This is a genomic window from Actinomycetospora endophytica (assembly GCF_021026375.1).
In the GTDB taxonomy this organism is placed as follows: domain Bacteria; phylum Actinomycetota; class Actinomycetes; order Mycobacteriales; family Pseudonocardiaceae; genus Actinomycetospora; species Actinomycetospora endophytica.
In genome coordinates this window covers 1-56,690 of record NZ_JAJNDB010000005.1, presented here as the reverse complement: position 1 = coordinate 56,690, position 56,690 = coordinate 1, and the positions used below count along the sequence as shown (strand labels likewise).

At 72.1% G+C, this 56,690-nt stretch carries 53 protein-coding genes, 1 tRNA gene and 1 pseudogene (1 of these 55 running past the window's edge); 29 read left to right on the top strand and 26 right to left on the bottom strand.

All coding sequences use genetic code 11. The features are described from left to right. The 3 genes from LQ327_RS21290 to LQ327_RS21280 form a co-directional block, all read left to right on the top strand. Positions 1 to 395: the end of an FAD-dependent monooxygenase gene (locus LQ327_RS21290; protein WP_230737737.1), read on the top strand. It extends 832 nt beyond the left edge of the window; 395 of the gene's 1,227 nt are visible here — the last part of the coding sequence; the start codon falls outside the window, past its left edge; its stop codon occupies positions 393 to 395. 279 nt (positions 396 to 674) lie between these two features. Then, positions 675 to 5,426 carry a cation-translocating P-type ATPase gene (locus LQ327_RS21285; RefSeq protein WP_230737729.1) on the top strand — a complete coding sequence of 1,584 codons (4,752 nt, stop codon included), beginning with the start codon at positions 675 to 677 and terminating at the stop codon, positions 5,424 to 5,426. Between the two features lie 131 nt (positions 5,427 to 5,557). Continuing rightward, a complete protein-coding gene (locus LQ327_RS21280; RefSeq protein WP_230737721.1) occupies positions 5,558 to 6,475 on the top strand; it encodes a DUF2188 domain-containing protein in 918 nt (305 codons plus the stop codon). A gap of 66 nt (positions 6,476 to 6,541) precedes the next feature. On the opposite strand, the gene LQ327_RS21275 is transcribed toward LQ327_RS21280, so the two are convergent. Then, on the bottom strand, positions 6,542 to 6,796 hold the full coding sequence (locus LQ327_RS21275) for a WhiB family transcriptional regulator (protein ID WP_230737719.1): 255 nt from the start codon (positions 6,794 to 6,796) through the stop codon (positions 6,542 to 6,544). 499 nt (positions 6,797 to 7,295) lie between these two features. On the opposite strand from LQ327_RS21275, the gene LQ327_RS21270 reads away from it, so the two are divergent. Further along, on the top strand, positions 7,296 to 7,511 hold the full coding sequence (locus LQ327_RS21270) for a hypothetical protein (RefSeq protein ID WP_230737717.1): 216 nt from the start codon (positions 7,296 to 7,298) through the stop codon (positions 7,509 to 7,511). A gap of 36 nt (positions 7,512 to 7,547) precedes the next feature. After that, the gene (locus LQ327_RS34920) at positions 7,548 to 9,086 is read left to right on the top strand and encodes a DUF2867 domain-containing protein (RefSeq protein ID WP_230737710.1); all 1,539 of its coding nucleotides are present in this window, start codon (positions 7,548 to 7,550) and stop codon (positions 9,084 to 9,086) included. Between the two features lie 51 nt (positions 9,087 to 9,137). Here LQ327_RS34920 and LQ327_RS21260 read toward each other — a convergent pair whose 3' ends face one another. Next, on the bottom strand, positions 9,138 to 10,259 hold the full coding sequence (locus LQ327_RS21260) for a carboxylate-amine ligase (protein ID WP_230737702.1): 1,122 nt from the start codon (positions 10,257 to 10,259) through the stop codon (positions 9,138 to 9,140). Between the two features lie 19 nt (positions 10,260 to 10,278). On the opposite strand from LQ327_RS21260, the gene LQ327_RS21255 reads away from it, so the two are divergent. Both LQ327_RS21255 and LQ327_RS21250 read left to right on the top strand, forming a co-directional pair. Further along, positions 10,279 to 10,749: an NUDIX domain-containing protein gene (locus LQ327_RS21255; RefSeq protein ID WP_230737700.1), complete on the top strand. Its 471-nt coding sequence runs from the start codon at positions 10,279 to 10,281 to the stop codon at positions 10,747 to 10,749. 23 nt (positions 10,750 to 10,772) lie between these two features. After that, entirely contained in the window at positions 10,773 to 11,957 is a 1,185-nt protein-coding gene (locus LQ327_RS21250) for an acyl-CoA dehydrogenase family protein (protein WP_372460718.1), read from the top strand. Positions 11,958 to 11,977: 20 nt separating this feature from the next. Here LQ327_RS21250 and LQ327_RS34915 read toward each other — a convergent pair whose 3' ends face one another. After that, complete coding sequence (locus tag LQ327_RS34915) at positions 11,978 to 13,303, bottom strand: GGDEF domain-containing protein (RefSeq protein ID WP_230737690.1); 1,326 nt, start codon at positions 13,301 to 13,303, stop codon at positions 11,978 to 11,980. Between the two features lie 521 nt (positions 13,304 to 13,824). After that, entirely contained in the window at positions 13,825 to 15,147 is a 1,323-nt protein-coding gene (locus LQ327_RS21240) for an MFS transporter (RefSeq protein WP_230737687.1), read from the bottom strand. Positions 15,148 to 15,345: 198 nt separating this feature from the next. Here LQ327_RS21240 and LQ327_RS21235 point away from each other — a divergent pair, with 198 nt between their 5' ends. Further along, the gene (locus tag LQ327_RS21235; protein WP_230737685.1) at positions 15,346 to 15,843 is read left to right on the top strand and encodes a DUF3145 domain-containing protein; all 498 of its coding nucleotides are present in this window, start codon (positions 15,346 to 15,348) and stop codon (positions 15,841 to 15,843) included. 115 nt (positions 15,844 to 15,958) lie between these two features. After that, positions 15,959 to 16,519 carry a hypothetical protein gene (locus LQ327_RS21230; protein WP_230737678.1) on the top strand — a complete coding sequence of 187 codons (561 nt, stop codon included), beginning with the start codon at positions 15,959 to 15,961 and terminating at the stop codon, positions 16,517 to 16,519. Positions 16,520 to 16,573: 54 nt separating this feature from the next. Here the strand turns inward: LQ327_RS21230 and LQ327_RS21225 are convergent, their stop codons facing one another. The 9 genes from LQ327_RS21225 to aceE all read right to left on the bottom strand — a co-directional run bounded on the left by LQ327_RS21225 (position 16,574) and on the right by aceE (position 27,630). Continuing rightward, a complete protein-coding gene (locus tag LQ327_RS21225) occupies positions 16,574 to 17,443 on the bottom strand; it encodes a hypothetical protein (RefSeq protein ID WP_230737677.1) in 870 nt (289 codons plus the stop codon). A 191-nt stretch (positions 17,444 to 17,634) separates the two neighbouring features. Then, complete coding sequence (locus LQ327_RS21220; RefSeq protein ID WP_269070651.1) at positions 17,635 to 19,098, bottom strand: acyl-CoA carboxylase subunit beta; 1,464 nt, start codon at positions 19,096 to 19,098, stop codon at positions 17,635 to 17,637. A gap of 147 nt (positions 19,099 to 19,245) precedes the next feature. Next, a complete protein-coding gene (locus LQ327_RS21215) occupies positions 19,246 to 20,508 on the bottom strand; it encodes a beta-ketoacyl-[acyl-carrier-protein] synthase family protein (protein WP_308286356.1) in 1,263 nt (420 codons plus the stop codon). Further along, entirely contained in the window at positions 20,505 to 20,747 is a 243-nt protein-coding gene (locus LQ327_RS21210) for an acyl carrier protein (protein ID WP_230737669.1), read from the bottom strand. The genes LQ327_RS21215 and LQ327_RS21210 overlap by 4 nt, the downstream gene beginning before the upstream one ends. 42 nt (positions 20,748 to 20,789) lie before the next feature. Further along, positions 20,790 to 21,782: a beta-ketoacyl-ACP synthase III gene (locus LQ327_RS21205; protein ID WP_230737667.1), complete on the bottom strand. Its 993-nt coding sequence runs from the start codon at positions 21,780 to 21,782 to the stop codon at positions 20,790 to 20,792. Beyond that, positions 21,779 to 22,726, bottom strand: a complete 948-nt coding sequence (locus tag LQ327_RS21200) for an ACP S-malonyltransferase (RefSeq protein ID WP_230737665.1) — start codon at positions 22,724 to 22,726, stop codon at positions 21,779 to 21,781. The genes LQ327_RS21205 and LQ327_RS21200 overlap by 4 nt, the downstream gene beginning before the upstream one ends. A gap of 173 nt (positions 22,727 to 22,899) precedes the next feature. Next, complete coding sequence (locus LQ327_RS21195; RefSeq protein ID WP_230737663.1) at positions 22,900 to 24,237, bottom strand: PucR family transcriptional regulator; 1,338 nt, start codon at positions 24,235 to 24,237, stop codon at positions 22,900 to 22,902. 127 nt (positions 24,238 to 24,364) lie between these two features. Continuing rightward, on the bottom strand, positions 24,365 to 24,568 hold the full coding sequence (locus LQ327_RS21190) for a cold-shock protein (RefSeq protein WP_116710338.1): 204 nt from the start codon (positions 24,566 to 24,568) through the stop codon (positions 24,365 to 24,367). Between the two features lie 242 nt (positions 24,569 to 24,810). Then, the gene (gene aceE / locus LQ327_RS21185) at positions 24,811 to 27,630 is read right to left on the bottom strand and encodes a pyruvate dehydrogenase (acetyl-transferring), homodimeric type (RefSeq protein ID WP_230737661.1); all 2,820 of its coding nucleotides are present in this window, start codon (positions 27,628 to 27,630) and stop codon (positions 24,811 to 24,813) included. 315 nt (positions 27,631 to 27,945) lie between these two features. Between aceE and LQ327_RS21180 the strand changes: the two genes are divergently transcribed. From LQ327_RS21180 to LQ327_RS21170, 3 genes are all read left to right on the top strand, one after another. Continuing rightward, positions 27,946 to 28,389, top strand: a complete 444-nt coding sequence (locus tag LQ327_RS21180; protein WP_230737647.1) for a DUF3052 domain-containing protein — start codon at positions 27,946 to 27,948, stop codon at positions 28,387 to 28,389. A gap of 72 nt (positions 28,390 to 28,461) precedes the next feature. Further along, positions 28,462 to 28,932, top strand: coding sequence for a peroxiredoxin (locus LQ327_RS21175; protein ID WP_230737645.1), 471 nt, complete (start codon positions 28,462 to 28,464; stop codon positions 28,930 to 28,932). Between the two features lie 51 nt (positions 28,933 to 28,983). Beyond that, positions 28,984 to 29,055 (top strand) — tRNA-Val (locus LQ327_RS21170). Between the two features lie 129 nt (positions 29,056 to 29,184). Here LQ327_RS21170 and LQ327_RS21165 read toward each other — a convergent pair. The 5 genes and pseudogenes from LQ327_RS21165 to mscL form a co-directional block, all read right to left on the bottom strand. Further along, complete coding sequence (locus LQ327_RS21165; protein WP_230737643.1) at positions 29,185 to 29,508, bottom strand: hypothetical protein; 324 nt, start codon at positions 29,506 to 29,508, stop codon at positions 29,185 to 29,187. 46 nt (positions 29,509 to 29,554) lie between these two features. Further along, complete coding sequence (locus tag LQ327_RS21160) at positions 29,555 to 30,016, bottom strand: ATP-binding protein (RefSeq protein WP_230737641.1); 462 nt, start codon at positions 30,014 to 30,016, stop codon at positions 29,555 to 29,557. 118 nt (positions 30,017 to 30,134) lie between these two features. Continuing rightward, positions 30,135 to 30,542, bottom strand: a complete 408-nt coding sequence (locus LQ327_RS21155) for an SRPBCC family protein (protein ID WP_230737634.1) — start codon at positions 30,540 to 30,542, stop codon at positions 30,135 to 30,137. 669 nt (positions 30,543 to 31,211) lie between these two features. Continuing rightward, the gene (locus LQ327_RS21150; protein WP_230737632.1) at positions 31,212 to 32,021 is read right to left on the bottom strand and encodes a Clp protease N-terminal domain-containing protein; all 810 of its coding nucleotides are present in this window, start codon (positions 32,019 to 32,021) and stop codon (positions 31,212 to 31,214) included. Between the two features lie 353 nt (positions 32,022 to 32,374). Further along, a pseudogene (mscL, locus tag LQ327_RS35275) lies at positions 32,375 to 32,746 on the bottom strand (large conductance mechanosensitive channel protein MscL); the annotation flags it as partial. Positions 32,747 to 33,131: 385 nt separating this feature from the next. Between mscL and LQ327_RS21140 the strand changes: the two are divergent. Continuing rightward, complete coding sequence (locus LQ327_RS21140) at positions 33,132 to 33,299, top strand: hypothetical protein (protein ID WP_230737631.1); 168 nt, start codon at positions 33,132 to 33,134, stop codon at positions 33,297 to 33,299. 498 nt (positions 33,300 to 33,797) lie between these two features. After that, positions 33,798 to 34,295: a GrpB family protein gene (locus LQ327_RS21135; RefSeq protein WP_230737629.1), complete on the top strand. Its 498-nt coding sequence runs from the start codon at positions 33,798 to 33,800 to the stop codon at positions 34,293 to 34,295. 176 nt (positions 34,296 to 34,471) lie between these two features. On the opposite strand, the gene LQ327_RS34905 is transcribed toward LQ327_RS21135, so the two are convergent. Beyond that, a complete protein-coding gene (locus LQ327_RS34905; protein ID WP_308286354.1) occupies positions 34,472 to 35,644 on the bottom strand; it encodes a glycosyltransferase in 1,173 nt (390 codons plus the stop codon). A 340-nt stretch (positions 35,645 to 35,984) separates the two neighbouring features. Beyond that, a complete protein-coding gene (locus LQ327_RS21120; RefSeq protein WP_230737626.1) occupies positions 35,985 to 36,230 on the bottom strand; it encodes a hypothetical protein in 246 nt (81 codons plus the stop codon). Between the two features lie 673 nt (positions 36,231 to 36,903). Between LQ327_RS21120 and LQ327_RS21115 the strand changes: the two genes are divergently transcribed. From LQ327_RS21115 to LQ327_RS21100, 4 genes are all read left to right on the top strand, one after another. Then, a complete protein-coding gene (locus LQ327_RS21115) occupies positions 36,904 to 37,146 on the top strand; it encodes a hypothetical protein (protein ID WP_230737624.1) in 243 nt (80 codons plus the stop codon). Positions 37,147 to 37,284: 138 nt separating this feature from the next. Then, on the top strand, positions 37,285 to 37,641 hold the full coding sequence (locus LQ327_RS21110) for a DUF2237 family protein (protein WP_230737622.1): 357 nt from the start codon (positions 37,285 to 37,287) through the stop codon (positions 37,639 to 37,641). A gap of 363 nt (positions 37,642 to 38,004) precedes the next feature. Beyond that, positions 38,005 to 39,468 (top strand): PucR family transcriptional regulator, encoded by a 1,464-nt coding sequence (locus tag LQ327_RS21105; RefSeq protein WP_230737620.1) that lies wholly within the window; start codon positions 38,005 to 38,007, stop codon positions 39,466 to 39,468. A gap of 246 nt (positions 39,469 to 39,714) precedes the next feature. Continuing rightward, positions 39,715 to 40,656, top strand: a complete 942-nt coding sequence (locus LQ327_RS21100; protein ID WP_230737618.1) for a fatty acid desaturase — start codon at positions 39,715 to 39,717, stop codon at positions 40,654 to 40,656. A 224-nt stretch (positions 40,657 to 40,880) separates the two neighbouring features. Here LQ327_RS21100 and LQ327_RS21095 read toward each other — a convergent pair whose 3' ends face one another. Next, positions 40,881 to 41,489, bottom strand: a complete 609-nt coding sequence (locus tag LQ327_RS21095; RefSeq protein WP_230737607.1) for a VC0807 family protein — start codon at positions 41,487 to 41,489, stop codon at positions 40,881 to 40,883. Between the two features lie 191 nt (positions 41,490 to 41,680). Between LQ327_RS21095 and LQ327_RS21090 the strand changes: the two genes are divergently transcribed. The 4 genes from LQ327_RS21090 (at position 41,681) to LQ327_RS21075 (ending at position 45,095) form a co-directional block, all read left to right on the top strand. Continuing rightward, positions 41,681 to 41,932: a hypothetical protein gene (locus tag LQ327_RS21090; protein WP_230737605.1), complete on the top strand. Its 252-nt coding sequence runs from the start codon at positions 41,681 to 41,683 to the stop codon at positions 41,930 to 41,932. Between the two features lie 44 nt (positions 41,933 to 41,976). Further along, positions 41,977 to 42,570, top strand: coding sequence for a helix-turn-helix domain-containing protein (locus LQ327_RS21085; protein ID WP_372460729.1), 594 nt, complete (start codon positions 41,977 to 41,979; stop codon positions 42,568 to 42,570). 1,023 nt (positions 42,571 to 43,593) lie between these two features. After that, positions 43,594 to 44,259, top strand: a complete 666-nt coding sequence (locus LQ327_RS21080; protein ID WP_230737601.1) for an STAS domain-containing protein — start codon at positions 43,594 to 43,596, stop codon at positions 44,257 to 44,259. An 11-nt stretch (positions 44,260 to 44,270) separates the two neighbouring features. Continuing rightward, positions 44,271 to 45,095: an alpha/beta fold hydrolase gene (locus LQ327_RS21075; RefSeq protein ID WP_230737599.1), complete on the top strand. Its 825-nt coding sequence runs from the start codon at positions 44,271 to 44,273 to the stop codon at positions 45,093 to 45,095. 654 nt (positions 45,096 to 45,749) lie between these two features. Here the strand turns inward: LQ327_RS21075 and LQ327_RS21070 are convergent. Next, a complete protein-coding gene (locus LQ327_RS21070) occupies positions 45,750 to 46,616 on the bottom strand; it encodes a helix-turn-helix transcriptional regulator (protein ID WP_230737596.1) in 867 nt (288 codons plus the stop codon). 125 nt (positions 46,617 to 46,741) lie between these two features. Here LQ327_RS21070 and LQ327_RS21065 point away from each other — a divergent pair, with 125 nt between their 5' ends. After that, positions 46,742 to 47,770 carry an aldo/keto reductase gene (locus tag LQ327_RS21065; RefSeq protein WP_230737594.1) on the top strand — a complete coding sequence of 343 codons (1,029 nt, stop codon included), beginning with the start codon at positions 46,742 to 46,744 and terminating at the stop codon, positions 47,768 to 47,770. A gap of 235 nt (positions 47,771 to 48,005) precedes the next feature. Here LQ327_RS21065 and LQ327_RS21060 read toward each other — a convergent pair whose 3' ends face one another. The 3 genes from LQ327_RS21060 to LQ327_RS21050 all read right to left on the bottom strand — a co-directional run bounded on the left by LQ327_RS21060 (position 48,006) and on the right by LQ327_RS21050 (position 50,106). After that, positions 48,006 to 48,374 carry a cupin domain-containing protein gene (locus LQ327_RS21060; protein WP_230737583.1) on the bottom strand — a complete coding sequence of 123 codons (369 nt, stop codon included), beginning with the start codon at positions 48,372 to 48,374 and terminating at the stop codon, positions 48,006 to 48,008. A 209-nt stretch (positions 48,375 to 48,583) separates the two neighbouring features. Beyond that, the gene (locus tag LQ327_RS34900) at positions 48,584 to 49,234 is read right to left on the bottom strand and encodes an alpha/beta hydrolase (protein ID WP_230737581.1); all 651 of its coding nucleotides are present in this window, start codon (positions 49,232 to 49,234) and stop codon (positions 48,584 to 48,586) included. Next, positions 49,231 to 50,106 (bottom strand): alpha/beta fold hydrolase, encoded by an 876-nt coding sequence (locus tag LQ327_RS21050; RefSeq protein WP_230737579.1) that lies wholly within the window; start codon positions 50,104 to 50,106, stop codon positions 49,231 to 49,233. The genes LQ327_RS34900 and LQ327_RS21050 overlap by 4 nt, the downstream gene beginning before the upstream one ends. A 161-nt stretch (positions 50,107 to 50,267) precedes the next feature. Between LQ327_RS21050 and LQ327_RS21045 the strand changes: the two genes are divergently transcribed. The 5 genes from LQ327_RS21045 to LQ327_RS21025 all read left to right on the top strand — a co-directional run bounded on the left by LQ327_RS21045 (position 50,268) and on the right by LQ327_RS21025 (position 54,490). Next, the gene (locus LQ327_RS21045; protein ID WP_230737577.1) at positions 50,268 to 50,657 is read left to right on the top strand and encodes a response regulator; all 390 of its coding nucleotides are present in this window, start codon (positions 50,268 to 50,270) and stop codon (positions 50,655 to 50,657) included. Continuing rightward, on the top strand, positions 50,644 to 51,330 hold the full coding sequence (locus tag LQ327_RS21040; RefSeq protein WP_230737575.1) for a response regulator transcription factor: 687 nt from the start codon (positions 50,644 to 50,646) through the stop codon (positions 51,328 to 51,330). The genes LQ327_RS21045 and LQ327_RS21040 overlap by 14 nt, the downstream gene beginning before the upstream one ends. Further along, the gene (locus tag LQ327_RS21035) at positions 51,327 to 53,276 is read left to right on the top strand and encodes a sensor histidine kinase (RefSeq protein WP_372460717.1); all 1,950 of its coding nucleotides are present in this window, start codon (positions 51,327 to 51,329) and stop codon (positions 53,274 to 53,276) included. The genes LQ327_RS21040 and LQ327_RS21035 overlap by 4 nt, the downstream gene beginning before the upstream one ends. A 128-nt stretch (positions 53,277 to 53,404) precedes the next feature. Continuing rightward, positions 53,405 to 53,575, top strand: a complete 171-nt coding sequence (locus LQ327_RS21030) for a hypothetical protein (protein WP_230737570.1) — start codon at positions 53,405 to 53,407, stop codon at positions 53,573 to 53,575. Between the two features lie 39 nt (positions 53,576 to 53,614). Continuing rightward, the gene (locus LQ327_RS21025; protein WP_230737568.1) at positions 53,615 to 54,490 is read left to right on the top strand and encodes an ABC transporter substrate-binding protein; all 876 of its coding nucleotides are present in this window, start codon (positions 53,615 to 53,617) and stop codon (positions 54,488 to 54,490) included. Positions 54,491 to 54,802: 312 nt separating this feature from the next. Here the strand turns inward: LQ327_RS21025 and LQ327_RS21020 are convergent, their stop codons facing one another. Continuing rightward, positions 54,803 to 55,432, bottom strand: a complete 630-nt coding sequence (locus LQ327_RS21020) for a TetR/AcrR family transcriptional regulator (protein WP_230737559.1) — start codon at positions 55,430 to 55,432, stop codon at positions 54,803 to 54,805. A 148-nt stretch (positions 55,433 to 55,580) separates the two neighbouring features. Between LQ327_RS21020 and LQ327_RS21015 the strand changes: the two genes are divergently transcribed. Further along, positions 55,581 to 56,501, top strand: a complete 921-nt coding sequence (locus LQ327_RS21015; RefSeq protein WP_269070648.1) for an SDR family NAD(P)-dependent oxidoreductase — start codon at positions 55,581 to 55,583, stop codon at positions 56,499 to 56,501. Positions 56,502 to 56,690: the final 189 nt, after the last annotated feature.

Here is a 56,690-nt window from a genome sequence, read left to right as displayed (position 1 = left end):
ACCTCGTGGCCGGGGCCGGGGCGACGCACGCGGACACCGTGGGGCAGATCCATCTCGAGCGGTGGAGCCGCGGCCGCGTGGTGCTGCTGGGCGACTCGGCCTGGTGCCCGACGCTGTACTCCGGCCACGGGTCGGCCCTCGCCCTCGCCGGGGGCGAGAGCCTCGGGAGCCACCTGCGGGTGATCGACGACACCGTGCCCGACGTCCCCGCCGCGCTCGTCGCGTGGGAGGCGGAGCGGCGGCCCGTGACCGACGTGGCGCGCAGCGCCGCCCGCCGCGCCCGGCACTTCTTCCTGCCGGGGAACCGCGTGGTCACGGCCCTGCGCCAGACCGCGCTGCGCGCCGTGTCCGAACCGTGGGTGGCGTGGCTGCTGCGCCGCGTGGGGCGGCGCTGAGCACGGATCGAGCGCAGCGGACAGGGCCGTCCGGAGGACGTTCACCCGACGGTCACCGCCTCGTCCGGGCGTCCGGGCCGTCCCCGTCCGTAAGCTGGCACTCGATCGGGGATGGAGGGCGCCGACTACGCTGGGCCACCTGAACGCTGCGGGCGGACACCGAGCGTCGTCCTCCGGACGCCGACGTGCCGTCGCCCGCGATCGGGTCGGCTCGTCGTCGCGGCGCCCCGTTGACCGGTCGCCACTGCTGCTGCTCCGAGAGGACGAGTCCCGCCCCCTATGAGGCCTGACGAAGAGTCACCGCGCCCCCGGCGCTCGCTGCTGACCCGGATCGCCGACCCGTTCGGCATCGCCCGGGCCGCCGTCGACGCCCTCGACCCCTCGCGCTACCGAGGACGTCGGGTGTGGCGCGGTGACGGTCGGCTCCACATCGGGGTCCCGGCCACGTCCCGACAGTCCGGGGCCGAACTGCTGCGGGCCATCGAGAAGGCGCTCACGGCCCACCCGTCGGTGGACTGGGCGACGGTGAACGCCACCCTCGGCGTCGTCGTGGTCGCGCTGGCCGACGCCGAGGGCGAGGGCGCCGACGTCGACCCGGCCACCGGCAGCACCGACCCGGACGAGATCACCGACGACCTGATCGACCTCGTGGAGCTCCTCGAGGAGCAGGAGGCACTCGACGAGGCGGGGATCCGCCACCCGGCGGGCGGTCACTCGACCACCGCCGCGTCGCGGGCCCTCACCGCCTTCGCGGCCGACCTGGCCGGCCTCGGGTTCGCCGGCGTCGGCGCCGTGCTGCGCCGCACGCCGCTGCCGGTCGAGTACGCCTCCGCGGCGTCCTTCGTCGACCACCAGCCGCGGCTGCGCGCCGCCGTCGAGCGGGCGATGGGCCGGCAGCGGGCCGACGTGCTGCTCGCGCTCACCAACGCCGCCGGGCAGGGCCTCGGGCAGGGCGCGACCGGCCTGCTCGTGGACGCCGCATACCGCGCGATGCAGGTGGCCGAGGCCCGGGCCGCCGACGACGCGTTCGCCCGCGCCGAGCCCCGGCTGATGGCCAGCCCCGAGCAGGTCACCGCCGACGCCGAGGACGCACTCACACTCGACGCGCGCCCGGTGCCCTTCCCGGACGGCCCGATCGAGCGCCACGGCGACCACGTCGGGCTGGCCGCGCTCGGCGGCTTCGGCACGACGATGGCCCTCGGCGGCCCGCGCCGCGCGATCGGCGTGGCGCTCTCGACGCTGCCCAAGGCCGGCCGGATGGGCCGCGAGGGCTTCGCCACCACCTTCGGGCGCGTGGTCTCCAAGCGCGGCGCGGTGATCGTCGAGCCGACCGTCCTGCGCCGGATGGACCGCATCGACACCGTCGTCCTCGACGCGTCCGCGCTCACCACCGGCGCGCTGATGCTCGGCGACCTGGTGCTGGTCAACGGCGAGGGCCTCACGGCGCCCGACGGCTCCGAGGTCGGGATCGAGTCGCTCACCCCGCTGGTCCACGAGCTGTTCGACCCGTCGGACGCCTCGCAGCAGGTGGAGCACGAGAGCGGCTGGACGCTCGCCCCGCTCGCCGCGGGCCGCGAGGACGAGCCCGGCGTCGCCGACGCCGTCGACGCGCTGCGCGCCGAGGGCGCCACCGTGGTGCTCGCCCTGACCTTCGGCGACGAGCTGGTCGCCGTCGTCGGCGCCCTGCCCGAGCCCGCCGCGGCCGCCGAGGCCCTCGGTGCCGCCGCCCGCCGCGCCGGGCTCACGCTCGTCGTCGGCACCGACGAGACGACGGCCGTGCCCGCCCCGAGCCGGCCGGACACCGTCATCGAGGGGGCGCCCGACGAGGACGACGCGGGCGAGGCCGTGTCGCTGCCCGGCGCCGACTCCGGGGTGCCCGCCACCCGCCGCACCGTGGACCGTGAGGTCCCCGGCGGCGAGGGCCTGGCGTCCGCGGTGCGGATGTTGCAGAGCGAGGGCGCGGGCGTGCTCGTGGTCTCGCGGGACCGCCGCGCGCTCGCGGCCGCCGACCTCGGCGTCGGCGTCGCCCGCGCCGACGGCACCGCCGCCTGGGGCGCGCACGTGCTCATCGGCGACGACCTCACGACGGCGGCGCTGCTCATCGAGGGCGTGAAGGTCGCCAAGGCCACCTCCGGCCGGGCGGTCGCGCTCGCCCGGGCCGGCACCGCGCTCGGCGCCGCGATGGCCACCGCGGGCACCGCGCCGCGGGGGCCCTCACTGGCCGGGCTCGCCGTCAACGGCGCGGCGGGCGTCGCGCTCGGCGCCGGCGCCTGGTCGGCCTCGGAGCTGGGCCGCAAGACCCTCGTGCCGGGCGTCTCCCGGACCCCGTGGCACGTCATGCCCGCCGACACCGTCCTGGCCCGCCTCGACACCACCGACCGCGGCCTGTCCGCCGCCGAGGTCCTGCGCCGTCGCCAGGAGGACCCGGCCGCGGAGGGCGAGGAGACCCCCTCGCTCGGCCGCGCCTTCCTCGACGAGCTGAACAACCCGCTGACCCCGGTGCTCGCCGGCGGCGCGGTGCTCTCCGCGGCCATCGGCGCGGTGGTCGACGCGGCCATCGTCGTCGGGGTCACCGCCGCCTCCGCGCTCATCGGCGGGGTGCAGCGCGTGGTGACCGACCGCGCCGTCGCCGGCCTGCTGGAGCGCTCGTCGACCCGGGCCCGCGTGCTGCGCGACGGGGTCCCGACGACGGTGACCGCGGACGACGTCGTCGTCGGCGACGTCGTCGAGCTCGGCCCGGACGACGTGGTGCCGGCCGACTGCCGCGTGCTGCGCGCCGACGCCCTCGAGCTCGACGAGTCCTCGCTGACCGGTGAGTCGCTGCCGGTGCCGAAGAACCCGGTGCCGGTGATCGCCCGCTCGGTGGCCGACCGCCGCTCGATGCTCTACGAGGGCACCACCGTCGCCACCGGCCGCGGCCGCGCCGTCGTGGTGGCCACCGGCTCGTCGACCGAGGTCGGACGGTCCACCGCCGCCGCCCGGGCGAACGCCCCGGTCGCCGGCGTCGACCAGCGCCTCTCCGGCATCACCCAGGTGACCACGCCGCTGGCGCTCGCCTCCGCGGGCGCCGTGGTCGGCGCGGGCGCGATCCGCGGCCTGCCGATGCAGCAGAACCTGCACGCCGGCGTGAGCCTCGCGGTCGCCTCGGTGCCCGAGGGCCTCCCGTTCATCGTCTCGGCGGCCCAGCTCGCCTCCGCCCGGCGGCTGTCCGCCGAGGGCGCGCTGGTGCGCAACCCGAAGACCATCGAGGCCGTCGGCCGGGTCGACGTGCTGTGCTTCGACAAGACCGGCACGCTCACCGAGGGCAAGCTCGCGCTCTCGGCGATCTCCGACGGCGTCAAGCTGCGGCCCACCGACCGGCTGCGCAAGCGCCAGCGCCGCGTCCTCGCCGCCGCGCTGCGGGCCACCCCGCGTCCGAAGGCGGGGGAGCGCCTGGCGCACCTCACCGACCGCGCCGTCGTCTTCGGCGCGCAGTCCTTCGACGTCGCCCCCGAGCACAAGCGCCCCGGGTGGTGGCCGCTGGCCTCGCTCGACTTCGATCCCAGCCGCGGTTACCACGCGACGCTGGGGGAGGCGCGGACCGAGGACGGCCGCGAGAAGGTGCACTCGATCAAGGGTGCGCCCGAGGTCGTCATCGCCCGGTGCACCGACTGGGCGGGCACCCCGCTCGACGACGAGGCCCGGCAGCGCCTCGTCGAGCACACCGAGCTGCTCGCCGGGCAGGGCATGCGCGTCCTCGCCGTCGCCGAGCGCTCGGAGCCGTGGCCGGACCGCGACGGCACCGACGCCGACGAACTGCTCGAGGTGACCGACGACGACGTGGCCGACCTGCACTTCGTCGGCTTCGTGGGCTTCACCGACCCGGTGCGCGCCGGGTCGCAGGCCACGGTGCGCGACCTGCGGGACGCGGGCGTGCAGGTCGTCATGATCACCGGTGACCACCCGAGCACCGCCGAGGCGGTCGCGGGCGAGCTCGACGTCCTCGCCGAGGGCGACACCGTCATCACCGGCCAGGAGATGGACGAGCTCGACGACGACGCCCTCGACGCCGTGCTGCCGAAGGTGCGGGTGGTCGCCCGGGGCACCCCGGCGCACAAGGTCCGCGCGGTGCAGGCGTTCCAGCGCCTCGGTCGCACCGTCGCGATGACCGGGGACGGCGCCAACGACGCCCCGGCGATCCGGCTCGCCGACGTGGGCATCGCGCTGGGCCGCCGCGGCACCCCGGCCGCCCGCGCCGCCGCCGACCTCGTCGTCACCGACGACCGGCTGGAGACGATCCTCGCCGCGCTCGTCGAGGGCCGGGCGATGTGGGCCTCGGTCCGCGAGGCGCTGGGCGTGCTCGTGGGCGGGAACCTGGGCGAGATCGGGTTCACCGTGCTGGGCGCCTCGACGACGGGGACCTCCCCGCTGACCGCGCGCCAGCTGCTGCTGGTCAACCTGCTCACCGACCTCGCGCCGTCGCTCGCGCTCGCGGTCCGGGCGCCGCAGGCCTCCGACGCGCACTCGCTGCTCGCCGAGGGCCCCGAGGCCTCGCTCGGCGACGCGCTCAACCGGGAGATCAGCCTGCGGGCGGTCGCCACCGCCGGGGGCGCGGCGCTCGCCTGGGCCCAGGCGCAGGCCACGCCGTACGGCAGCCCGGCCCGGGCACGCACCGTGGCCCTCGCGGCGCTCGTCGGGACCCAGCTGGGCCAGACGGTCGTCGCCGGCGGCCACCGCAGCCCGCTGGTGATCGGGGCCAGCGCGGTGAGCGCGGGCGCGCTGTTCGCGGTGGTGCAGACCCCGGGCGTGAGCCAGTTCTTCGGGTGCACGCCGCTGGGCCCGATCGCGTGGGGCCAGGCGGCGGGCTCGGCGGCCGCCGCGACGGCGGGCTCGGTGATCGGGCCCGAGCTGCTGCGACGCTACGGCGACGTCCTCGCCCCCGAGGGCTCGGCGGCCGCGGCGCTGCTCGAACGGCTCGGGGAGGTGCGGGACGAGACCGCCCAGCGCTACCTCGATCTCCAGGAGAAGGTGACCGCTGCCCTCACTGGGTGAGTGGCGGTGGTCACGGTAACGTGTTTGTGCAGGTCGGAGCGGGGGAACACTCACCGTGACCCCGTCGGCCGCGCACCGCGCCGACTCGACACGGATGCACAGTCCGAGACCAGGGAGTAGTGGACACCGCCATGGCCGACCGTGACGTGAAGCCGACCGACGACGGCTGGCAGGTCCTGAAGAAGGGCGCGCAGCGCGCCAGCGCCAAGGCGCCGACGCAGGCCGAGGCCGTCGCGCGCGCCACCGAGATCGTCGCCAAGGACGGTGGCGGCAAGGTGGTCGTGTACGGCACCGACGGCAAGGTCCGCGAGACACAGACCGTGAAGTCGGGCGCCCCCTCGACCGAGCCGGCGAAGAACGCCGCCAAGGCCACCGCCGCGGGCGCCCAGGCGACCGGCAAGGCCGCGGCGGGCAAGGCCAAGGCGACGGCCGACACCGTCGCCTCCGACGCCAAGGCCACCGGCGAGAAGATCGCCGATCGTGCCGAGACGTCGGGCAAGAAGGCGGTGGCGCAGGCCGAGGCCGGCGCGTCCGGGGTGGCCGGCGAGGCCAAGGCCGTCCGCAACGGCAAGGCGCCCAAGCCCGCCGTCCGGGACGCCGCGGCGATCACGCGCACGACCGGCTCCCAGGTGGCCGAGACCACCGGGCGCGCGGGCGAGCGCATCGCGAAGGACACCGCGGCCGCGGGCAAGCGGGCCGGTCAGACGGTCGGCGCGGCCGCCGACGAGGCCGGCAGCAAGGCCGTCTCCGGCGCGGAGCGGGCCGACAAGGTCAGCTCCGGCGTCGAGAGCGAGCTGAACACCGTCGGGGACGACGTCGCCGGCAAGATCACCAGCGTCTCCGAGGCGCAGGCCCGCAAGGTCGACGCCGCCGTCGAGGAGACCTCCCGGCAGGTCCAGCACACCGCACCGTCCTACAACCCGGTCCGCATCGCGGGCCAGGTCGCGGGCTTCGCGGTGCGCACCACGTTCAGCGTGACCGGCGCCGTGGTCTCCACCAGCGGGCACCTGCTCGCCGAGGCGGCCCGGAAGGTCACCGGACGCCGCTGACGCGGACGTCCCGCACACACGACGACGGGCCCGGTTCCAGGGTGGAACCGGGCCCGTGGTGTGTTCTCAGGCGTTGACGGCGATCGTTCGCCCGCCGCGGCCGGCACGCCGCATGTCGCGACGGTCCTCCTCCGAGGTGCCGCCCCACACGCCGGCCTCCTGGCCGGTGTCGAGCGCCCAGCGCAGGCAGGCCGAGCTGATCGGGCAGGTGCCGCAGATGTACTTGGCTGCGGTCGCCTGCTCGGCTCCGGGGCCCTCGGTGCCGACGGGGAAGAAGAGTTCGGGGTCGTGGTCGCGGCATGCCGCGAGCTCCCAGTCCATGGGTCCTGCAGTCCTTTCTTCGATCGAGTGCGTGCTGGTCGGGCGTCCGGTGGTCCGGGACGCCAGGGGTCGTGCGTGGTCGTGCGCCGTCGTGGCGCGCGCGTTCGCGAGCCCGGCGTCGGTGACGCCGTGACGGGTCGGTCGTCGTGGGTGCTGCCTCATGGGGACGCCGACGGCCGGTCTCGACGGGGCGCTGGGCCCCGAGGCCGGTCATCGTGCGGTCCTCTCCGGGTCCCCGCCGGGATGGTCTCCCACCCTCGCGAAGGACTCCGGCACCGGACAGCGCTCCGAGGCGCGGTCCGGCCCACAAGAATAACCGGACAACGCTCAGAACAAACGAGTGTGATCGCCTTTGGCGTTCGAGTGAACTGTGATTTGCACCACAGATCGATGTCGCCGAGGGTGAGCAGCTCGGTTCACCACGATACGTGCGCCCCACCGGCCCAGGAGGCACACTGACCGGTGATGCCCATGACATCGACGGGGCGCGGAGGTGCCGATGAAAGCGATCGTCCTGGCACTGCGTGACATCGTCGTCGGGGCCATCTGCGCGGGTGCGCTCGTGGCGTTCGTCCTGCACTACCCGATCATCGGGCTCGTCCTCGGCGTGATCGGTGTCTGGCAGGTGGCCCGCATCATGCGCGGGCGCAAGAGCATCATCGGCATCGACCAGCGCTGGGCCGACCAGGAGGGCAAGCCGAACGTGCGCGGGTGACGCGCGCGGCCCGGGCCCGGCCGTCAGGATGGGCCGGTGCGCTGTGCCGTCATCGGATCCACCGGCTACCTGGGGACCCGGCTCGTCCCCCGCCTGCTCGCGCGCGGTGACGAGGTCACCGTCCTGATCCGCTCGCCCGACAAGCTCGCGCTGTGCGCCTGGGCCGACCGGGTCGACGTCGTCCCCGGCGAGCTCGGCGGGGATCCGGCCGCGCTGACGCGGCTCGTCGAGGGCGCCGACGTCGTCATCCACCTCGCGCACGCCCTCGGCCGCTCGGACTTCCCGGAGCGCGACCGGGCCGCCGCCGAGGCGGTGGCGGGCGCCGCCGCCGGCGCGGGCGTGGGCCGGCTGGTCTACCTCGGCGGCCTGCGCCCGGACGACGGCGACGCCTCGCGCCACCTGGCCTCCCGGGCCGAGGTGGCGGACATCTTCCTCGCCTCGGCGGTCCCGACGGCGGCGCTCGAGGCGTCCATCGTCGTGGGCTCCGGGTCCGCGAGCTTCGAGATGATCCGCTACCTGGCCGAGCGGGTGCCGGTCCTGCCCGCGATCAGCTGGCTGCACCACCGCACCCAGCCGATCGCCGTCGACGACGTCCTGCACTACCTGACCGCGGCCACCGAGTTGCCCGCCGAGGTGGACCGGGCGTTCGACGTCGGCGGGCCCGACGTGATCACCTACCTCGACCTCGTGCAGCGCTACGCGCGCATCGCCGGCCTGCCGCAGCGGATCGCGGTCCCGCTGCCGGTGCCCGTCCCACCCGGCGGACCCACCGTGGCCGCGGCCGCGATGGAGCTGCTCTCCCCGTTGCCCCGCGCGCTGGTGGAGCCGCTGGTCGAGTCGCTGCGCCACGAGCTCGTGTGCGACGACTCCTTCGCCGCCGCGACCGCCCTGATGGGGCCGCCGCCGGACGGACCGACGACCTACGACGCGGCGGTGCGCGCCGCGCTGGGACGCCGCCGGGACGGATCCGATCCGGAGGAGCGCGACCCGGCACCGTCCTCGTCGGCCTCCGGCGACGGGCTCTCGGCGACCGAGGCGGCAGAGGCGTCGTGGGCCGACGCGGTCGCGCGGCCGGCGGCCCTCGCGCTGGCCACCGACCCGGCGGGGTCGGGCGGGGCGACCTGGCGGTGGACGACGCGGGCGGACTCGCGAGCGTCGGCGCGGGCGGTGTGGGGCTCGCTGCAGCGTCTCGGCGGCGACACCGGGTGGTACACGCCGCCGGGGGTGTTCACCGCGCTGGGCTGGGCCGATCAGCTGCTCGGCGGGGTCGGGGCCTACCGCGGGCGGCCGCACGGGCGGGACCTCGTCGTCGGGGACGTGGTGGACGCCTGGCGGGTGGAGGCGATCGAGCCGGAGCGGATGCTGCGCCTGCGGGCCGACCTGCGAGTGCCCGGGCGGCTGTGGCTGAGCTTCACGGTGGTGCCGCAGGGCGAGGGTGCGCGGCTGGAGATCGAGGTCGGGTTCCGGCCGTCGGGGCTCGGGGGAGTCGCCTACGGCACGGCGCTGCGAGTCGGGGCGCCGTTGGTGTTCCCGTCGATGGCGCGGGGGATCGTCGGAGGTGCCTCCGGCCTGTGAGCAGTAATTGACGCTATAGGGTCAATTACTGCTCACAGGCGCGCAGCGCACCTAGCGCGGAGCGCACCGGGCGGCCGCGTCCAGCGCCACCGCCCGCACCCCGTCACCGGCATGGCCGCCCGCGTCGGCGAACACCCGCCGCTGGTGCGCCGCCCCGGTGCCGCCGGCCAGGACGCGGGCACACCCCTCGCGCACCCGTTCCCGGTCGGCCCCGAGCGCCGTGTCCACGTGCTCGAGCAGCGCCGCGACGACGGTGTCCGCCCCGGACGCCCGGCCCGTGCGCGGGTCGACCAGCACCCCGGCCTCGGCGTCGTGCCCCGGCACGCAGCCCGACCGGGCCGCGCGCCAGTGCGCCAGCCGCAGCGCCTCGACCGGCGACGACGGGGCCGGTTCCCCGGCCGCCCACGCGCGCGCCGCGGTGTCCACCAGCGCCCGGGCCAGGAGCGCGACGACGACGGCCTCCTCGACCTCGCCCGCCACGTCGGCGACCCGCACCTCCACCGTCGGGAAGGACGCGGCCAGGCGGGCGTCGAAGTAGACCATCCCCTCGTCGAGCACGGTCCCGGTGGCGATCATCGCGGCCACGGTCGCGTCGTAGGCGGCGGGGCTCCCGAACACCGGGGTGGGGCCGGCGGAGGGCCACCGGTTCCACACCAGCGAGCGGTAGCTGGCGTGGTTGGTGTCGTCGTCGCGCCAGAACGGCGAGTTGGCCGAGAGCGCCCGGAGCACGGGGAGCCAGGGCCCGATCCGGTCGAGCACGCCCACCCCCTCCTCCCGCGAGGCGATCTCCACGTGCACGTGCTGGCCATTGGTCAGCTGTTCGGAGGCGATCGGGCCGAAGCGCTCGAGGATGCGGCCGTACCGCCCGGGCGGCGGGGCGAGCGGGTCGGGAGCGACGGGGGAGGTGGCGAGCCCCGCGACGACGGCGCCCTGGGTCCCCGCGGCGTCGAGGGCCGTGCGACGGCGGGCGACGAGGTCCGCCGCGAGGGCGTCCGCCTCGTGGTGGGGCGTGCTGCCGGTCTCGACCTGCTCGGCGCGCATCTCGCCGTCGAGCTCGTCACCGGCCTCGCCGGTGTCGCGGACCGCGCCCGAGAGCCCGAGCGGGCGCCCGTCGTCGGGGTCGACGAGCAGCAGTTCCTCCTCCACGCCGAGGCGGCGAGCACCGGGTTCCACGACCAGGGATCATCGTGGGGTGGCGGCGCGCGACGAGGACCGGGGTACCAACGGCGACGGTTGGGTGCACTGCGCGCAGGGTCACCGGCACTGGGGGCGCTTCGGCGCGGCGGGTCTCCTCGTCACCGCCGACGACCGCGTGCTGCTCGCCCATCGGGTGTTCTGGAGCCATCACGGCGGCACCTGGGGCATCCCCGGCGGGGCCCGCGACAGCGCCGAGACCGCCCGCGACACCGCGCTGCGGGAGGCGGGGGAGGAGACCGGACTGGAGGCCGCCGTCGTCGTCGTGACCGACGAGACGGTGGACGACCACGGCGGCTGGTCCTACACGACGGTGCACGGCGGGCTGACCGTCCCGCCCCCGGACCTGGAGCCCACCGACGGCGAGGCGACCGAGCTGCGGTGGGTGCCGCTGGGCGAGGTCGACGCCCTCGATCTGCACCCCGGGTTCGCCGGTTTCTGGCACGGACCTCACGCTCCGGTGCACTGACCGTTCGGCCACGAGGCCCTACCGTGGGGACCATGCCGGACCCCTCTGACTTCCTCGCCGTCGACGCCGAGCTGTCCGCCGAGGAGCGCGACATCCGCGACGCGGTGCGGGACTACGCGAACGCCGAGCTCGCCCCGCGCATCGCCGACTGGTACGAGTCCAACACCCTCCCGCGGGACATCGCGAAGGGCCTCGGCGCGCTCGGCCTGCTCGGCATGCACCTCGAGGGCTACGGGTGCGCGGGGACCAATGCCACGTCGTACGGGCTGGCCTGCCGCGAGCTCGAGGCCGTCGACTCCGGGCTGCGGTCGTTCGTCAGCGTCCAGGGCTCGCTCGCCATGTTCGCGATCCACCGCTGGGGCACCGAGGAGCACAAGCAGCAGTGGCTGCCCCGGATGGCCACGGGCGACGCGCTCGGCTGCTTCGGGCTGACCGAGCCCGACGCCGGGTCCGACCCCGGCTCGATGCGCACCCGCGCCCGCCGCGACGGCGACGACTGGGTCCTCGACGGCTCCAAGATGTGGATCACCAACGGGACCCTGGCCGACGTCGCCGTCGTGTGGGCCCAGACCGACCCGGACGCGGGCTCGAAGGGGATCCGCGGCTTCGTCGTGCCCACCGACACCCCCGGGTTCAGCGCGAACGAGGTCAAGCACAAGCTCTCGCTGCGCGCCTCGCTCACCGCCGAGCTGGTGCTCGACGGCGTGCGGCTGCCCGCCGACGCGATGTTCCCCGAGGTCAGCGGCCTCAAGGGCCCGCTGTCGTGCCTGAACGAGGCGCGCTACGGGATCCTGTGGGGCGCGGTCGGGGCGGCCCGCTCGTGCTTCGAGGCCGCGCTGTCCTACGCGCTCGACCGGGAGCAGTTCGACAAGCCGATCGCCGGGTTCCAGCTCACCCAGCGCAAGCTCGCGGACATGGTCGTCGCCGTGAACCAGGCCGACCTCACCGCCGCCCGCATCGGCCGCCTCAAGGACGCCCACGAGCTGCACCCCTCGCAGGTGAGCTTCGGGAAGATGGCCAACGTCCGCGCCGCGCTCGACGTCGCCCGCACCGCGCGCACCGTGCTCGGCGGCAACGGGATCACCCTCGAGTACCCGGTGTTCCGGCACATGACGAACCTCGAGACGGTGCTGACCTACGAGGGCACCGAGGAGATGCACGCGCTCTCGATCGGACAGGCCCTGACCGGGCTCGCCGCGTTCCGCTGAGGCCGGTGGTCTGACGGGCGTCAGGCCGGCGGGGCGGTGACCACGCGGTCGCGCCCCGCCCGCTTCGCCTCGTAGAGCGCGCTGTCGGCGGCGCCCACCAGTTCGTCGACGGTGCCCGCCGCCTTCGGGCTGGCGACGCACCCGACGGAGGCGGTGAGACCCCGGATCCGCGACGTGCCGCCCGGGGCGTCCACCGTGACGTCGAGGGCCCCGATCCGGGCCCGCAGCCGGTCGGCGGTCAGCGCCGCGGACGCGGTGTCGACTCCCGAGAGCAGGACGACGAACTCCTCGCCGCCGAAGCGACCCACCGCGTCGTACCCGCGGACCTCGGCGGACAGCGCGGCGGCCACCGCGCGCAGCACCTCGTCGCCCGCCAGGTGGCCGTGGGCGTCGTTGACGGCCTTGAAGTTGTCCAGGTCGACCATGAGCACCGCGAGACCGGTGCCGAGCCGGCGGGTCCGCGCGATCTCCTTCTCGGCCATCTCGGACCAGGCGGCCCCGTTGGCCAGCCCGGTCTTCGGGTCGGTCCGGGCCGCCTGCCGGAACTGGTCCACGAGCACGCCGCGGTGCAGCATGATCACCGGGACCAGCAGGATCGGCACGAGCCACGGCGACGCCGCGGCCAGGACCGCGAGCGCCGCGCCCAGGGCCAGCGCGCCCAGCCCGAGCAGCGTGTCCGACGGGCTCGCGAGGTGGCGCCGCACGGACGGCGACGGCGAGATCAGCAGGATGATCCCGACGACGAGGCCGTGGTTGACCGTCCAGCGCACCAGCGCGGCCAGGGCGATGAGGACCAGCCCCTGCGGCCCGGCGGCGGCGGTGAGCAGTGTGCTCTTGTCGATGCCGAGCAGGACCAGCGAGGCCGCGCTCGTCCCGAGCACCACCGTGGCCCAGGAGAACGTCCACCGGTGGGGCGCCGGTCGTTGCTCGTTGCGTATCCACCAGTAGGCGAACGTCGCGGTGACCAGCATCAGCGTGGGCCCGAGGTGGATCAGCAGCAGCCCGGCGAAGGTCCACATCGACTTGAGGTCGATGAAGGGCCGGTCGTTGCGGGTGATCCGGATCCGCTCGATGTGCCGGGCGGCCTCGGCGTGCACCGCGGCGCCCAGGAAGAGCAGCCCCGCGACGAGCCAGTCGCGGCCGGTGACGGGGCGCCAGACGAACGCCGCGACGATCACCGCGACCGCCGCGAGATCGACCGCGAGGACGTAGACCAGGGCCGGCCGGGGCAGCGACCAGAGGGTCCAGCGGCCGGGGGAGACGGTGGCGAGCCGCCCGGGCGACTGCTCGGTGCGCGCGGGCGGCCCGGGCGTCGAGCCCGTCGGCCGCGCACCGGGAGCGGTCACGTTCTGCAGCCTCCGAGGCCTGGAATCGGCCGTTGACAGTGTCCTGATCGCCGGGCGGAGCCCTCCGCTCCTGTCGGTTTCGTCCGCCAGGACGGTCATCAAACGGTACCCCGAGCCACGGGGACGGGGTCGAATGGATCACCCTTTCGTGGCTTCTCACCTGGATGGTTGACGCCCAGTCGCTCTCTGGTGACCGAGGGCCACCCTTGTCAGGCTGGAGTCGTCCAACCGCAGAGGGTGATCGAGTCGGCCACTCGTTCCGCCCTTCCAGTTCTCACGCGGAGTGACACATCTCCCCTGACGGGGACGGTCCGAGCGGGCTCGGTGACCTCGGGCACGGACACGGACCGGAACATCACCACGAAGGAGCACCCCATGCGCACCACGTCCGACTCGAACTGGGCCCGCATCGCCTCGCCGTCGACCCGGCCCGACGACTCCAACTGGGCGCGCGACGCGCACTGGCGGGACGCGCACTGGCGCTGACCGACCCCGACGACCGGGCACCTCCCGGGCGCCGCTCACGCGGCGTCGGAGGTGCCCGTCGTCGTCTCCGGGGGCGCCTCGTCGGCCGCGCGGTCGCGGGCGCGGGCCCAGGCCCGGGCGGCCCCCAGCGCGACGACGACCCCGACGGCGCCGCTGATCGCGACCGCCCCGGACGGCGAGGTCTCCTGCGCGACGACGCCGGACACGAGGACCCCGAGCCCCTGGGTGACCCGCAGCGCCGTCACCGCGAGGCCGAACGCCTGTCCGCGGTGGGCGTCGGGCACCGCCGTGACGAACGCCGCGTTCGCCGGGATCTGATAGGCGCAGCACAGCCCGGAGACCACCCACAGCGCGATCACCACGGGCAGCGGCGGGTCGAGCGCGGACGCCACCAGCGGGACGCACGACCCCACCGCGAGCGGTCCGAGCAGGCGCACCCGCGTCGCCGGCGCCGCGAGCCGGGTGAGCGCCACGATCCCCGTCGCCGCCCCGAGCGGGTTCGCGGCGAGCAGCACGCCCACCGCCACGGTCCCGGCCCCGAGCTCGGCCGCGTACGGGGCGGCCAGCCCCTCGACGGTGACCACGAAGGCCGACACGCACGCGAGCACGATCAGCGACCGCAGCCGGGCGTCGCCGCCCACGATCCGGGCGCCCTCGCCGATCCGCGCGACCGCCGCCCGGGCCTCCGCCGCCCACCCGCGCAGGCCGGGGCCCGCCGTCGTCGTGCCGTCCGCGCGGTGCTCGGGCAGTCCGAACCGCAGCACCAGGGCCGAGACGACGAAGGTCGCCGCGTCCACGCCGAGCGCGGGGGAGGTCCCGAGCGCCGTCACGAGCGGGCCGCCCAGGGCGAAGCCGAGGACCTGGGCGGACTGGTAGGTCGTGCCGATGACCGCCGACCCGGCGACGTAGCGGTCGCCGTCGAGCAGGTGCGGCAGGATCGCCGACCGCGCGGCCAGGAACGGCGCCGCGAGCATCTGGACGGCGACCAGCAGGGTGGCCAGGGCCGTGAGCGGCATCCCGGGCACGGCCATCACCGCGACGAGCACCGCTCGCGCCACGTCGGTGACGACCATCGTGGCCCGTCGCGGGAAACGGTCCGCGAGCCCGGAGAGCAGCGGGCCGGCGACGAGGTCGGGCAGGAACGTCAGCGCGTAGGTCAGCGCGGTGAGGGCCGCGGACGAGGTGCGGTCGAAGACGAGGACGGTCAGCGCGACGCGGGCGACCTGGTCGCCCAGGATCGAGAGCAGTTGTCCCGCCCACAGTCGCCGGAACGGGGCGACGGCGAGGGCGTCTCGGAACGAGGCGGGGCGCTCGTCGTCGGGACCCTGCTCCTCCTCCTGACTGTCGCCCTCCGTCATCGTCCGATGACGTTAGGCGACCGGGTCCCGCCGGTCGACGGTTTCCGGGCACGCGACACGCCGAACACGCAGGACCACTGGCGCACCAGGGGTCTCACCGGGCACACTCCTCCGCGACACCGCTACGGTTGATCACCGCGCCGCGGACGACACGAGGACGTTGGGGAAGACGCTTCTCGTCTCGACCGGAGGTCAGCAGTGAGCACCCGTGGCGTGGTCTACGTCCACTCGTCGCCGCCTGCGGTCAATCCGCACGTCGAGTGGGCCATCTCGGGCGTCCTCGACGCCCGTGTCGTGCTGGACTGGACCGCGCAGGACGCGGCCCCGGGCCAGATGAGGGCCGAGTGCTCGTGGACCGGCCCGGTCGGTAGCGGCGCACGCCTGGCGAGCGCGCTGCGCGCCTGGGGCATGCTCCGCTTCGAGGTCACCGAGGAGCCCAGTCCCGGTACCGACGGCGAGCGCTTCAGCCACGTCCCCGGCCTCGGGCTCTGGCACGGCCGGACCAGCGCGAACGGCGACGTGGTGCTCGGCGAGGACCAGCTGCGCGCGGCGATGGCCTCGGCGCGCCGGGACGGTCGCGACGCGCTCTACCACGGTCTCGACGAGCTCCTCGGCCGTCGGTGGGACGACGCCCTCGAGCCGTACCGCTACGCGGGTGACGGCGCGGCGGTCGGCTGGCTCCACCAGGTGGGCTGAGCGCCACGGCCGCCCCGCGGGCTGGCAGAGTGATTGCCATGTCACACGCGTCGATCCGACTCCCGGGGTGACACGGGCCCGGAGCGGCCGGTGGGCGTCGCTCATCCGGCCCGCGGTGACCGTCCCGATCGCGCTCGTCGTGGTGCTCGTCGTGCTCGGTGCGGTCGCGGCGGGGCTCGCCGGCCGGGCGGCCGGGACCGCGCGGGACGCCCTCGGCGACACCGGCCCGGCGCTCGCCGGCGTGACGCTGCCCGACGACGGGTCCGCGGGCCCGCCCACCGTGACGCTCACGCCGACGGCGGCCGAATCACCCCGGTCGGCCGAGATCCGCGACCTCGTCCAGCGCCAGGTCGACGCCCGGAACTCGGGGAACTACGGGGCCTGGGTCGCGACGTCGTCCGCCACCTCGGCCGCCTCGGTCTCCGCCGCGCAGTTCGCCGACCGCAACCGGACGGTCAAGGTGGGATCGGTGATCCTGCGGCGGATCGACCCCGTGGGGGACGGCGAGTACGTGATCCCGATGGGGATGATCACCACCCAGGACCCGGCGGCGGCGCCCCAGGACGTGCCCGTGTCGCGGCTCTGCTGGCAGGTGTCGACGAGCGTGGTCACCGAGCGCGGGTCGCTGCGCATCGTCGACCCGATGGCGGGGAGCTCGTTGCGGACGCCCTGTTAGTAGGTGCGCTTCGCGCTCGTGAGCACTAATTGACGTCATAGCGTCAATTAGTGCTCACAGGCACGCAGTGCACCGGATGAACTCGCCCTCCCAGCCGAGCTGGCGCAGGCGGGTCGCGACGGCCGCGGCGACGGCGCACGAGGCGTCCTTCACCTCCTCGTACCCGAAGGTCAGACGGGCCCGTCCTTCGAGCTCGGCCGCGTTGTCGCGCGCCCGGTCGACGCGAGCGGTACGACGGTTCGCGTGGGTGCGCCAGCCGTCGAGGCGCACGGTGAGCACCCCGCAGGGCATCGGGTACTCGATGTCCTCCGCCCGGCGGCGTCCCTCGACGATCCGGGCGACCTGACGGGTGCCGATCGGCAGGCCGTGCGCGAGCTCGACGTCGTCGGCGTACCAGGCCTCGAGCACCGACTCCACGCCGTCGACGAGCAGCTTCGCCGCAGCCACCAGTGCCCGGCGGTAGCGGCGCGGACGACGGACCTCCAGGGCAGCCCGGACACGCTCGCCGGGCACATGGGCCTGGGTCGCGCCGGCAGTGAGGAGGCGCATCGCCTCGCGGGCGCTCGGCGCCTCCACGGCGAGGTCGACCAGGGTGTGGGCCTTGCTGGTGACCGGCGGGTCGGTGCCCCGCAGGGCGAGGTGCTCGAAGGCGCGGCTGCGATGCACGATCACCTGGGCGCAGCCGCGCGCGGAAGATCCGTAGGGCACCGTCACGTGGAGCGGGCCCTTGTCGCTGCCGCCCGGGAGCTTCAGCACCGCCGCGGCGGTCGCATGGCTCAGCACTGCTGGGCCGCGGATGAACAGCAACGCCGCCCGGCGCCACATCTCCGGCGTCGGTTCGCCCGTCACCAGCGCGTACACGCCGTGGAGCATCGGGATCCAGCGCTTCGCGCGCACGTTCGCCCTGATCTCGGCGAAGGTCATCTCGTGCGCGAGGATCTGCTCGGTACTCGCGACGGGTCCCTGATCGCGAATCAGCCGTTGCCATGCTTCTGAGTCGTCCACATGGGTTGGACGTAGCCGAAGGGCGATCGGCTCCATCAAGGTGCGCTTCGCGCTTGTGAGCACTAATTGACGCTATAGCGTCAATTAGTGCTCACGTGCGCGCAGCGCACCTACAACGGGATGTTCCCGTGATGCCCCCGCCCCGCCGGCGCACCGGCCAGGGCGTCCACGAGGCGGGCCCGGGACTGCGCCGGGTCGATGATCTCGTCGACCACGCCGATGTCCAGCGCGCGGTTCACCCCGCCCGCGGTCCGCTCGTGCTCCTCGGCCAGCTCGGTGTGCAGCGCCTCGCGCTCGTCCTCCGGGGCGGCCGCGAGCTGCTTGCGGTTGAGGATCCCGACGGCGGCCTTCGCGCCCATGACGGCGACCTCGGCCTCCGGCCAGGCGAACACCGCGGTCGCGCCCAGCGACCGGGAGTTCATCGCGATGTACGCCCCGCCGAAGGACTTGCGGGTCACCAGGGTCACGCGGGGCACGGTCGCCTCGGCGAAGGCGTGCAGCAGCTTCGCCCCGCGGCGCACGACCCCGTCCCACTCCTGGCCGACCCCCGGCAGGTAGCCGGGCACGTCGACGACCACTACGAGCGGGATCCCGAACGCGTCGCAGAGCCGCACGAACCGCGCGGCCTTCTCCGCCGACGGCGAGTCCAGGCAGCCGCCCAACCGCAGCGGGTTGTTCGCGATCACGCCGACCGACCGGCCACCCAGCCGCCCGAACCCGGTCACGATGTTCGGCGCGTACCGGGCCTGCAGCTCCTCGAACGGCGACTCGCCCTCCGGAACCGGGTCGAGGAGCTCGCGCAGCAGCGGGTGCACGTCGTAGGCGCGCTTCTTGGCTTCGGGCAGCAGCGAGCGCAGGTCCGAGGAGCGCGTCGAGCGCACGTCGAAGGAGCCCGGCGTCGAGAACAGGCCGGTCAGCCGGCGCGCCCGGGCCATGGCGTCGGCCTCGGAGTCGGCCAGCACGTGCACCACGCCGGAGCGCTTCCCGTGCGCGTCCTGACCGCCCAGGCCCTCGGCGTCGACGGTCTCGCCGGTCACCGAGCGCACGACGTCGGGGCCGGTCACGAACACCCGGCCCTGCGGCGCCATGATCACGAGGTCGGTCAGCGCCGGCCCGTAGGCGGCACCCCCCGCGGCCGGCCCGAGCACCACCGAGATCTGCGGCACGCGACCGGACGCCCGCACCATCGCGGCGAAGACCTGCCCGACCGCGTCGAGCGCCTGCACACCCTCCGCCAGGCGGGCACCGCCCGAGTGCCAGAGCCCGATCACCGGGCAGCGCAGCCGCAGCGCGGTGTCGATGGCCTCCACGATGTGCCCGCAGCCTTCCGAGCCCATCGCCCCGCCCATCACCGAGCCGTCGGTGATGTAGACGACCACCCGGGAGCCGTTGATCCGGCCGTGGGCGGCCATCGCGCCCGAGGAGTCCGGCGGGCGCAGCGGCGAGAACGTGCCCTCCTCGACCAGGGCGGCGCCCCGGACGTACGGCGAGCGCGGGTCGAGCTCCTCCGGGGCGGGCAGCGACGGCGGGGCCTCGGCCGTCAGGGTCGGGGGACGGGAGTCGAGGGCGGTCATGCGAACTCCTCTCCGGGCCGCCACCCGCCGGTCGGGCGGGTGGCGGTGGGCAGGGTGGACGGCGCGGTACGGGTCGGCGGACCGCACCGTCCGGGGGCGGCCTGGTCGTCGGAGCAGGGCCTCGTGGTGCCGGCGGACGGCACCGGGTCAGGCAGGAGTGACGGCGAGCGCGACGTTGTGCCCTCCGAAGCCGAAGGAGTCGTTGATGGCGGCGTCGAGCGTGACCTTGCGGGCCTCGCCGCCGACGACGTCGAGCTCCACGTCGGAGTCGAGGTCGGTGAGGTTCGCCGTGGGCGGCACCAGCCCCTCACGCACCGCCAGGATCGTGGCGATGGCCTCGACGGCCCCCGCCGCGCCGAGCAGGTGCCCGAGCGAGCCCTTCGGGGCCGTGAGCACCGGGTGGTCCCCGACGGCCTTGCGGACGGCCACCGTCTCCGCCACGTCACCGACCGGGGTGGAGGTCGCGTGGCAGTTGACGTGCCCGACGTCGGACGGCTCCAGCCCCGCGGTGCGCAGGGCCGAGGCGATCGCCCGCGACTGGCCGACGCCCTCGGGGTCGGGGGCGGTGATGTGGTACGCGTCGGCACTCGTCCCGATCCCGGCGATCCGGCCGTGCACCGTCGCGCCTCGGGCCTTCGCGAACTCCTCGCGCTCCATCACGACGATGCCCGAGCCCTCGCCGAGCACGAAGCCGTTGCGCTTCGCGTCGAACGGGCGGGAGGCCAGCGTCGGGTCCTCCCAGCCGGTGGCCATCGTCCGGGCCTGGCAGAACCCGGCGAGCGTGATCGGCGCGATGCACGCCTCCGCGCCGCCGGCCACGACGACGTCGACCTCGTCCGCCTGCAGCATCCGCCAGCCCCAGGCGATGGCCTCGGCGCCGGACGCGCACGCCGACACCGGGGCGTGGATGCCCGCCGCCGCGCCGAACTCGAGCCCGACGTGGGCCGCGGGCCCGTTGGGCATGAGCATCGGGATCGTCAGGACCGCGACCTTGCGGAGGCCCTGCTGCTCCAGGAGGTCGTCCTGGTTCAGCAGCGTCGTCGCGCCGCCGATGCCGGTCCCGATGACGACGGCGAGCCGCAGCCCGTCGACCTTCGGCGTCCCGTCCTCGGTGGCCGGGTAGTCGCCGAGGTCGGCGTGCTCCCAGGCCTGGCGGGCTGCGACGATCGCGACCTGCTCGGACCGGTCGAGACGACGCATCTCGACGCGCTTGAGGATCTCGGAGGGCTCGACGGCGAGCTGGGAGGCGTAGTCGACCGGGAGCTCGAAGCGGGACGGCCAGTCGTCCTCGATCGGCCGGGTCCCGCTGGCGCCGGCCAGGAGGCCGTCCCAGGTGGCTTGCACGTCTCCGCCGAGCGGGGTCGTCGCGCCCATCCCGGTGACGACGACCCCCCGGCCGGCAGCGCTCACGAGTGCGAGGAGATGTAGTCGACGGCGTCGGACACCGTGCTGAGCTTGGCCAGCTCGTCATCCGGGATCTTGACCCCGAACTTGTCCTCGGCCTGCACCGCGATCTCCACCATCGAGAGCGAGTCGATGTCGAGGTCGTCGACGAACGACTTCTCGGGGGTGACCTCCGAGGCGTCGACGCCGGCCACCTCCTCGACGATGCTCGCCAGGTCCGGGAGGATCTCTTCCTTGGTCGCCACGTGGTTCCTTTCGGTTGGGTGACTACGTGCGGTGCGGGGAATCTAGGGGAGAACGACGACCTGGCCGCCGTACGACAGGCCGGCGCCGAACCCGATGAGCAGCGCCACGTCGCCGGAGCGCACCCGCCCTGCCCCCCGCATGTGGTCGATCGCCATCGGGATGGAGGCCGACGAGGTGTTGCCGGAGTGGACGATGTCGTCGGCGACGACGAGGTCGTCGCGCGCACCCTGGGACTTCAGCTTCTTCGCGATCGCCTCGACGATGCGCAGGTTGGCCTGGTGCGGCACCAGGACGTCGATGTCGGCCGGCGTCAGGCCCGCCTTCTCCAGCGCCTGCATCGCGATCGGGGCGATCTTCGTGGTGGCCCAGCGGAAGACCGACTGGCCCTCCTGGCGCAGGTAGTTCTTCTCGTCGATCCCGATGGTGGACACCAGGTCGCCCGCGGCGCCCCAGGCCACCGGGCCGACGCCGACCTCCTCGGGCGAGCTCGCCGGACCGACCACGGCCGCCCCGGCGCCGTCGGCGAAGATGATGCAGGTCGAGCGGTCGTCCATGTCGAGCCAGTCGGAGAGCTTCTCCGAGCCGACGACGAGGACGTGGCGCGCGGTGCCCGAGCGGATCATGTCCGAGGCCATGGCGGTGCCGTAGCAGAAGCCGGCGCAGGCGGTGTTGACGTCGAACGCGCCGATCCCGTTGATCCCGATCCGGTCGGCCAGCTGCGCCGCCGCGTTGGGGATGGGGGTGGGCATCGTGCAGGTGGCGACGACGACCGCGTCGAGGTCGGTGGGGGAGAGGCCGGCGTCGGCGAGTGCCTTGGAGGCGGCGTCCGCGCCCATCGAGACGACACTGTCGGACTCGGCGGCGAAGCGGCGCTCGGCGATCCCGACCCGGCTGCGGATCCAGTCGTCGTTGGTCTCGACGCGCTGCGCGAGCTCGTCGTTGGTGACGATGCGGTCGGGCTGCGAGCTGCCCAGGCCCAGCAGGCGGGCGCCGACGACCGGGTCGGGGTGGCGGATCGTGGTGCTGAGGCTCATGCCTGCTCACCCCGGACGAGCTCGACGGCCGCCGCGAGGTCGTCGGGCGTGGAGACGTTGGCCGTGGCGGTGCCCTTGATCTGGCGCTTGACCATGCCGGTCAGCGTCCCGGCCGGCGTGAGCTCGACGGCGCCGGTGATGCCGTTCTCGCGCAGGGTGTCCATGCAGGCGTCCCAGCGGACCGAGAGCGTCACCTGGGCGACGAGGCGGTCCAGCACGTCGGACCCCGAGGTCACGACGGTGCCGTCGGCGTCCGACAGCAGCGCCAGCACCGGGTCGGCCGGGGCCAGCTCGTCGCGGTGCTCGCCGACCCACGCCGACAGCGCCTTCTCGGCGGGCTCCATGAAGCGGGTGTGGAAGGCGCCGGCGACGGCGAGGGGCCGGACCCGGACGCCCTCGGGCGGCTCGGCGGCGAGGGCCTCGATGTCGGAGGTGCGCCCGGCCGCGACGACCTGGCCGGTGCCGTTGCGGTTGGCCGGCTCGAGGTCGCGCTCGGCCAGGGCGGCCAGGACGACGTCCGCCTCCCCGCCGAGGATCGCGGCCATCGAGGTCGGCTCGACCGCGCACGCGGCGGCCATCTCGCGGCCGCGCACGGCCGCGAGGGCGACCGCCTTCTCCGGGGTCAGCACTCCCGCGATCGCCGCGGCGGCGAGCTCGCCGACGGAGTGCCCCCCGACGGTGGTGCCCGCCGGCAGCGAGTCGATGCCGCCCAGCTCACCGAGCAGTGCCTCCCCGGAGAGCAGCGCCGAGGCGACCAGCAGCGGCTGGGTGACCGCGGTGTCGGCGATCGCCTCCGCGTCCGCCTCGGTCCCCAAGTGCTCCAGGTCCAGCCCGGCGGCGTCGGAGAACGCGGCCAGCCGCTCACGGAGGCCGGGGCGCTCCAGCCACGGCCCGAGCATCCCCGGCTTCTGGGCGCCCTGACCGGGCGCGAGGATTGCGATCACACGCCGTACCCCACCACGCGCGGGTTGCGCGCAGCAGGCGTCGCGGTGACGAATCCTCGTCGGGGATCGTTGTGGGGTTCCTACAACCAGGCAGGTAAACGCCGCGTGACGACGGAATCGATTGAGAGTCCAATCGTGGCCACGCGCGGCTGAACTCGCCGTATTCCTGCTGGTCAGCGCCTCGCCGGCGAGTCCGTGCCGTCGGCGGTCGTACGCAACCGATCGAGCGCGATGGCCATGTGCAACAACCTCGATCCGCGCGCGTCCGAGGCGTGGGCGCCGGTGAGGTCGGCCACTCGACGCAGCCGGTACCGCACGGTGTTCGGGTGCACGTAGAGCGAGCGCGCGCAGGCCTCGAGCACGCCGGCGTGCTCCAGGTACGAGTCGACCGTCTCGACGAGCGACCCGCCCGCCTCCCGCAACGGGCGGGCCACGTCCCGCACCAGCGCCTCCACGGCGGCGGCGTCACCGGCCAGCACCCGCTCGGGCAGCAGCTCGTCGGCCGACACCGGACGCGGCGCACCGGGCCAGGCGGCGACCGCGCGGTGCCCCGCGAGCGCACTGGCCGCCGAACGGTGCGCGTCGAGCAGTCCGGCGACCACGGGCCCCGCGACGACGGGTCCGGGCCCGAACGCGTCCGCGAGCGCGAGCGCCGCCTTGGACTCGCCGCGGGTGAGGTCGGCGACGCGGGCCGGGGGCGGCTCGTCGTCGAGCCCGTCGGGGTCGGTCGGGTCGGGCTCGTCGTCGTCGGCGGGGTGGTCCGGGCCCCGCCCGGCGTGCCCGTGCCTGCCGTCGTCGAGCGACATGATCATGACCAGGTGGGAGCCGTGCGCCCCGAGCAGCACGGAGACCCCGGCCCGGTAGGCGGCGCGGCGCACTCCGTGCAGCGGGTCCGGGCCGTCGCCGTCGCCCTCGGTGGGCGGGTCGCCGACGAGGGCCACCGCACGCACCGCCGGGTCCCAGCCCAGCGCCGAGGCGCGGGAGAGCAGCGCGCCGTCGGAGTCGCGGTCGCCGCGCACGACGGCGTCGACGACGAGGGCCTCCAGGCGCGCGTCCCAGGCGCCGCGCGACTCGGCCGCCGACGCGTAGACCGTCGCCGCGGCGAACGCCACCTCCCGGCCGAAGCGCAGCACCGCGGCGACCAGCGCGGCGCGCTCGGTGCGGTTGCCGGCCAGCGCGGGGATGCGGTCCTCGAAGACCTCGGTGGCGATGCGGACGAGCTCGACGGTCTGGCGCAGCGTCATCCGGCGGGCCAGGTCGGGTGGAGCGCTGCGGAAGGCCTCGGCGGTGAGGCGGGGGGTGGCCTCCGGGTCGCGCAGCCAGGTGACGAAGTTGGCCGCACCGAGCTGGGTGACCATCAGGACGCCGGCGCGCTGGTCGGCGGTGAGGCGGGAGAACCAGGGCAGGCGGGCCGACATCTCGGCGACCCCGGCGCCGGCGACGCCGCCGGTGGCGAGCTCCAGGCGGCGCATCGTCGCCTCGGACACCGGGCGCTCGCGGCTGCCCGCCATCAGCTCACCTCCGCCCCCTCGCGACGCTCCTCAGTCTGCCTCGCGGACCGTCCCCCCACATGAGAAACGGGGCCCCGGTCGGCGAACCGACCGGAGCCCCGTCCCGAGTGACGCGTGTGCGCGCTACTTACAGCGGCGTGACCTGAACGGCCTGCAGACCCTTCTGACCCTGCTCGACGTCGAACGAGACGCGCTGCCCCTCGTCCAGCGTCCGGAACCCGCGGGCCTGGATCGCCGAGTAGTGGACGAAGACGTCAGCGCCACCACCGTCGGGAGCGAGGAAGCCGAAGCCCTTCTCGCTGTTGAACCACTTGACGGTGCCTTCTGCCATTCCTGCTCCTCATACCGATGTCCCGGGGGCTTCTTCATGCCCTCGGCCTTCAAGCCGCCGCCGGAGCGATGTACTCCAACCGCCGGACCCGCCGGGCGCCCCGTTGGCTACGAGGTGGACCGCGCGGTCGGCGACAGCCTAGCGGGATCCCCCGCTGCTGAGACCAGCCCCGAGTGCCGAAAAGTCACCGGGAGGTCACGACGACGACGGGTGCCGCCCGTGCACCAGGACGATCGGGCCGATCACGCCACACCGCTGTCCGAGTCCTGCGGTCCGGCGGCCTGTGGATCGTCGATCTGGTAGCGGCGGGCGGCGTCGCGCACCGTCGCCAGATCCACCTCGCCGCGCCGCGCGAGCGCCGCGAGGACGGCGACGACGACGTTCTCGGCGTCGACCCCGAAGTGCCGCCGGGTGGCCGGGCGGGTGTCGGAGAGCCCGAACCCGTCGGTGCCGAGGGTGGTGTAGTCGCCGGGGACCCAGGGGCGGATGAGGTCCGGGACGGCGCGCATCCAGTCCGACACGGCGACCACCGGGCCGGCGGCGTCGGCCAGCGCCGTCGTGACGAACGGGGTCCGGGGCTCGTCGTCGGGGTGGGCCTGGTTGTGCTTCTCGCACTCCACGCCGTCGCGGCGCAGCTCGCCGTAGGACGTCGCCGACCACAGGTCGGCCTGTACGCCCCACTCGGTCGCGAGCATCTCCTGCGCCTTCTGCGCCCACGGCATCGCGACACCGGAGGCGAGGATCTGCGCCCGCGGCCCCGGCCCGCCCGGCGCCTGCGCGTAGCGGTACAGGCCGCGCAACAACCCGTCGACGTCCACGCCCTCGGGCTCGGCGGGCTGGCGGTAGGGCTCGTTGTAGACCGTCAGGTAGTACATGACGTTCGGGTCGCGCTCCGGCTCGGCGGCGGGCTCGCCCGCGGCGCCGTTGCTGGACTCGCCGTACATCCGCTCGAGCCCGTCGCGCACGATGTGCCCGATCTCGAACGCGAACGCCGGGTCGTACGCGACGACGCCGGGGTTGGTCGCCGCGAGCAGGTGCGAGTGACCGTCGTTGTGCTGCAGGCCCTCGCCGACGAGCGTCGTGCGACCCGCCGTCGCGCCCAGCAGGAACCCGCGGGCCATCTGGTCGGCGGCCGCCCAGATGCCGTCGCCGGTGCGCTGGAAGCCGAACATCGAGTAGAAGATGTAGATCGGGATCATCGTCTCGCCGTGGGTGGCGTAGGACGTCCCGACCGCGGTGAACGAGGCCACCGACCCGGCCTCGTTGATGCCCTCGTGCAGCAGCTGCCCGGTCTCGGACTCGCGGTAGGCGAGCAGCTGGTCGGCGTCGACCGAGGTGTAGAGCTGGCCCTGCGGGTTGTAGATCTTGAGGTTCGAGAAGAACGAGTCCATCCCGAACGTGCGGGCCTCGTCGGGGATGATCGGGATGACCCGCTTGCCGATCTCGTCGTCGCGGGTCAGCTCCTTGACCAGCCGGACGAACGCCATCGTCGTCGCGATCTCCTGCTTGCCGGAGCCGCGGCGCACGACGTCGTAGACCTTGTCGCCCGGCAGCACGAGCGGCTTGCTGCGCAGCCGGCGCTCGGGCAGCGACCCGCCGAGCTGGCGGCGGCGCTCGAGCATGTACTCGATCTCGGGGGCGTCCTTGCCGGGGTGGTAGTACGGCGGCAGGTAGGGGTCGCGCTCGAGTTCGGTGTCGCTGATCGGGACGCGGACCTCGTCGCGGAAGGTCTTGAGGTCCTCGAGCGTCAGCTTCTTCATCTGGTGCGTCGCGTTGCGGCCCTCGAAGTGCGGTCCGAGCGTGTAGCCCTTGATCGACTTGGCGAGGATGACCGTCGGGCGGCCCTCGTGCTCGAGCGCCGCCTGGTAGGCGGCGTAGACCTTGCGGTAGTCGTGAGCGCCGCGCTTGAGGTTCCAGACGTCGTCGTCGGACATGTCCTTGACGAGGTCCTTGGTGCGCGGGTCGCGCCCGAAGAAGTGCTCGCGGACGTAGGCGCCGTCGTTGGCCTTGTAGGTCTGGAAGTCGCCGTCCGGCGTGGTGTTCATGAGGTTGATCAGGGCGCCGTCGCGGTCGGCGTGCAGCAGCCGGTCCCACTCGCGGCCCCAGATCACCTTGATGACGTTCCAGCCCGCGCCGCGGAAGAACGACTCCAGCTCCTGGATGACCTTGCCGTTGCCGTGCACCGGCCCGTCGAGGCGCTGGAGGTTGCAGTTCACGACGAAGGTCAGGTTGTCCAGGCCCTCGGCGGCCGCGACGTGGATCGCGCCGCGCGACTCCGGCTCGTCCATCTCGCCGTCGCCGAGGAACGCCCAGGTGTGCTGCTGGGCGGTGTCCTTGATGCCCCGGTTCTCGAGGTAGCGGTCGAACCGCGCCTGGAAGATCGCGTTGATCGGGCCGAGGCCCATCGACACGGTCGGGTGCTCCCAGAACCACGGCATCAGCCGGGGGTGCGGGTAGGACGGCAGTCCACCGCCCGGGCCGGCGTGGCTGAGCTCCTGGCGGAACCCGTCGAGGTGCTCGGCGCCCAGGCGGCCCTCGAGGAAGGCGCGCGCGTAGATGCCGGGGGAGGCGTGGCCCTGGATGTAGACGTGGTCGCCGCCGCCGGGGTGGTCCTTGCCGCGGAAGAACCAGTTGAAGCCGACCTCGTACAGCGACGCCGCCGACGCGTACGTGGAGATGTGCCCGCCGACGCCGACCCCCGGACGCTGCGCGCGGTGGACCATGGTCGCCGCGTTCCAGCGGATCCACGCTCGGTAGCGGCGCTCGGTGTCCTCGTCGCCCGGGAACCAGGGCTCCTGGTCGGTCGGGATGGTGTTGACGTAGTCGGTCGAGAACAGGCTCGGGACGGCGACGCGGCGCTCGCGGGCGCGCTGGAGCAGCTGCAGCATCAGGTACCGGGCGCGTTGCTGGCCCGCACCGTCGAGCACCTGGTCGAACGACTCGATCCACTCGGCCGTCTCGTCCGGATCGATGTCCGGAAGGTGCGTCGAGAGGCCGTCACGGATGACGTGGACCCGTGAGTCCCGGGGGGTGTTGGTGGGGGAGTCGTTCTGCGATGACAACTGCTGCTGCTCCTCGTCGCGTGGGTCCGACGGTCGGGGGTCCGGCGAGCCCGGTGCGGCGGGCGTTCGGAACCGATTCTGCCTGCGGGGTCACCCCAGGTGGGTACATCGTCGTCCCCCATGGCCCCGCCGTCATCTCTACCCGTCAGTAGCCACGAGGGGTGTCGCGGGCCGTCCGGGAAGGGCCGTCACGAGGACTCCTGCGACCTCCGCCGCGTGGCTGGTTGCGCGCGATCGCGCGGGAGTGTTCGCTGTGCGTGACGGGCGGGGGTCAGACGGGGCTCTCGCACCCGGCACCGAGGAGGGACGAGAGACGTGGTCGCGGCCGCGGGGGACACCGACGGCAGCCGGAGTGATCTGGCCGGCAAGCTCGGAGTCGAGCCGGGGATGATCGTCCAGGAAGTCGGATGGGACTCGGACGTGGACGATGAGGTCCGCGATGCGATCTCCGACCGGAGCGGTGAGGAGCTCCTCGACGAGGACGCCCAGGAGGTCGTCGACATCGTCGTCCTCTGGTGGCGCGACGGGGACGGTGACCTCGTGGACACCCTCATGGACGTCCGGTCCCCTCTCGACGAGAACGGCGTGGTCTGGGTGCTGACACCCAAGACCGGCTACGACGGGCACGTCGAGCCCTCCGACATCGCGGAGGCCGCGCCGACGGCGGGTCTGTCGCAGACCTCGAACGTCAACGTCTCCGACGGCTGGGTCGGGACCCGGCTCGTCGCGCCGAAATCGGGGGGCCGGGGCAAGCGGTGAGGATGCCCGGGTCGGGGTGATCGCTAGGGTGATCCCCGACCCGCACGGTCCCCACCGAAGGAGACGCACCCCATGACGGTCGAGGTCGGCCAGAAGGCCCCCGGCTTCACGCTCAAGAACCAGGACGGCGCGGAGGTCTCGCTCTCCGACTTCGCCGGCAAGCAGGCCGTGCTCCTGGTCTTCTACCCGTTCGCGTTCTCGGGCATCTGCACCGGCGAGCTGTGCTCGGCGCGTGACGACCTGTCGGCGTTCCAGAACGACGACGTCCAGATCCTCGGGATCTCGGTCGACACCACCTGGTCGCTCAAGGCCTGGGCGAACCAGGAGGGCTACACCTTCCCGCTGCTCTCGGACTTCTGGCCGCACGGCGCCACCGCCGCGAGCTACGGGGTGTTCTCCTCGGACCTCGGCTTCGCCTTCCGCGGGACGTTCCTCGTGGACAAGGACGGCGTGGTGCGGTTCGCCGAGCACAACGGTCCCGGCGACGCCCGCAACCAGCAGGGGTGGCGGGACGCCATCGAGGAGCTCAAGGCCTCGGCCTGAGGGTTTAAGTGGATGCGTCTCCGTGCCTCGGCGCGGAGACTCATCCACACCGGGCGCGTAGCTCAGCGGAAGAGCACCGGCCTTACAAGCCGTCGGTCGCAGGTTCGAATCCTGCCGCGCCCACGCAGGTCAGAGCGTCGTTCCGGCTTCGTCCGTTCTGGGAGTTGGCCGATCAGCTCGGAGCGCGCTGGATCCGTGGTCGGCGTCGCAACCCCCGGTGTCGGAGCCGGGCTCTTGAGCTGTTGCCGCTCGTTACCGATGAAGGGGTCCGTTCTCTCGACGCAGGGCCTGGGCTGCGCAGCTGTAGGCGTCTCCGCCCGCGCGGAAGCCGGCAACCAGCGACGCGAGATCGACCTCGGCTTCGGCCACCATGTGATCGGCATCGAGGATGCTGATCCGGGCCCGCTGTCCGAGCGGTTGGACGCGTGCCGAGTGCCCGACCACGTCACTGAGGGTCACCCCGCCGTCCTGGGAGAACTGGGGCATGGGCTGTCCCGGCTCGCCTTCGGGCATGGACTCGATCGCGGCGCGCAGGGCGACGGCCGAGCCGTCTGGTGCGGGCAGACAACTGGTCATCGGACGTGCTACCCGATCCCGATCGAGCGCCAATCCGAAACCGATCTCAAGGCACCGGTGAGTCGCTCGGCCAGGGCCAGCACATGCGCACGACGGTGCCGTGCTCGGTGGTCTCGATGGTGCTGCGTTGCGCGAGCTGCCCGATCAGCGTGACCCCGCGGCCGCGATATCCGGGGTCGGTCGGCTCCTGCCAGACCCCGTCGTCGACGACGACAACGGCGACCCCGTCTCCGCAGCCTCGAGGTCCCGCGACGAGCTCGATCTGGCAGGTCCGGTCGGGACACGCGTGCTCGACGGCGTTCGTGACGGCTTCGTCCACGATCAGCACGATCGACTCGGCCAACTCGTCGTCGAGCGCGACGGCCGCAACCCAGCTCCGCATCAGGCGCCGCAGCTGACGGATCGCGGCCGGGCCGGCGGGCAGTCGCTCGCGTATCTGGTCGATGTGGTCTCGCTCCCGGTCGGGAGCAGGCCAGCACACACAGTCCGGCCCGACCGTGCCGATCACGGCCTCGTCGATGAGGACCGCCTCCCGCCGTCAATCCGTTGGAACCGTGATCGCGCCACGGGCGCCGACAGCGCAGGACCGCGGACCTCGAGCAGGCCGCGGACCTGTTGGTGGCGGGTCAGGACATCACGTCCTGCTTCTCGACGAGAAGCTTGATGCTGGCCAGCGTGCGGTCGATCCCGTCGCTGACCTGGTCGTTGTCGGAGTCGACGCGGGTGGTGTGCAGGTGCACCTGGACCTGGCTCCCGGTCTCGGTGCCGCTGACGTCGAGCGTGCCGTGGTATTCGCTGGAGCCTTCGGCTCCCCAGGCGATGTGCTGGGTCGCGGGGTCGACGGTGAACCATGCCTGGCCTTCGACCTTGGTTCCGTCGGGCAGCGTGGCGGTGGTGTGGACCCGATCGCCGTCGACGTGCTCGGCGGAGGTCATCCGGGCGAAGTAGCGCGGCAGGTTGCCGACGTCGGAGAGGAACTCGAACAAGGCTTCTTGCGGCGCATCGACGGTGGTGGACCCGGTGAAGTCAGCCATGCATCGAGGGAGCCCGAAAGTCCCCGTCCTCACCCGTCCGAATCCGGGATCGCGTCGGAGCGGGGTCGGGTGTGCGCCGCACGCAGTTGCGATGTTGAGCCCGCTCCGGCGGGATCAGCCGTCGATCATGCTCGGTCATCCCGTCGAGCGGCCCGGAGCCGGCGAGGGCTCGATGTTCGCCGACTCCGAGTCACGACTGCGCTCATCGGCCGGGGGGCATGAGGTCGAGCTAGACATGATCAGTCTCCGGGCCGGCCTCTGCCCGATGACGGGTGACGACCTCGTGATGGGCGCGGCGCTACCGAGCAGGCGCCAGCGGAAGCGTCGAGTGCCATGGGTGGGATTCACGGACCGGCTGAGGAAGTGGCCCGCGTGGTGAAGTCCCGAGTGTCCATGCCGAGCGCTGCCGGTGGGCGTCACTCAAGGCACGGCGACAACGAATTCGACGAGCCCGTTCACGATGGGTTACCCCTCCCGTGGGTCGAAGTCCGCCGGGTCTCGTGGGAGCTGTCCTGTCGGGTGACACCGCTGATGGCGCTCATGTCGCCAGAGTGATCGCGATATCGGCAGCAATCGGGTGATCGTGCCCTCGCGCTATCGTGCGGTGCTCCCGGGCCCCACTTGCTCCGCGTTCGGCACGATAGGTCGTCGATTGAATCGGCGCTGACGTCACGATCGGGCCGTTTCGGTCGTACTGTCGGTGTCGGTTCCGGCGGGCCCGGCTGTAAACGCAGTGGCATCGTCTGCTTTCGGGGTGCGACCTTCGCCCATGTCCAGGCGGGCGGTGAGGGCCTCCAGAGTGCGCTGAATCTCGTCGAGCTGCACCGAGAGCCGGTGAAGCAGCAGGTCCGAGGTCGCCGGGGCCGGCGTGTCAGGACTGATCACCGCCGGTGGATCGGGGTGTGGTCTCGGCTGAGAAGGGTCAGCAGGCTTGGTCGCCAGCCGCAGGCGCGGGGGCGGCGCCTCGTCCTGGGTGTGACTGTCCCTGGCGGCAGCCCACGCCAGTTCGGTGAGGTGGTCGAGGTTGACTTCCAGCGAGAACAACAGGCTCACCGCGGCGCTGTGCCTGTTGTCGAGCATCGCGCGCAGGAGGTCAGCGGGCATGACCAGTCGGCCGGCGTCGTCGGCGTGTGCGGCCGCGAGTTCGAGCGCGGACTCGGAGTCGGCGGTGAATCCGATGTGGTCGGCTGGTCCCGGCCGCCCCATAGCCGTTCGACGCGGGACCGGATCGTGCAGCCGGGCCCGGGCGTGGGCGAGCTCGATCCCGGCCTCACCCAGCGGTGTGCGTGCCGCCCGTCGGGTCGATTCGCGTTCGGTCGCCTGACCGTGGTCCGCATGGATGGGCATCGCTTCGCGTTCCTCGCGGAGCAGGCCCAGCAGGAGGTGCTCGGGCCCGGTTCGCGGGTGTCCGAGCACCTTGGTCTCGTCCTGGGCCAGGGCCACCACATGGCGGGCCCGACCGCTGAACCGCTCGAACATGAGGATCGATGACGGCATCAGGACCGACGACCCGGACCGCGGCCGTTCGATAGCCGCGGCCACGCCGCGGGGTACGGCGCGGGGCCGGGTGGCGAGTCCGCCGACACGGCTTGGAGCTCTCGCGGCAGCGGCCGGGTGGGCTCGTCGTGATCGGCGCCCGACGACGGCCGCGCGCGGCGCGTCGCGTCCACCGGGGCCTGCTGCGCATCCTGTCCCGGCAGTGGGGCCTCCGCGTCGCCAGCGTGTCGGCTGGTCGCCCCGGTCGACGAGGCCACGGCGGCGGGCACGGCGACTCCGTCGGGTTGCGCCGCGACGGCCTTGGCGGGGCTGACCTCACCGGAGCCGACCTGGGTGGCGGCCAACAGGTCGCGGATCTCGGTGAGCAGTTCGATGTCGGTGGACTCCGCGGGGCCGGACTCCTCTCCGCGCAGCCGGCGGTTCTGGATGGCCTTCATCGGGGCCACGATCGCGAAGTAGACCACCGCGGCGGTGAGGAAGAAGGTGATGATCTGGTTGAGGAAGCTCGCGTAGTCGAACACCACTCCGTTGACCTCCAGCGTCCCCGCGAACTGCCCTCCGCTGGGGGAGACCAGCTGGATCAACGGCTTGAGGAACGCGTTGGTGAACGCCGCGACCACGGCAGTGAACGCGGCGCCGACCACCACCGCGACCGACAGATCGACGACGTTGCCGCGTAGCAGGAAGTCCTTGAACCCACGCAGCATGGCTGGTCTCCTCGCGGCACTGGAACGGGGAACCAGCCGTCCGCGCGTCGCGACCCGGCCGACCATGTGCCACTGCGACCACACCACGGCGCGAGGACCGGCCTTCGAGGTGGGGTCGATCGTGTTCTGCGAGGGGCCGAACAAGGGGGCGAGAGACGAACAGCCGGGCGGGCCCTGATGCGCCGACGGTCGGAACGCGTGCAACACTCCACTGGTCGGCAGCCGGAACAGCCTCTGCACAGAGCGCGGCCTCAGTGAGGGAGGGCCACGGCCGCCCGCGACCGGCCGCCATGTCGGTGGCACCTGATGCGGGCGCTTCGCCGCCCCAGGCTCGGCGATGGCCGACACCCCGACCGGCCGGCTGCGATGCCGGCGAGGAGATCCGTTGCTCCCGTTCGACGCACCCGAACCCGACTCCGACCCCGGCGTCGCCGTACCGGACACCCTGTCCAACTGGCTTCGGGAACACGACGTCGCCGAGCTCGCCGGGTTCGCCCGCGCCGCGCGCCGCGCGGATGGCTCCTTCGCCCGTCATCTCCGCGAACACGGATAGGCCTGTGGGCTGAACGCCCGACAGGCGCAACAGGCCTCCGTAGTCCCTGCACGGCCGACGTCGCCGGAACACGGACTCTGCGCGGCGGCCGACGCTGATGATCACCATGCTGAGAGATGCGGGGCTCCGGGGCAGCAAGCGTCATTCGCATCCATGATCCGAGGTCGTGGACTCCATCTTGATGGCAGCCTGCTGGATCTGCTGACCACTGCCGGCCCGGCTCGGGAGCCGTCGTCCGATGCGGTCGGGGAGCGGGCCGACCACGAGCCGTCCCGCGGCCCCCGACGGCCGAACGGAACGCATGCGTGGTGGGCCGGGGCACTCCGCGCCGCGGTGAGCTCGATGTCGGACCAGCCCCGGGCGTGTCAACGGTCCCTGGAACTGCCCCCGCGGAGGTTGGATCTTGACCCTCTCCAGGAGGGCTGGTTCGTTCGCCTCGTGGCAGGCGGGGGTGGAAGCGGGGAATGGCCGGCGTGGGCGACAGAGCCGGTGCATGTGGTGGATCACGATCCGATGTGGGCTGGCCTGGCGACTCGGTTTGCCGGGGAGGTCGATGAGCTGTTCGCGGGGTGGCTGACCAGCGACGTGGTTCATGTTGGTTCGACGTCGGTCCCGGGGCTGCGCGCCAAGCCGATCATCGATCTTCAGGCCGTCGCGCCGGACCCGGCAGCAGCGCTCGCCGCGGTCGACGAGAAGGCGGCCGGCGTTGGATGGATGTTCGTGCCCCGTGAGCTCGATCAGCGGGCATGGCGGTGGCTGTTCGTGCGCGTCAGCCCGGATGCGTCGTCGCGGTTGGCGCATCTGCATCTGATGCCGTCGGGTCAGGACCGCTGGTGCGACCAACTGCTCTTTCGGGATCGGCTGCGTTCGAGTCGTCGCTTACGGGCAGAGTATTCGCAGGTCAAGCAGCTGGCCGCGGCGGAGCACCCGGACGACCGCGAGGCATATGGGAGGGCGAAGAAGGACTTCGTGCTGCGCGTCGTGGCGGCCGGCTAGGCGCTTTGGCTGCGGTCCTGGGCGAGGAGCTCGCGGCGCGCCCGTGCGGTAGGAGTCGCCGGCGAGAGCGAAGGGGATGTAGCCGATCTCGGCGATGATGATCAGCCGATAGCGGCGGATCTTCTTCAGCTCCGCCTCGAGCGCGCCGGCGTGGTGCGCAGTGGCCGGCCGGTTGATCATGTTGCTCGGAGGGCTCGTCCCGCAGCTTCGGTGATGACAGCGACGGCGTCGTCGACCGACGGTAGTGAGCCGATCTCGTCGGCCACGCGTCGCGCGACGGCGGCCGGTGCGGGGTCGGAGAGCACCTCGGTGATCGCACGCTGCAAGTCGGCCGGGTCGATCACGGTGGTCAGAGCGTCCTGATCGCGCGAGCCGACCTCGACGCCCGCGCCGAGTTCAGCGACCCGTCGGGCGTTCGCCGGCTGGTCGGCGAACAGCGGGGCGATCACCAGTGGGACACCGGCCGCCAGCGCCCCGAGTGTCGTCCCTGAACCCCCGTGGCAGACCACCACGCTGGCTCGTGCGAGCACGTCGGCTTGCGGAACCCACCGGGCGATGTGTACGTGCGGGCCCGGCGGGACCATCGCGCCGTCCTCGACCCCGTGGCCGGTGGTGAGCAACACCCTTGCCGGAAGAGTGGCCACCGCTTCCACGGCGACCTCGTAGATCGGGGCCGCCCACGGGACGTTCGCTGTCACGCTGCCGAACGTGACGTACACCAGGGGTCGATCGTCGCCGGGCCAGTGGTCCGACAGCGGTGCGGCGGTGGCCTCAGGTAGGCGAAACGGGTGCGTCGGCGACAGCTCCGGCTCTTCTCCGGAGTCGAGCGAGGGAGGGAAGAACGTCAGGTACGGCGTGTCCGCGATCCGCGCGATCAGTCCCGAACGCCACGCGTCGACTGCGTCCGCCGCGACCTCCATGATCTGCCGTTGGGAAGAGATCAACCCGATTCCGACTTGAACGTGCGGGACGCTCTCCTCGTCCGCCACCACGGCCGAAGCGAACTCAGCGGGCTCTCGCACGATCACGTCGGGCCGCCAGCTGTGCACGGTGTCGCGCATCGCGGGCAGCATCGCCCGGACGTTGAGCGTCGCAAAGACCTGGCTGATGACCAGGCGTTCAGCCTCGAGTCGGGACAGGTGCGGGACCTGGGTCCAGACCGGCCTGGTCTCCTCGTCGTCCGGCAGCGCGCCCACCGCGAGGGTCAGGCCCTCCGTCGCAGCCGCCGACGAGAGGCCAGGCGGACCCACGAGCAGGACATCGTGTCCAGCCCGCCGACAAGCTCCGGCGAACGGAAGCATCGGGGTGACATGCCCCGCTCCGCCGGTGCTGGCGAACAGGACTCGCATCCGACGACGATATGCCCTGAACGGCCCTGATCTCCCAAGTCAGCACGGTCCCTCACGGGCGCCTCCAGCACGGCACTCGCGCCCCGGCTACTGAGCTCCGGCCTGGCTGCCTCAGACCCATCCCGCCCGTGGACGGCTCGTCGGACTGCTCATCTCGAGCGCGTCCGCGTCGGCAAGGGGCCGCGGGTGCGGCTCGCGCTCCGGTGCACGCCCGATGATCGCGGGGAGCAGGACGGCTGCGCCTGCGGTGGCCCCGAGGGCCAGTCCGATGACGGCAATGGCGGCGATTTCGGTGCCGTTCGCCCAGCGGCGCTCAGGAACGCTCGGTGGGTCGCCGGCCTCATTGTCGGCGGTCGAGTTCGCTGAAGGTGCTCGTGGCGATGGCTTGGAGCGCGTGGGCGTCGGCTTCGTAGCGTTCGGCGGCGGCGATGCGCGCGGACCGTGTGGCCTGGTCGTCAGCGTCCGAGGCGGCGATTCGGCACCACACGCCGGCCTCTGCGCGCAGCGTCGCGAGATGGGCAAGACGTACTGCGGCGTCGGCCAGCCAACGACGGGCACGGGGGGAGAGCGGATCGAGATCGGTCACGCGATCTTCCACCCCTCTCGCTGCGGTGTTGTCGGGCTTGCCCCGCCCAACGGAGCCGCGCGGGGTTCGGTGCGCCATGAACGCTCCCGCCCGATGAGGTTGGGCCGTTCGATGTAGCTCGGTCGACCGGACACCGGACCATTTGTGCAGAGGCGTCATGGCCTGAACCAGTAACAGGCAGAACGTTGCTCCGAGAGGCAGAAGGACTCGTCTCGATCAATCGGGGACAGGTCACGCGCTGCCAGCGGAACGTGCATTCGTAGCGGCTGAATCTGTTGATAACGGTTTGATAACGCCGGCGGTGGTCGGATCGATGTACTCGACGACGGGGCACGAGGTCCCCCCGGACGTGCCCCGTCGAGGTCGGGTCCCTGTGGCTGTGCGCGCACCTACGGCTCGGGACCCGACCTCCCCGCTCCGATCGGCGCCCCGTGGGAGGGCCCACCGATGACCGCCCGTGAACCCCAACTTCCGAGAACGCCTCGTCACCGCGCCATCGAGCCGCTCGGGTCGGAGCCCGACGCGAGCACTCGACCGGCGCAATCGCCCCCGCCCGACGCAGCGGCGCTGCATGTCGACCCGACGACCGTTGACTGCCGTCCCCGATTGTCTGCGAGGCCCACTGATGCCCTCTTGCTCGCCGCGCCCGACCTCACAGCTCCAGCAGGCGATCATGGTCCAGCTGATTCTTGCGCACGGTTTCCCGCGCTCCACCGAGCAACTCGTGAATGAGCTCATCGGCCTACGCACGCTTCTCACGACTCGGCGTAGCCCGATCACGGTGGGACGCGTCGAGATCGTGGCCGCGCTGGAGGCCATGTGCGACGACGGCGTGATCGTGGGAGTGTCCTGGCCGGGCCCCGAACCAGCGACCGACAACTACTGGGTGTTGCCCCAGAGCCCATGGGGCCAGTGAACGGTCCGGGTGGAGTGACGAGGGACCGGTGAACTCGGAGGGAGGACCGAGCGGCGGTGGTCCCGGGGGCGGCGGCTGCGATCGACGCGCTGGTGGGTATCACTCTGCGCTGATCGCCATCCCTGCGAGGAGGAACCCATGGCCCGCAATGTCCTCGGCGGCGAGCTCGCCGACTGCAGCCACGATCCGATCACCGGCTTCTATCGGGACGGCTGCTGCGAGACCGGTCCCGACGACAACGGCGTGCACACCGTGTGCGCCCGGGTCACCGCCGAGTTCCTCGAGTTCTCGGCCGCCCGAGGCAACGACCTGACGCGGCCCAACGCCAACTTCCCGGGGCTCTTGCCCGGGGATCGCTGGTGCCTGTGCGCGAGCCGGTGGAAAGAGGCCCTCGACGGCGGGGTCGCGCCGCCCGTCGTCCTCGAGGCATCCCACGCACGCTCGCTGGAGTGGATAGACCTCGCCGACCTTCGCGCGCACGCCGTTGCCGAATAGTACCGACCCGCGGCTGCGGGCTGCCGGGTCTCGCCGGCGGAAGCGGCCCCCCTCGGGTCCGGGTGCCTGACGACGTTCTTAAGTTGATCTCGATCGACGCCGGGTGAGGGCGTCCGACGGTACGGGCGCCGGCTCCGGGGGCCTGGAAGTCTGGGGCGGGGGCAACACCGACCCGGACTTCATCGCCGCCAGCCCGTGCCGGACGGCGAACCTGCCCCAGATCCGGCTCGAGCCGCCGCTATCGAGCCTCCGACTTCGCGGGTGAGGGTCGCCCTCATAGCCGGGCGGGCCGCCCCATCTGGCTCCATTCTTCCGAGTCGTGGCAACTCGCGGCCGACGAGTGAGGGTCGCACCTTTGAGCCGATGACCGCCTCCGGAGGGCCGGCGCGGTTGCCCATGGATACGGCCGAACTCGACGCTTTGCTCTCGGGGTGGCAGTCGCAGGCGATGCACGCCGCGCGAGCCGACGGCGCGAGCTGGGACGAGGTCGGCGCCGCGACCGGAGTCAGCGGCGAGCGTGCCCGAGAGGTCATCGTCGAGGCTCTCGACCGTCAGGAGGCGATCCGGCTCGAACGTGCGCTGCTTCCGCGACGCCGGCTCAGGACGTCGGCGTGGGTAGTCTGCGACGCCATGTCCGCTGACGCCGCGCGTGGCCTGGCGCGCCTGGCCCCGATCGTGCGGACCGACCTCGAGCAGCTGGCTCGCGCCGTCGCCGCGAGGATCGTCGAGGCCAGCGAGTTCTACCGGGACCCCGAACGGTTCGCGCGCGGTGAGGTGGCGGATTACGTTCGGCGCAACATCGAGTACCTGCTGGATCGCGAGCCCGTCGACGACGCGGACCCGGAGGCGCAGCCGCGGTTGACCGGGCGTGACCACGCGTTACGTGGCGTCCCGCTGGCCGACGTTCTGGCGGCCTACCGCATCGGCTTCGCCCTCCTGTGGGAGGCCATTACGCAGGCGATGGTCGACAGCGGTGCCGTGGGCTACCGCGAGGTCGTGGACGCGGCGAGCGAGTTGTGGTGGCGGGCCGATCACTTCGGGCACGCCGTGACCGGGGCGCATCGGGACGCCACGACGGAGATGCTGCTTCGTCGGGACCGCGAACGCTCGGCGACGGTGGAGGCCCTGGTCACTGGATCAGTGGTCGGTCGAGGGTCCCTCGGCGAGGTCGCGGCCCGGCTCGGTATGCCGCAGCGGGGTCACTTCCTAGTGGTGGTCTCAGCGGATGCACCCGGCCAGGGTGACCCGCTGCCCGGCATCTCCGAGGCGCTCCGCGAGTGTGAGGTGATCTCGGCGTGGCGACTTGCGTCCCGTGAGGCCCTCGGGGTGCTGTCGCTGCCCACACCCGACCCTGCCCCCGCGGTGTCGTGCCTCGAGGAGCACGCACTCGGTCGAGTCGGCGTCGGCCCGCTGTTCAGCGATCTCGACGCCGCCCCGCAGGCCTATTACCTGGCTGGCATCGCGGCCCGTAGCCGCGGTGGCGGCGACTCGTGGGTGCGACTGTTCGCGCGGACGCCGATAGCGATGCTGGTGGCCGGGGCGCCCGACGTCGCAGCCGGTGTGGCCACTGACGTCCTCGGCCCCGTCCTGGCCCTTCCCGAGCAGGACCGGAACGTGCTCCTGCAGACCTTCGAGGTGTGGTTGGAGAGTGAGGGATCGATCCCCGTCGCGGGGAAACGTCTCTACTGTCACGCAAACACCGTTCGTTATCGGCTGCGCAAGCTCGGCGAGCTCACAGGGCGGTTCACCGACGTGCCCGGGGCGGTCGCAGACCTCGCGGTGGCGGTCCAGGCGTGGCGCCTCGTTGGCGACCAGGACGGCGTCTGAGGCCCCCGAATTGTCCGACGGCACAATGTCGGCCGCACGATGCTGTCCGAGCGAACAACAGCGGTGAGAACGGCTCGCGACCGGTTCCGGGCGCGACCCCGTACTCCTACGCTGCGGTTGCTGGAGCGCTCCACGACGTCGAGACCGCAAGGCGGTCCGAAGAGGCGTAGCCCGGGTGCCTGAGGGACATTCGCGTCGTCGGGTCGGGCCCAACGACGTGCATCGACAACCCACGAGAGGGCGGACATGGCCGAACAAGACTCTCCGCAGAGCAAGGCGACCTCCTCCCGCAAGCTCCCCAAGCCGGACGAGCCGGTTCCCAAGCTCTCGCTGCCGGCCGCCGGGCTGCTCGTGGGCGGCCTCGCACTGTGGGTCGGTTCCACGGCGATGGCGCTGGCCAAGCGTTGGCCGTGGCCGGTGTCGACGCTGCTCAACGCCTTCGCGTCCTACATGCTGTTCACGGTGGCCCACGACGCGGGCCACGGCTCACTGTCGACGAGCAAGGCGGTGAACACCGCGCTGGGCCGGGTCGGCACCGCCGGCTTCGCCCCCCACGTCGGGTTCCACACCTGGAAGTTCATCCACCTCGAGCACCACCGCCACGTGAACAACCCGGAACGCGACCCCGACCACTACACCGAACGCGGTCCGGCCTGGCAGCGCCCACTGCGCTGGCTGACCATCGACCTCTACTACGTCCTCTTCTATGCGCCGAAGCTTTCCTCACGCCCCCGCAGCGAGCAGGTGGAACTGGGCGCCAACGCCCTCCTGCTGGCCGGGACCACAGCAGCCGCCATCAAGACCGGGCGGTTCCACCAGATGGTGCTGTTCGTCCTCCTGCCAATCCGTCTGACGCTGATGTGGCTCGGCTATGCGTTCGACTACCTGCCGCACCACGACCTGACGACCACGGCGCGCGAGAACCAGTTCAAGACGACCCGCAACCGAATCGGGTTCGAATCCACGCTCTCTCCGGCGATGCTCTTCCAGAATTACCACCTGGTCCACCACTTGCACCCCCGGATCCCGTTCCATCGGTATGTCGCTGCGTGGCGGCGCAACGAGGAGGAATACCTCACCCACGAGCCGCCGCTCACCGACGTTCGCGGACGGCCCCTCACGATGGACGAGTACCGCGCACGCCGTGGCCTCCGCATCGACGGTGCGACGGCTCGGGACGCATCCTGAGCGCTCTGCTCACGGCGGTTCCGTCGCGTCCCGTGGGACCGCACGTCGACGCGATGTCGCGGAAGCAGCCCTCAGGGTTCGGGCAGGAGGCCTGTCGTACGCCCGTCGGCTGCCAATGGTCGGCTGAAGAGCCCCTGGCTGATCGATTTCGGTCGCTCGAGCAAGGACCACTCGCGATCGGTATGGAGTCAAGCTCGTAACATTCCGGGGAAGCGGGAGGAACCTCACGAATGTGTTCGGGCGTGGACCTGTTGACGCTTGATGTCCCACACCGTCCAGCCGATCAGCAGCCCGAAAGTCGTGACCATCAGCCCGGCTGAGATGACGACCATGATCGTGATCGGCAGCAGGTAGATCAGCATCACCCGCAGGGAGGCCTCGGCGAGCAATCCGAGGCCCCACACCGTGGAGGCCTTGAGGTGCCAACGGTGCACCGCGGGCACGGTGGCGAACTGGCGGGCCATCTCCTCGGCGCGTTCCCGGGGCATCGAGGTCCGGATCGCGGCCAGGGTCAGCGGGTGCCCCAGCCCGGCCATGATGAGGAACGTGACTCCGACGACCGCGGTGGTGATCGAGTCCTTCACCAGCAGGAACCGCGGGTCCCCGCTGGCGAATGCCAGCACCAGGCCCAGCCCGAACACCACCACCATCATCACCGCGAATGCGTTGAACACCCGGTTGCGTACCGCGCCGATCACCACACGCGAGGCCGCGACGAGCGCAGCGGCGAGCAACGCCGTGAAGTCCCTGAGGCCCGCCGAGTGCAGCGCGTAGTAGGTGGCCAACGGGAGCCCGACATCCCACCCCAGACCCCGGACGAGGGTTCTGGCCACGAGACGCCGACGCGCTGCCTGCCCTTCCGCGCTGTCGTGCTTCAGGCCGCCGACGTCCGTGTCGGCCTGTAGCCCGGGTCGACTCGGATCGCCTACCGCGGTCGCTGACGCATCTTGTGGAATGCTCATCGAAGTCCTCCTGATGTTGCGGCGGAACTGACTCCTGGGGAGCGCTGTGCTGCGAGTGCCGGGTGGAGGTCGCGGACCGCGTCCCTGACGTCGCCATCGACGAGATCGGCGTTGACGGCGATGGCCGCCGCGGATCCGGCGCCGGCGGCGCTGATGACCTGAGCGCGGGGGTCGACGACGTTGCCGGCGGCCCAGAGACCCGCTGTGCTGCGGCGAGCCCGCGCCAACACCAGGGCCGCCGACAGACCAGCCGCACCCCCGCCGATGATCGCTACGTCGTGATCGGTCACGCCGCCAGGCTGGCGGTGCCGTGACTGCCGAACAACCAACGTTGCCGTTGTCGGGACATGCGAGTGGAATGCGACCGGTGGGCGGCGAACCAGCAGCCGGCGCGGCCATCGCGAATGCTCTTGAGAGGGTGGCGCCTCGACTCAAGCAGATCCGAGCAGAGCGCGGCGCAACCCTGAGTGCGCTGTCGGACCTCACCGGCGTCTCCAAGAGCACCTTGTCGCGGCTGGAGAACGGTCAACGGCGGCCCACCCTGGAGCTGCTCCTCGCGCTCTCGCTGGCGTACCGGGTGCCGCTCGACGACCTCGTCGGGGCTCCAGAGGTCGGAGACCCGCGCATCCGGCTCAAGCCAGGGCGGGTCAAGGGGCGCACCGTCATCCCTCTGACTCGCCATCCCGGTGGCGTGCAGGCGTGGAAGATCGTCGTCCCGACGAGCAAGGTCGAACCGGAGAACGGGGCCCACGACGGACACGAATGGATCTACGTGTTGTCCGGGCGCCTGCGGCTCGTCCTCGATGACCAGGATCTACTTCTGGGACCCGGCGACGTTGCCGAGTTCGACACACGGACGCCGCACTGGTTCGGCAGCACCGGCGAGGAGCCCACGGAGATCCTCAGCATCTTCGGGCGACCCGGGGAACGCATGATCAACCGCACGCCGTAGCAGCTCGCGCCACGTTCTCGGGGTCCTCCAGCCAGCTTCGCCGCCGGCGTGGGTCACGCTGTATCCCGCCTACTCGCGGGTGTCCGGGTACCGGTACCGCTAGGTCCAGCATGCGCTCGAGGGCGCCGCCGACGACGTCTGGGAGGCCATGCGGCAGGACGCCGTGATCTACGTCTGCGGCAACGCCTCGACGATGCCGCCGGGCGTGCGAGCGGCCGTCTTCGTCGGCTCCCCGCTCCGTCCCGGACGACCCTCGGAATCGGACCGACGGCATCCGACGGTCCGGGGACTGAGAGGACCGTGCACGGCGACGGGCGGCGCCCAGTGGGCCCGGCTGTCACGAGTTCGCCGATGCGTCGTTCGCTGTCGGTCAGCCCACCGGCTCCGAGATCGGCCGTATCGGCGGGGGCGCCCGGCCGAGGCCCGGCTCGATTCACTCTGGCCGGCGCCACCAGGGCCGGAGCGCGAGATGGGCGACGGTGGCGTCTGCCGGGTGCACGACGTCGACCTCGGCCGTCTCGGACTCCTACTCTGGTCGGCTCTCCACGGGTCCATGTGAGCGGCGGGAGCGGCTCACCCCGCCGGCCGGCTCGTTCGGCCCGGTAGCGGCCGGGCCTCGTCGTCACACCCGTAGTCGATCCGACGAGCTTGACCTGGGGCGTCGTCGCCGGCACCAACCGCCGACCGCGCCCCGCGTGGGGCAGGTTCGCCAGGGAGTCCGCCGCAACGTCATGTCACCGACTGTTCATTTCCTGGACCGGGGTCGAGCTTCGTCCCGTTGTCTTACGCTCGGTGCATCGTGCGCAACGATCGATCAGCGATGTTCGAGCGAGGGGTGCTTCGTCGCATGACCGGGCGGAGACTGAAGCGCCGGGAAAACGGACCCCAGCCGCATCGATCATTCAGGTCGACGATGGCGCACGCGGCGCCTCCAGAACGAAGCCCTTGTGCGAGCGACGCCAGTCACGCGTGGCGACTCGCCTTGAGATTGATTTCGATCAGTGGCTTTTCGGCTGATCGGCGGTGCCGCCGATCCTCGAATATGCCACCGTCGCCCATTGCGAGTGGACAAGCGCAAAGGTTCTGGCGGCGATGTATCACCCGACCAACACGGCCATGTCGGCCCCGGCGGCGGGCTTCGGAGAGTTGCTCTCGATCAGCGTGCCGTCGATTCCTCACGGCGCGGGCTCTCAGGCCCATCCACCTGGATCGCCGAGCGGGCGGGCCGCCGCCCTCGCCGCGGTGACCGTGGAGGCCTGCGCCGCCGGATCCCGGCGACCAGTAGCCGCCGAGAGCGCCTTCGGCGAGGGATGCGTGGCGCTGGCTCTCGGCGGGCGGTTCAACCGTGCCGCGGTCGACGAACTCGAGTCGCTGCTACGCGACCTGCGCCCGTCGGCCGGCGTGGAGCTGGTCATCGACCTCACCGCGCTCGCCGAGTCCCACCCGCGCCTGGGCCGCGTCCTCGGCCGGATCCGGATCCGCTGTCTGGTGGACGGCGCCGCGATGGCGCTGCACCACTTACCGCCGGCGCTTGCTGACGAACTCGATCTTCCGATGACCGGCCCCGCTTACCCCACCTCGGCCCTGCACCCAGCCGGTCGCTCCGGGTCGCCGGCGCCGACCAGACCCGCCATGAAACGTGTCCGGGAAGAACCGGTTCTCCCGGGGCCGCCACCGTCAACCAACTAACAGGAGCAGCCATGCCCTACGTGACCTCGCCCGACGGCGTCGAGATCTTCTACAAGGACTGGGGCTCTGGTCGACCGATCGTCTTCAGCCACGGCTGGCCGCTCTCGGGCGACGACTGGGACTCGCAGATGCTCTTCTTTTCCCGGCGCGGCTACCGCGTCATCGCCCACGACCGGCGCGGGCACGGGCGTTCCGAGCAGGTCAGCGACGGGCACGATATGGACCACTACGCCGACGATCTCGCGGCGCTCACCACCGCGCTCGATCTCCGGGGCGCCGTCCACATCGGGCACTCCACCGGTGGAGGGGAGGTCGTGCACTACATCGCCCGCCACGGTGAGGACCGGGTGGCGAAGGGGGTCCTGATCGACGCGGTGCCGCCGCTGATGGTGCAGACCGACGCCAACCCCGGCGGCCTGCCGAAGAGCGTCTTCGACGATTTCCAGGCCCAGCTCGCCGCCAACCGCTCGGAGTTCTACCGGTCGGTCGCTGCGGGCCCCTTCTACGGGTTCAATCGGCCTGGGCGGGAGCCGTCGCACGCGATCATCGACAACTGGTGGCGCCAGGGCATGATGGGTGGGGCGAAGGCCCACTACGACGGCATCGTCGCCTTCTCGCAGACCGATTTCACCGACGACCTGAAAAAGATCACGGTACCCATGCTGGTCATGCATGGTGACGACGACCAGATCGTCCCCTACGCCGACTCCGGGCCGCTGTCGGCGAAGCTCCTCGCGAACGGCACGCTGAAGACCTACCCAGGGTTCCCGCACGGCAGTCCGACCACCGAAGCCGAGACGATCAACGCCGACCTGCTGGCCTTCGTGCAGAGCTGATCTACCAGAGCCCTCAGCAGGCGTCGCCGTTCAGGCACCGCAGCAGGGTCGGTGCGCTCGCCCGTCAGCGACTACACAGCGTGCCGTAACCCGGGGCTGTCGGAAAACGCGTCGAACTGCCAGGCTGTGGGGCGCGTCGGGGCACTCGCCCCCCTGAGGGCACCGGCCACGTCTCACCGTCTGCATCCCCCCGCAGACGGTGAGACCGACGCACCGCACCCAGGCCGCGACGTCGGTCGATCTACCGCGGGCGCCAGGGCTGCTGGCCGGGGGCCACACAGGTCTGGCCTGCGGCGCCGGCTCGGACTGCCAAAGGGTGGCCGGCGATCGCGTTGGTGCCGTTGTGGCCCTGGTAGTGGCCGGTGCACGCCCCGTGGGTGCTTGCTCGCCCGAGTTCGCACCCGGACCGAGCGAGGCATCGCCGCTGGACCCGGGTCGGCGAGCGCGAGCTGGTGCGCCCGTGATGCAGCCGCACTTCGTTCCGGTGCCTGTGCCGCAGCCGGTGGGTCGCCCCACCAGCGGCACGGCGATCTTCGCGTTCAACATGTCGCTGCTGTGGGCGCGGGCCACCGCAGGATCAGTGGCCGAGGATGTGCACCGGGCAGGGCTGGCGGGAGCCATAGCCGTCCGCCGGTCTCGCCGGGGGGCGGGTGGTCAGGGCTCGGCGTGTGGGTTCACCGCCAGTGGGTGGGCCCAGCCGGCCAGGAGGCGTAGCCGCTGCTCGGAGACCGACCCGGGCTCGACGGTCGAGATGCCGAGCGTCTTGTCGGGGTCGTCGGCCGGAGAAAAGGCCTCGTAGCCGAGCTCGAGCTCGCCGACCAGCCCGTGGCGGTAGCGCTTGCGGCCATGAGTGCGCCGGTAGACGTCGTGGTCGGCCCACCACCGGCGGAAGTCGGGGTCCTGCAGCGACAGCTCCCCGACCAGGGCGGCGAGATCGGGGTCCTGCGGGTGGCGCCCGGCCTCGAGGTGCAGCGAGGCCACGATGCCGCGTGCGGCGCCCGGCCAGTCGGTGTAGAGCTCGCGCACCGTCGGGTCGAGGAAGACCAGCCGGGCCATGTTCCGTGACCGGGGCGGCAGAGAGTCGAAGTCGACGTAGAGGGCGCGGGCGAGGGGGTTCGCGGCGAGCACGTCCAGGCCCCGCCCGAGCACGAGCGCCGGCACCTCGGTCAAGCTGTCCAGCACGAGCTGCAACCCCGGCCGAACCTGCTGGCCCGACGAGCGGGCCGGGCAGGTCCGGGCCGGGTGGGCCAGGGCGAACAGGTGGTCGCGTTCCAACTCGCCAAGCTGCAGAGCCCGCGCTACCGCGTCCAGGACCGACGCGGAGACCGAGGCGGTGCGGCCACGCTCCAGACGGATGTAGTAGTCCACGCTGACGCCGGCCAGGCGGGCCACCTCCTCGCGGCGCAGTCCCGCGACGCGACGGGTTCCCGGAGATGACTCGATGCCGGCGGAGTCGGGCGAGAGCCTCGCTCGTCGCGAACGTAGGAAGTCGCGCAGGGCGATGTTCGGCGACGCGGCCATGCGATCCACGGTAGGACGTCCCGGGTCGGTGAGGGGGGTACTGCTGGACCCCCGGTAGCGATGGGACTCCCGGCCAGAGGTCCTGCGGTGGTCAGCTGCAGTGCGACCGAAAGGAACCAGCTGACATGGAACGCAGAACCCTCGGCGGCACCGGCATCTCGGTGAGCTCATACGCCCTCGGGACGATGATGATGGGAGCGATGGGCAACGCCGACCACGACGAGTCGGTAGGTATGGTCCACGCCGCGCTCGACGCCGGCATCAACGTCGTCGACACCGCCGACGTCTACTCCGCCGGGGAGTCCGAGCAGATCGTGGGCAAGGCGTTGCGAGGCCGCCGCGACGAGGTCGTGCTCGCCACCAAGTTCGGGCTGCCGATGGACGAGGGCCCGGACCGTCGGGGGGCTTCACCCCGCTGGATTCGCCGCGCCCTCGAGGACAGCCTCCGCCGCCTCGACACCGATCACGTCGACCTCTACCAACTGCACCGACCCGACCCCGACACCGACCTCGACGAGACCCTGGGCGCGCTCTCCGACCTCGTGCGGGCCGGGAAGATCCGGGCCCTGGGCGGCTCGTTCTTCGCGCCCGAGGAGATCGTGGAGGCGCAGTGGACCGCGCAAGCGCGTGGCCATCATCGGCTTCGCACCGAGCAGCCCCCGTACTCGATCCTGACCCGCGGGGTGGAGAACCGGGTGCTGCCCACCGCGGAGCGCTACGGCATGGGAGTGCTGACCTTCGGCGCCCTCAACTCCGGCTGGCTCTCCGGGCGCACCGACCCGACCAGCGGTCACCGCAACGCCGGACGGGGGGCCAGGATGTTCGACCTCGAGGAGCGAGGGGTGCGGGCGAAGGTCACCGCGGTCGAGCAGTTGCGGGCCCTGGCCGGCGAGGCCGGGCTACCGCTGGCGCACGTCGCGATCGCGTTCGTGCTCGCCCACCCCGCCGTCACGTCGGTGCTGATCGGCCCACGCCGCCCCGACCAGCTCGCCGACCTGCTCGCCGGGCGCGAGGTCCATCTCAGCGACGACGTGCTCGACCGGATCGATGAGATCGTGCCCCCGGGAGTCGACCTGAACCCGGCCGATCTCTATGTCGACCCCACGCCCGCGATCCGCGACCCGCGACGACGACGGCGAGCACCCACGGCGTGAGAAGCCGACCTGGCACCCGATGTGCTTCCGCCCGAAGAGGCGCCGGACGATAACCCAGCAGTAGCTCGGCGCCTTCGTGAATCTCCCCGATCACGCTGTCGCGCCAGATCGCCCCGGTCGGTTCTCTGTGATCGGGCATGCCCTGCTGCGGTGGCTCGGGAGCTTCGAATGAAGGAAAGCCTGGGCAGCGGTGGTTCTGGCCGACGCCGTCCGGGCTCGGGCCTGTCCGCGGTGGTCACGTGGTGAAGGTGGCGATCGGCTTGCCGATCTCGGTGATGTAGGTCGAGAGCATTTGACCCGTCTCGGGGCCGAGGTCGGTGGCATTGTGGCTGGTGCGGGGCGGGATGAGGAATCCGTCTCCAGAGTGCAGCGTCAGGGTGGTGCGGTCCTCGATCTCCATCTGCACGGTCCCGGCGAGGATGTATCCGACTTCCTCGCCGGGGTGGGTGTGCCAACCAGACGCAGCACCGGCCGGGATCTCGGTGCGGACCTGGACGATCTCCCGGCCTGCGATCGAGGAGTCGCCGCGCTGGATCTCGGTGCGTTTGAGTGTCTCGGCCAAGGCGTCCTGTGGCTGGGTACCTACGTCCGGGTCGGGTGTCATGACAGGTTCCTTCCTTCCGGGTGCGGGGAGGCGGGGTGTCGGGCAAGACCGGGTGGGCTGTTGTCGGGAGGGACGGCAGGCCTGCGTGGCCTATACCGCCCACCGCGAGTGATGGTTGGCTTGGCTTGGGGCCGTGTGGTGCGCTGAGGCCATCTGGGTCCGGCCAGGGCGACGATGGTTCTCGGCCAGCCGGGCCCCCTTGGAGGCGTTCAGTGTTCCTTCCACGTCGGGCCGGTGCGGGGCTTACGTTCCGAGGGCGTCGCGCAGGAATGCGGTGGCTCGGCCGATGGCCGCGCGGGTGGCGTGGGTGTCGCGCAGCGAGTTGAGCAGCATGAAGTCGTGGACGGTGCGGTCGTAGCGCACCGTGGTGACTGTCCCACTGATTCGCCCGCGACCGCCATCCGCGAGGGGGCGAGGCCGCGCCCGGCGCCCTCCAGAGCGATCCATTGCGCGGTGGCGTAGCCCTGCTCGATCGCGACCGGGTACCGGGCTTCGGGGGAGGGGGTGTACTCGACGAAGGCCACCGCCGCGCGAGCCCCGACGGCGAGCTCGCGGACCAGCCGGTCGTGGGTGTCGGCGTTGCCGAGGATCCATCCGCCGCCGTGCGCGTAGACGACCACGGGCAGCACGGCCGTGGCGCCGCGGGGCCGGACGAGGCGCACGCGAACGTCGCCGACGGCGGCGGGCACGATGACCCGCTCCTCGTCGACGGGTGCCTTGTCGATCGGCGCGGCCTGCAGGTCATCGAGCACCTTGCGGGCTCCGGCGGGTCCGAGGCCGTAGCGGAACGGTGGCTTGGCGGTGGCGTCGAGGACATCCCGCGCGGCCGGTTCGAGAACGATCTGCCGAGGCGTGGTCACGACGTTGCCCCGTCGGTGATGGGTGCACCGGAGGTGGTGGGGTCGGCGAGGAAGGCGTGTAGTTCGCGGTTGATCTCGGCGGCGTGGGTCAGGCACATGACGTGGGGGCCGCCGTCGATCTCGACGTAGCGGGCGGCCGGGAGCGCCGCGTGCAGGCGACGGCCCTGGCCGTCGATGGACAGGATGCGATCGGCGGTGCCGTGCAGGATGAGGGTCGGTATGTCGACGCGCTCGAGGTCGGCGGTGAAGTCGTCGAGCCAGCCGGACACACACGCCCGGGTCGCGTGGGGCGATGCCTCGGCGCCGGCGGCCCAGGCGGCGCGCACCGCTTCCTCACTGACCCGTTTGCCGAGGTAGTCGTCGAGATTGAGGAAGTCGGCGAGCAGCCCGGTCAGCCATGCGTACCGGTCGTCGAGGATCGCGTTCTGCACGCCGGCGACCCCGGCGTCGTCGACGCCGTCGGGGTTGTCGGCGGATTTGACGAACGACGGGGCGAGGCTCTCGATGAACACCGCGCTTCGCAGACGCTCGGTGCCATAGCGACCGATGTAACGGGCCAGCTCGCCGGTGCCCAGGGAGAACCCGACTACCGTGACATCGCGGAGATCGAGTTCGCCTATCAGCGTCGCGAGGTCGGCGGCGAGGGTGTCGAAGTCGTAGCCGGCGCCGGGTCTGCTCGAACGGCCGAACCCCCGTCGGTCGTAGGTGATCACCCGGTAGCCGGCCGCGAGCAACGGGTGTATCTGCGGCTCCCAGGAGCGGCCGTCGAGCGGCCAGCCGTGCACGAGCACGACCACGGGACCGCTGCCGTGATCCTCGTAGTAGAGCTCGATCGGAGCGGTGTTCTCGCGCCCGACGGTGATGGTGCCCATCTGGCCTCCTCGCAGGATCGGTCGGGGGTGCCATCCGAGCCTCCCGACGTCCACCGAAGCCGGGTAGGACCGCTGTCCCGAGACCGATTTCGTGGTAGCCGGAGAACCGCTTCGGGCTAGCCCGACCCCCGGCGGGGGTGCCACCCTGCGACGGTGAGCGGGTGCCGCTCTCGGTCCTCGTCGTCGACGACGACGGCGCGTTCCGCCACCTCATCACCCGGGTCGTGAACCGATGGGGCCACATGGTCATCGGCGAGGCGGGCTCGGTCGCCGAAGCTCTGGCGCAGGCCGACGAGCTGCGCCCGGACACCGTCCTGATCGACCTCGGCCTGCCCGACGGCGACGGCTTCTCCCTCGCCCGACAGCTCCGGACCAGGCCATGGCCGATGCGAGTCGTGCTGTTCTCCTCCGGCGGCGACCGCGCGGACGCGGCCGCGGCGCGCCGTGCCGGAGCCATCGGCTTCGTGCGCAAGGACGAACTGGCTGGTCGGGCGATGCGGCGGCTGGTCGAGATCGGAAGCGGTGAGGTCAACGGCGATGACGACCTGTGAAACGGCGCCCGCGCTGCGAGTGATCGTGGGAGAGGACGACGTCCTGCTGCGCGAGGGGATCACCCGCATCCTGACCGAGGCGGGGCTGGAGGTCGTCGCCCAGTCCGGCGACGCCGACGACCTGCTGCTGCGCGCGCTCGCCCACCGGCCCGACATCGTGATCGTCGACGTGCAGATGCCGCCGCGCGGCGAGGACGATGGGCTGCTGGCCGCTGTCGAGCTCCGTCGCCGGCACCCGGGCACCGCGGTGCTGATCTTGTCGCAATTCTGCGAACCCGCGTACGGCATGGCTGTGATCGGCGAGCACCCCGCAGGGGTCGGGTATCTGCTCAAGGAACGAGTCGGGGACGTCGCAGCGTTCGTGGACGCGGTGACCCGTGTCGCGGCGGGCGGCAGCGCCTTGGACCCGGAGATCATCGGCCGCATGCTCGGTCAACGTGCTCCCGGCGACCCGCTGCTGGCACTCACGTCCCGCGAACGCGCGGTGCTCGCGGCCCTGGCCGAGGGCCTGTCCAACAGGGGAATCGCGCAGGCGCTGTTGCTCAGCCAGGCCTCGGTGGAGAAGCACGTGACAGCGATCTTCCGGAAGCTGCGCATCACCCCCGCTGACACCGCCCATCGCCGCGTCCAGGCCGCGCTGACCTACCTGCGCCACGCCGGCCGCCCGTCATGACACCGCGACCCCAGCAGCGCCCCAGGGCTGCAACCACCCCCCGCACCGACCGCGCCGCCCAGCAACCATCCGAGCTGCGACAGATAGCTTCTCTGAACCTGGCGGCGGCAGTCTCGGCGCCGATCGCGGTCGCCGGCCAGGTCTGGGGAATGCTCACCGCCACCTCCCACCCGCAACCGCTACCGTCGGGCACCGAAGGCCGCCTCGAGCAGTTCGCGCATCTGGTCGCCGCCGCCCTGGGCCACAGCCAGGCGCGAACCGACCGACGGGCTCTCGCCGACGAACAGACAGCCCTGCGGACGGTAGCCGAACTCGCCGCGCGCGGGGCCTCGACCGACGCGGTGCTCGAGGAGGTAGCAGCTCAGGGGTCCCGGCTCGCGGGGGTCGATTTCACCACCGTGCTGCGCTACGCCGACGACGGAGCCACCGAGGTCGTCGCGATCGACGGCGCCCCGGACGGCGTCACGGTGGGGATGCGCGCCCAGGCCGGCGGTCAGGGCGCAGTGCAGGCGGTGTGGCGTACCGGCCACGCGGCCCGAGTGGACGACCTCACCGCCGTCTCGGGTCGCTGGCCGGGTATCGCCGCCGGCGCCGGCTACACGGCGAGCCTGGCAGTCCCGATCCTGCTCGACGGCGCGCTGTGGGGCGCGCTGGTCGTGGTAGCCCGCCAACCGCTGCCCGACACGAACGAGACTCACCTGGCCAACTTCGCCGACCTGGTGGGCACCGCCATCGCGGCGGCGCAATCACGGACCCAGCTGGGCGCGCTCGCCGACGAGCAGGCCGCGCTGCGCCGGGTGGCCGAACTCGTCGCCCGCGGACCGGCACCGGGAGAGGTTTTCGTCGCAATCGCGAACGAGACCTCTGCCCTGCTTGATGACCTTCCGGTGGCGCTGATGGTCTACGACGCCGACGCCGACGGTGCTGTGGTCGTGGCCACCTGCAACTGCCCAGCACCCATCGGGCTGCACGTCCCGTTCAGCGCCGGCACCGCGGTCGACCAGATGTTCCGCACCGGCCGACCCGCCCACGTCGACAGCTACCAGGACACGACACTGGCGGGCATCACCAGCCAGGTCGGCATCGTCTCGACCACCGCGGTCCCGATCATGGTCGAGGGACGCGTCCGGGCCACGCTCGTGTCGAGCAATACCGACCCCGCCGTCCGGGCTGCGGTCGAGGCGCGCCTGACCCAGTTCGCCGAGCTCGCCGCAGTGGCGATCGCCAACGCCGAGACCAAAGCCGAGCTCATCGCCTCCCGAGCGCGCGTCGTGGCCACCGCCGACGAGACCCGCCGACGCCTCCAGCGCGACGTCCACGACGGGGCACAACAACGGCTCGTCCACACGATCATCGCGCTCAAGCTCGCCCGGAACGCCCTCGCCGACGAGTCGACCGAGACCGCGAGCGCCTTGGTCGACGAAGCGTTGGCCAACGCCGAACGCGCCAACCACGAGCTGCGCGACATCGTCCACGGCATCCTGCCGGCCTCCCTGACCCGCAGCGGTCTGCGCGCCGGGCTCGAATCGCTGGTCGCCGATCTGACGGTGCCGGTCGAGGTCACCGTCCGAGCGCCGCGCCTGCCCGCGCCGATCGAGACCACCGCATACTTCATCGTGGCCGAGGCGCTGACCAACGTGGTCAAACACGCCAAGGCCGACCGCGCGCTCGTGCAGGTCGGTCCAGAGGATGGCAGCCTGATCGTCGAGGTCCGTGACGACGGCGTCGGCGGCGTGGACCCCACCCGGGGTACCGGACTGATCGGGCTGCTGGATCGGGTCGACGCGGCCGAAGGCGTACTGACGATCACCAGCCCTCCTGGGTCTGGCACCACAGTGCGGGCCCGCCTACCGATGGTGGCCACCGTTGACGAACGAGGCCGTTCGATAAGCACCGACACACCGAGCAACGGCCCCCGAGACCACGCGCGCAGTCTCAAGACCTAGCAACAGGCCGATGGTTTTCGCACCGCGACCGGCATCTACGCCACCACCACAGTCACGAGGCAGGCTCGCGGACCCGGCGCGATCCCTCGTGGGCTCCGCGCCACGCCGCCGCGCCGGGCAGCGACCACATGGTGGTGCCCTTGGGCGCGGTGGAGCGCGCGGCTACCCGGTTCATGCAGGCCCTGGGGCTGGACACGACGTCGGCCGGGCTACGCCGGACCCCTCGGCGGGTCGCCCGCGCCGACTCCCGGTCCCGCGATGAGTTCCTCGCGCTCACCGCCCGCGCCGGTGCACCCTGAGAAACGTCGGGAACCCGCCCGCCGAGGAGGTCGATCACCGTGGTGTTCCGCATCCAGCCGCACGTCCGGCTCCAGGAATGGGTCGCCGAGGAGCACGGCTTCTTCGGCGCGGAGGGCCTCGACCACGAATTCGAGGCGACGAGCCTCGCGGGCGGGACCGGCACGGCACACCCGACGGATGGCCCACCTCCCGACGTGCGCAGCGGCGCTCTGGAGGACATGGCCCGCGGTCGGACCGCACAGGTCTCCTGCGCCTGCCACTGGGCGGTCAACGCCGCCGCCAGCGAGCACCACGGCCGCATGTACGGCAAGGCCTACTCGGTCTGCCCCGGCGGCATCTTCGTCGCCCCCGACTCCGCGGTCCGGGATCCCCGCGACCTGGCCGGTGTCGAGGTCGGCGTCGGCTACCACTCGGGCAGCCACTACTCGGCCCTGCAGGCGCTCGAGGCCTTCCTCCCCCGCGAGGACATCCGCCTGGGATACGTCGGTCTGCCCTTCGACCGGGTCCGGCTCCTGCTCGCCCGACAGCTACCGGCGGTCAACGCCTGGGGTGCCGGCGCATACGTGCTCGAGCAGCGCGGGTTCACCAAGATCGTCGACACCACCTTCGTCATGGGGTTCTTCCTGTCCCCCGGCACGGACCCCGAGGACGCGGAGCGCTACTTCCGCGCCCTCCTGCGCGCCCAGCAGGAGATCGATCTCGAGCCACAGCGCTACGTCCACTACTGGGAGCGAGAGATGCCGAACGACCTCACCGCCCTCGTCGACGTACGCCGCTTCGGACCCGGCGAACGGATCGTGCCCCAGCCCTACACGCGGGAGATGTTCGAGCGCTCGCACCGCTGGATGCAGACCTGGGACCTGCTCGACCCGGCCATCGCCGCGGGCGCCCGCTACGAGGACGCGGTGCTCTAGAAGGCACCGAGCGTCGCTCTGAGCGATGCCACGGGCATGATCGGAAGTGCTCGTTCAGCGACTGGACAACAGACTGTATAGCGCTTCGCGCTGACCTGCGTTCTCACTGGTGAGGACAGCTTCCAGGCCGACGGTGCATACGAGCCGTCGGTCAGAAGCCTGAATGCGGCCAGCCTGGTCTACCCAGGTCCGGTTGCAATCCGACAGTTCCGGCCCATGTCAAGTCCGCGACGAGCCAGAGCTGTCGCTGTCGAGCACCTCGACCACGCGCACCCCCTGGTCAGGAGTGGCTGTCATGGGCGGCGCCCCCGATTATCCGGTCGGCTCTTGCGAGGGCTCAAGTCCGATGGCAAGGGCGAGGAGAGTGTCGACCGCAGTTTCGAACGGACGGGTACTCCGTTGCACCTGGGCGAGTAGAAGCCCTCCTTGGAGCGTGGCGAGCAGAGTAGTGGCGAGGTCGTCCGGGTCGATGTCGTACCGGAGCCTCCCCTCGGCACGAAGGGACCTGAGTCCATCGCTGAGGGCGGCTGCCCACTGATCGAAGCCGGCCGCGATCAGTGCTCGGGCCTCGGGGTCGCTCTCGGCGAGTTGGCCACCGAGTGAACCAAGTGCGCAGCCCCCTTTCCCTTGGGTGCTCCCCACCCCGGCGACCACCATCTTCCGCCAGGCCTCGACTCCCTTCGGGCTGCCGAGGGCCCGCCGATTGTGCTTGACGATGGTGTCGGCCTGGTAGTCGATGACCGCCTGCAGGAGTTCGTTCTTGTCAGGGAAGTAGTGGTACATCTGAGAGCCGCTGACTTCGGCCGCCACCTTGACCTCTTCCAAGGTCGTGCTCGCCACCCCGCGCGCATGGATCAGTGCGGCAGCGGCCTCCACTATCCGCGCCCGGGTGCGCGCCCCCTTGGGGGTCAGCCTCGGCCGGTCGACTGCCTCGTCGTTCATGCGCCGACACTAACAGATTCTGAGTTTGACAACCCAGTCGGACGCTGCCATAGTGAGTTGTACGACCCAGTCTGCACAGTAGGGCGAGACGGTGAATGACGGATCCAGGCGGCAAGCTGCTCCGGTCAGAAGCTGAGAGGGAATCAGAATGAGGGAACTCCCAGGAAAGGCAGCTCTGATCACCGGGGCCAACGCCGGGATCGGGAAGGACGTGGCCCGGCAGTTGGCGCTGCGTCCCGACATGGCGCGGATCTACTTGGCGTGCCGAAACCAAGATCGGGCGACAGCGGCAAAGGCCGAGCTTGAAGCCGGGACCGGCCGGCGCATCTTCGACATCGTTCTCATGGACGTCGCCGATCCGGGTTCGGTGCGCGCCGGCCTCGCGGGTATCGACGGATCAGTCGACGCGCTGGTCATGAACGCCGGTGTCATCGGCCCGCAGACGATTGACCTGACCGCTGACGGGGTCACCACGGTGTTCGCGACGAACGTCCTCGGCCACGTCGTCCTCCTCGAAGGGCTCCTGGCCGAGGATCGGCTTGGCGAGGTTGCGGTCTTCGCCGGAAGTGAAGCAGTCAGGGGGGTCCCGAAGTTGCGGATGAAGGGGCCGTCGTTCGTATCAACCTCAGCCGACGAGCTCGCTGCTGTCATCGACGGCAGCTACTTCGCCAACAGAAAACCTGACTTCAACCTAGCTTTCGGGCAGGCCAAGTACATCGGGGCCCTATGGATGGCCTACCTGGCCCGCCAACACCCCGACCGCCGCTTCATCACCGTGAGCCCCGGCAACACCACCGGCACCCACGCAGCCAGTGACCTCCCACTGCCGATGCGTATAGCGGCCAAATACGTCATGCCCACCCTGGGTCTCTCCCACAAACTTGACGTGGGCGCGAAGCGATTGGTCGACGGCGTCACCGACCCGTCCTTGTCCAGCGGCATGTTCTACGCCAGCGCGGCCAACACCCTCAAAGGTCCCTTGGTCAACCAAGCAGACTTCCTCCCCGACCTGGCCAACCCCGCGTTCCAGGCCAACGCCGACGAGGCCATCCATCGCTTCATCTCATGACGGCTCCTCGCCTCTGGCGTCCGGACGGTCCGCTCGGCACGGGACTGTCCGATGATCGGTGTAATTGGCGTTGATGGGTCAGTAGGTGCTTGACGGGACGATACGGCCGGGGAACGTGATGGCGAAGGCGTTGAGGGCGGGTTTCCAGCGCAACGTCCAACGGGTTCGGCCCTTGCCGGTGGGGTCGAG

Coding starts and splice junctions, on each gene's coding strand:
- LQ327_RS21155 (WP_230737634.1), bottom strand. CDS start 30,542: ATGGCTGACTTCACCGGGTCCACCACCGTCGATGCGCCGCAAGAAGCC.
- LQ327_RS21190 (WP_116710338.1), bottom strand. CDS start 24,568: ATGGCAGAAGGCACCGTCAAGTGGTTCAACAGCGAGAAGGGCTTCGGC.
- LQ327_RS21070 (WP_230737596.1), bottom strand. CDS start 46,616: ATGGCCGCGTCGCCGAACATCGCCCTGCGCGACTTCCTACGTTCGCGA.
- LQ327_RS21015 (WP_269070648.1), top strand. CDS start 55,581: ATGAGGGAACTCCCAGGAAAGGCAGCTCTGATCACCGGGGCCAACGCC.
- LQ327_RS21270 (WP_230737717.1), top strand. CDS start 7,296: ATGAAAGCGATCGTCCTGGCACTGCGTGACATCGTCGTCGGGGCCATC.
- LQ327_RS21110 (WP_230737622.1), top strand. CDS start 37,285: ATGGCCCGCAATGTCCTCGGCGGCGAGCTCGCCGACTGCAGCCACGAT.
- LQ327_RS21065 (WP_230737594.1), top strand. CDS start 46,742: ATGGAACGCAGAACCCTCGGCGGCACCGGCATCTCGGTGAGCTCATAC.
- LQ327_RS21240 (WP_230737687.1), bottom strand. CDS start 15,147: ATGACGGAGGGCGACAGTCAGGAGGAGGAGCAGGGTCCCGACGACGAG.
- LQ327_RS21020 (WP_230737559.1), bottom strand. CDS start 55,432: ATGAACGACGAGGCAGTCGACCGGCCGAGGCTGACCCCCAAGGGGGCG.
- LQ327_RS21115 (WP_230737624.1), top strand. CDS start 36,904: ATGGTCCAGCTGATTCTTGCGCACGGTTTCCCGCGCTCCACCGAGCAA.
- LQ327_RS34905 (WP_308286354.1), bottom strand. CDS start 35,644: ATGCGAGTCCTGTTCGCCAGCACCGGCGGAGCGGGGCATGTCACCCCG.
- LQ327_RS21220 (WP_269070651.1), bottom strand. CDS start 19,098: ATGACCGCCCTCGACTCCCGTCCCCCGACCCTGACGGCCGAGGCCCCG.
- LQ327_RS21075 (WP_230737599.1), top strand. CDS start 44,271: ATGCCCTACGTGACCTCGCCCGACGGCGTCGAGATCTTCTACAAGGAC.
- LQ327_RS21205 (WP_230737667.1), bottom strand. CDS start 21,782: ATGAGCCTCAGCACCACGATCCGCCACCCCGACCCGGTCGTCGGCGCC.
- LQ327_RS21150 (WP_230737632.1), bottom strand. CDS start 32,021: ATGTTCGAGCGGTTCAGCGGTCGGGCCCGCCATGTGGTGGCCCTGGCC.
- LQ327_RS21085 (WP_372460729.1), top strand. CDS start 41,977: ATGCGACCGGTGGGCGGCGAACCAGCAGCCGGCGCGGCCATCGCGAAT.
- LQ327_RS21285 (WP_230737729.1), top strand. CDS start 675: ATGAGGCCTGACGAAGAGTCACCGCGCCCCCGGCGCTCGCTGCTGACC.
- LQ327_RS21175 (WP_230737645.1), top strand. CDS start 28,462: ATGACGGTCGAGGTCGGCCAGAAGGCCCCCGGCTTCACGCTCAAGAAC.
- LQ327_RS21100 (WP_230737618.1), top strand. CDS start 39,715: ATGGCCGAACAAGACTCTCCGCAGAGCAAGGCGACCTCCTCCCGCAAG.
- LQ327_RS21165 (WP_230737643.1), bottom strand. CDS start 29,508: ATGACCAGTTGTCTGCCCGCACCAGACGGCTCGGCCGTCGCCCTGCGC.
- LQ327_RS21225 (WP_230737677.1), bottom strand. CDS start 17,443: ATGACCTTCGCCGAGATCAGGGCGAACGTGCGCGCGAAGCGCTGGATC.
- LQ327_RS21275 (WP_230737719.1), bottom strand. CDS start 6,796: ATGGACTGGGAGCTCGCGGCATGCCGCGACCACGACCCCGAACTCTTC.
- LQ327_RS21030 (WP_230737570.1), top strand. CDS start 53,405: ATGGTGGTGCCCTTGGGCGCGGTGGAGCGCGCGGCTACCCGGTTCATG.
- LQ327_RS21195 (WP_230737663.1), bottom strand. CDS start 24,237: ATGGCGGGCAGCCGCGAGCGCCCGGTGTCCGAGGCGACGATGCGCCGC.
- LQ327_RS21040 (WP_230737575.1), top strand. CDS start 50,644: ATGACGACCTGTGAAACGGCGCCCGCGCTGCGAGTGATCGTGGGAGAG.
- LQ327_RS21060 (WP_230737583.1), bottom strand. CDS start 48,374: ATGACACCCGACCCGGACGTAGGTACCCAGCCACAGGACGCCTTGGCC.
- LQ327_RS21050 (WP_230737579.1), bottom strand. CDS start 50,106: ATGGGCACCATCACCGTCGGGCGCGAGAACACCGCTCCGATCGAGCTC.
- LQ327_RS21035 (WP_372460717.1), top strand. CDS start 51,327: ATGACACCGCGACCCCAGCAGCGCCCCAGGGCTGCAACCACCCCCCGC.
- LQ327_RS21105 (WP_230737620.1), top strand. CDS start 38,005: ATGACCGCCTCCGGAGGGCCGGCGCGGTTGCCCATGGATACGGCCGAA.
- LQ327_RS21280 (WP_230737721.1), top strand. CDS start 5,558: ATGGCCGACCGTGACGTGAAGCCGACCGACGACGGCTGGCAGGTCCTG.